Below are 57671 nucleotides of genomic sequence, written 5' to 3'. Positions count from 1 at the left end.
TGGTGAGCGACACGCCCACCCAGCAGACCAGCAACTACGGCTGCCCCACGTTCCCGAAAGTAACCTGCTCCAATGGCCCGAACGGCGACATGTTCATGAACTACATGGACTACACCGACGACGCCTGCATGTACATGTTCTCCAATGGCCAGTCGTCGCGCATGGATGCGCTGTTTGCCAGCGGCGGGGCCCGCGCCTCGCTGCTGAACTCGACTGGTGGCACGACGCCGCTGACGGCCACTATGGCCGTCGAAACGCTGACCGTATTCCCGAACCCAACCACCGGCCAGCTCTCCATTCGCACCGGCCTCGACACGCCCGCTGCCGGCTGGCAGCTGAAGGTGTATGACCTACGCGGCCTCGAAATGCCCCAGGCCCGCTCAACGGCCGCCGGCAGCCTCGATGTGTCGGCCCTGCCCACCGGCCTCTACCACCTGATGATGACCAACGGCAAATCGGTGCAGCACCAGAGCTTCCGCAAGGAGTAGATGCGGCTTACCTAAAACACAAAACCCGCCCCGGCCTGCCGGGGCGGGTTTTGTGTTTTAGGGGGAAGCTCCGAAATGTGCCTACCAGGGAATAGAGGATATTTATTGATTTTTTATCAAAAATAAGCAAGTATTTGGTTATTATTTTGATAGATTGACATTCAAACGCGCTGTTTCCACAACCAAACACCTTTCTTGTTTTCTTTCGATTCTTTTCCCAACCTACCCGTCCTCTATGAAAAAGAACCTGTACGCAATGTTGCTGGGCCTGCTGGGCCTGAGTACCGCGCCGGCAGCCTGGGCCCAACAGGAGCCGCTGCCCACTAAGCGCGACTGCGCTACCATGGAGGTACTGGAGCGCCAGCTCGCCGCCGACCCGACGCTGGCCCTGCGCCTGCGGGGTATCGAAGCCCAGACCGAGGCATTTCTCGATAACCCCGTGGCGTACCGGGCCACGGGCACGCTCACCATCCCGGTGGTGGTGCACGTGCTGTATAACACGGCCTCCCAAAACGTTTCCGACGCTCAGATTGCCTCGCAGCTGGCGGTGCTGAACGAGGATTTCAACAAGCTTAATGCCGACGTAAGCAAAGTGCCCTCGGCGTTTGCCTCGCGGGCTGCCGACGTGGGCATTGAGTTTGTGCTGGCCAAGCGCGACCCCAGCGGCAACGCCACCACCGGCATCGAGCGTAAGCAGACGTCGGTTACCAGCTGGTCGAGCGATGACCGGATCAAGAGTACGTCTACCGGCGGGCTCAACGCCTGGCCGGCGGGCCAGTACCTCAACCTGTGGGTTGGCAAGCTCGGGGGTGGGCTGCTGGGCTACGCGCAGTTCCCCGGCGGTCCGGCCAGCACCGACGGCGTCGTGATTACCACCACGGGCTTCGGCCGCGGCGGCTCGTCGGGGGCGCCCTTCAACCTGGGCCGCACCACCACCCACGAGGTGGGCCACTGGCTGAACCTGCGCCACATCTGGGGCGACGCCAACTGCGGCAACGACCTGGTGAGCGATACGCCCACCCAGCAAACCAGCAACGGCGGCTGCCCTTCTTTTCCGAAAGTAACCTGCTCCAACGGCCCCAACGGCGACATGTTCATGAACTACATGGACTACACCGACGACGCCTGCATGTACATGTTCTCCAGTGGCCAGTCGTCGCGGATGAACGCGCTGTTTGCCAGCGGCGGGTCGCGGGCTTCGTTGCTTACCTCGAACGGCGGTACGGCGCCCGGTGGCAGTGGTACCCCACCACCGCCACCGCCCACCACTGTTTCGTACTGCGCCAGCAAGGGCAGCAACGTGAGCTACGAGTGGATTGATCTGGTGAAGCTGGGCAGCATCAACCGCGCCTCGGGGGCCGATGGCGGCTACTACAACGGTACGGCCCTGAGCACTACTATAGCGGCTGGTTCGTCGCAGACTATCAACATTTCGACCGGCTTTGCCTCGTCGGCCTACACCGAAAACTGGCGCGTGTACATCGACTACAACCAGGACGGTGATTTCTCGGACGCCGGCGAAACGGTGGTATCGGGCTCCTCTTCGAGCAGCGGTACCCTGTCGGCTACCTTCACCGTACCCACTTCGGCCCGAACCGGCAGCACCCGCATGCGGGTAACCATGAGCGACAACGCCGCCACCACCAGCTGCGGTAACTTCAGCTACGGCGAAACCGAGGACTATACCGTCAACATCAGCGGCGGCAGCGGCGCACGTTTGCTGGCTACGGCCGAGCAGGCGGGCTACCGCGTGTACCCCAACCCGGCCACCGATGTGCTCAACATCGAAATTCCGAGCACTGTTGATGCCCGCGCCGTATTGGTAAGCGTGTACGACATGCGCGGGGCCGAAGTGAAAACGGCCCGCTTTGAAGGCAGCATGCTCCACATCGAGAACCTGGCCAAGGGCATCTACCTGCTCCGCATCTCCGACGGGCAGCAGGTGTCGCACCAGCGCTTCGTGAAACAGTAGGCGTATTCGTTCTGCGCTCAGGCAATCAAAAGCCCCCTTCCCGATCCGGGAAGGGGGCTTTTGATTGCTTGGCTGTGAGGCTGCAGCCAGCAGTGCGCCGGCAACGCGTTATTTCACGAAGCGCTGAATGAAGGAGCCGCGGCTGGTTTGTACCTGCAAAATGTAGCTCCGGCCTTCCGGTAGCTGGGCGGTGGGCACTTCCAGCTCCGGCCGGCTGCTGCCCGGTTGCTGCTGCTGCCACATCAGGCGGCCGGTATTGTCCAGTACCCGTAGCGTAAAGGCCCCGGTTAGCGGCTCGGCCAGGCGCACGAATAGCGTACCAACCACCGGGTTCGGATAGGCTTCGGTGATGAGCGGCCGGCCTGTGGCCTTCACAGTGCGCACTCCGCTGTAAGCTGTCGTGCCATCGGTATCTACCTGACGCAGGCGGTAATACAGCACGGGTGCGTTGGTGGGAGCTGTCCGGTCGAGCAGCGCGTAGGCACTGGTGGTACTGCTGCTACCCTGGGCATCTACCCGGCCAACAGGCCCGAATTGCCGACCATCGAGGCTGCGCTCTACCTCGAAGTAGGCGCTGCTGACTTCCGTGGCCGTTTCCCACTGCAGGCGTACGGCCCCGGTTTCGGTGCGGGCCTCAAACTTGGTCAGGGTTACGGGGAGTACTACCGGCGGCACCACGGCGGCGCAGGCATTGGCCGGATCATATACAATATCAACGGCCTGCCCGCGGGCCAGCAGCCCCACGGCGTAGGTGTTCACCAGCACGCCGTCGCCCCCGGTGGGCGGCCCGCTTTGGTTGCCAGGAACGCCCCAGCGGTGGCCGTTAGCCTGGTCGCTGGTACCATTCGGGTTGTAGGCGGGCGAGGAGAAACCCGTTGCCAGATTGGTGTCATCCCAGTACACAAAATCGGGGGCCAGCAGCCCGCCCGGCCGGATGGAACGCACGGTGATACCGGCAAAATTCGCCGATTCGCAGTCGTAGAGGGGGAAGTTGACCGGACCCACGCCGCTGGAAAAGGAAATATTGATCAGCGTAGACGTAATCATAGTCCCGTTGTCTGACTTGCCGTCCCAGGTGAAGGTGTTATTTCCTATAACCGTCGTGCCCTCCAGAATCCGGTCAGTGGACGCCTGGTATAGGTCGTCGCGGTTGCCATCAATGAAAACCACGCCGAAGCCTGCCTGATCGACGTTGAGGGTGAAGGTGGTTATTTTAGTAATGGGGTCGCAGGTAGTGGTTACGGTTGGCCGGGTGGGTAGTACGGTGCTTGGGTACACGCTCGGGTCGGGGTCGTTAACAAACTGCTTGTACTGGGCGTAGCCCACGTTGGCATTGATGCTCCGGCGGCGTTGCTGAAACGTAGTGCGACCAGTGGCCTGTGTTGAGCCAAACTCGTTGGCCAGCAGTATCACCCCGAATGGGGTCATGCGGGAGTAGCTTACCCGCTTAACAAAGAACGACTCGTTGGCCGCATATCCGCCAACCGCATTGGGGTTGGGGATGAGCGGGTACAGGCCGAAGCTGGTGGAGAACTGCGCATCGAAAGCACCGCCCGTAAACGACCAGGTCTGGGCAAACAACCGCCCGGGTTTCTCGCCCGTGGCGTCGCGCACGGTAAAGTCCCAGACGTCGTACCACGATTTAAGCTGATTGTTGGCTGGAAACGCAACATTAGTGCCGTCAACCTCCATAAATTCCACCCAGTAATCCCGTTCTGGCGAATTGCTGGGGGCGTCGTAGGTCAATGGGTTATATCCCCCGGAGGGGCCCGTGGCCCCAGCCTGGTAGCGCGGGCCAACCGCCGCCTCTGCCGGCGTATTGATGAGGCCGACCTGATTAGCGGCTAGGTTTACCTGCCCCTGCGTACTGGCGGCCAGCTGATTCAGGTAGCTGGTTTTTGCAATCTGTATTGCGCCGGTATTGTCCAGATACTTTAGCTGTAGCCGTAGCCGTCGGTTATCATTACCATTGGAGCGAACCCGCCTCACACCGAAGTACAAGGTTTCGGATGGCTTCATATGGATGTACAGGCGCTCGGTGGCAGCACTGTTTTCCTTGAGAAACAGATTGGAGTTGGCGCCGTCGTTGTGCTGCAAAAACCCAACCCGGTCGTTGGGGCCGGTAACCGGGGCCGCGGGGCTGGCCGTGCCGGGCGTCAGGTTTTTGGAGCCTTCGGCTCTCACGGAGGTCAGGCCGGTGAAGCCGCAGCCCAGTAATAGCAGCCCCGTTCGCAAAGCGGAGCGGAGGTAAGCGGAGAAGAAGTGTTTCATGGATGCAGGGGAAAACAGAAGCTGGAGTAGAATGCTGGTAAGCCACTATAAATTAAGACCTTATTTTGGCTTGCAACTGCAATAATACAGTTGTTTGTTCATATTATACAAACATTGATAAAGCCTGCCTCCCGCAATCAGGCAGCCGGTGTACAGATGACCTTGGTGCAGGCATCGGTGCCTGCCGATGTTCATCCAACTGGCTGTGGTATTCGGGTTTGTGGTAGTTTGTGGGAGCAGGCCAGGGCATAACCTTTTGCGCCGGCCGTAGTAAAGAGGCCTGCTACCCTAACTGCCCCGCTTCTATGAAAACGCTTTACCTGATGCGCCACGCCAAATCGAGCTGGAGCTTCGATATGCTCAACGACCAGGAGCGCCCGCTCAACGGCCGGGGCCGCGACGAAGCCCCGCTTATGGGCCAGGCCCTGGCCGAGCGCAGCGTCAGGCTCGATTTGCTGGTGTCGTCGCCGGCGGTACGGGCCCTGAGCACGGCCGCGCTGGTGGCTGACGCGCTCAGCCTGCCGCCCGAAAAGCTGCAGGTAATTGACGCTATTTACGAGGCCGAGGTAACCGATTTGCTGGCCATCGTGCAGGGCCTGCCCGATACGGCCGCCGACGTGCTGCTGGTGGGCCACAACAACACGCTCACCGATTTTGCCAACCTGCTTTCGCCCAGCAGCATTCCTTCCATGCCCACGTCGTCCATCGTCTGCCTCAAATTCAGCGTGGAGCACTGGGCCGATGTCGACCGCGCCAAGTCGGAGTACTACTTCTTCGACAAGCCCAAAAATTATTAAGCGAGTAGCTGACAGCTGCCGTTCACCCAATCCAATCAAGCCAGTGCTACCAGCCGTCGGCCCCCAAAGCCAACCGCCGGCAGCTACCAGCCAACAGCTCAAAAAGCATGTCCGATACCGTCGCGCCCCGATTACTGAACCGGGAAACCAGCTGGCTCACCTTCAACCGCCGGGTGCTGCAGGAGGCGCAGGACCCCGCCGTACCGCTGCTGGAGCGGCTGAAGTTTCTGGCCATTTTCAGCAGCAACCTCGATGAGTATTTCAAGGTGCGGGTGGCTACGCTGCGCCGGCTGGTTAAGCTCAAGAAAAAAACCCGTGCCAAGCTGGCCGAAGACCCCGCCGAGCAATTGCACGAGCTGCTGGCCGAGGTAGGCCGCCAGCAGCAGGCATTCGGCGACACCTTCCGCAACCATATTCTGCCCGAGCTGGGCCGCGAGCACATCCACCTGATTTCGGAGCAGCAGCTGACGGGGGAGCAGCGTGCCTGGGTGCAGAAGTACTTCGAGGAGCAGGTGCGCGACCTGCTTTCGCCCATTATCCTCGATGAGAACCTGCACCACCTGTTCCTGCGCGACCAGAGCGTGTACCTCACCTTCTACCTGACCGGGCCGCACAACGCCGAAAAGCACGACGAGGAGCGCGTAATGGTAATGGAGTTGCCCACCAAGCGCCACGGCAGCCGCTTCGTGCGCCTGCCCGACGTGGGCGACGAGCACTACGTAATGTTCCTCGACGACATCATTCGCTGTTGTGCGGCCCAGCTGTTTCCTAACTACAACCAGGTGCAGGTGCACGCGCTCAAGCTCTCGCGCGATGCCGAGCTTGATATTGATGAGGAAGTATCGGATAACCTGCTGGCTAAAATCAAGAGCAGCCTGCAGAAGCGCGCCACCGGCTTTCCGGCCCGCCTGCTCTACGACCCGGCCATGCCCGAACTGGTATTGCAGGCCATTGGCCAGAAAACCGGCATCGGCCAGGAAGAGTTGGTAGAAGGTAGCCGCTACCATAACTTCCGCGACTTTTTCGGCTTTCCTGATTTCGGCCTGCCGCACCTGCAGTACGCGCCCATGCCGCCGCTGCCGCACCCCACGCTGCCGCGCACCGGCTCGCTGCTGGCCGCTATGGCCCGCCGCGACCACCTGCTGCACCCGCCCTACCAGTCGTTCGACTACGTAACGCGCCTGCTCAACGAGGCGGCCCGCGACCCGCAGGTCAGCGACATCAGCATTACGCTCTACCGCGTGGGCAGCAAGAGCGCCGTGGCCAAAGCGCTGCTGAAGGCGGCCAAAAATGGCAAGCAGGTAACGGTTGTGGTCGAGCTGAAGGCCCGCTTCGATGAGGAGAGCAACATGTTCTGGGCCGAAAAGCTGCAGAAAGCCGGCGCCAACGTTATCTATGGTATTCCCGGCCTGAAGGTGCACAGCAAGCTGCTGCTCATTACGCGGGCCGAAGAAGGCCACAACCGCCTTTACGCCTACCTGAGCACCGGCAACTTCAACGAAGTAACCAGCCAGATATATGCCGACTATGGCCTGTTTACGGCTCACCCCGAGCTCACCCGCGAGGTGGCCGAGGTGTTCAGCTACTTCCACGACCACCTCGACAAAACCGGCCGTTTCCAGCACCTGTTGGTGGCACCCTTCGAGCTGCGCCAGCAGCTTACGGCCCTCGTCGACCACGAAATTGCGCTGGCCAAGAAAGGCAAGGAGGCCTACATCATTCTCAAGCTGAACGCTTTGCAGGATGAGCGCATGATTGGGAAGCTCTATGAGGCCTCCGAGGCAGGTGTACGGGTTGAGTTGCTGGTGCGCGGTATTTCGTGCGTGCTGCCCGGCCTGCCCGGCCAGAGTTCCAACATTCAGCAGCGCGGCATCGTCGACCGTTTTCTGGAGCACGCCCGCGTGTACGTGTTTGGTAATGGGGGCGAGGAGAAAATGTACGTGGCCTCGGCCGACTGGATGAACCGTAACCTCGACCGGCGGGTGGAAGTAGCGTTTCCTGTTCTGATGCCCGAACTGCGCAACGAGCTGCACGACCTGCTCAATTTCCAACGCCAGGACAGCGTGAAATCGCGCGATTGGCAGAACAACTTTGTAGGGCCCACCGAGGAAGCTGCTGCCGCCGAGGGCGAAGTGCGGGCGCAGTTTGAAACCTACGCCTACCTCGCAGCCCTGGCCCCCCGGCCCCGCAAGCGGCCGGCCCAAGCCAGCAGGAAGGCCGGTAAATAAGCCGATAGGTAAACCAGCCTAAAGCCAGCCCAGGCCGGAAACATGCTTCTCATGAGAAGCATGTTTCCGGCCTGGGCTGGCTTTAGGCTGGTTGAGCGGCCTGCATTTCGCGCAGCCACTGCTCGGCATGAGCGAGGGTGTCGAAAACCTGAATTTCCAGGTCGGCCGGTAGGTGGGCGTAGTGCATCGCGGCAGTTTCGCCGGCCAGCTCGTCGGGCTGGGGCACGTGGGCTACGTAGCGCAGGCCCAGGGCCGCCGCCCGCGGCAGCCACACCCGCTCCAGCCATTCCATCGAGTCGAACCAGGGGCCGCGCAGGCCGCTGTTGTCGTTGAGCAGGTAGGGGCAGTGCAGCCGTTGCTCTATCTCGAGCAGGCGGCTAACGCCGGCGTAGGCCTCGGCTGCATCAACATAGCCCAGCCACACGGCCCGTAGCCAGCCGGGCAGCTGATCGTAGTAGACAGTGCAGCTGCTGCCATCAGTTAAATCAATCTTGTGGGAAATTTCCATAGGTGCGTGAAAAAGGGCGTAGGGGGCTTTAAACGTAGCTTCCTGGGGGGCAGGTTGCTACGGTGGCGCTCCAAAAGTGGGCCGGGTCTTTCCAGAAGTGAACCGACTCCGGCTTGCCGCTCAGTAACGCCCGCCTGCGCTGACTTCGATGCTATTGCCTACGCCCCGACGGCAACGCCCCGGCAGGCCGCCCCGGTGCGTACCAGGAGTCGACCCGCCGGGGCGAGGGTAGTCGGTAGTGCGGACCCGCGCCGGTTGGGCTGGGGGGCTATTTGGCGAGCCTGTTGAGCAGCTTGCGCGGGGGTACCAGAAATAGTTCCACGCTCACGTAGGGGGCTCCGCCCAGCGTGTTATCCACGGCCTGGGTACGGCCGCCACCTAAAATGTTGAACAGGCTGCGGCGGTAGTTGTCCTCGTTGAACGCGCTAAAGCCCGCATTGTAGCGGTAGCCGCCTTCGACGCCAAACCAGAGGAAATCGTAAATCTCGCGCTCGGCCCGTAGCCGGAACTTCAGCTCCCGCTGCCGCACAATAAGGGTGCGCAACTCGCCCAGCGGCTCGCGCAGCTTGATATTATAGTTCGAGCCATCGACGGTGTAGCCTCCGAACAGCAGGGTTTTAGGATCGAGGTTGCGCCGTAGCGTAACGCGGGCCGGGAACAGCGACTCGACACCCCAGCGGGAGTTGAAGGTACGGTTGTAAAGAATGACGGGGTAAAGGCTTTGCCGCCCGAAGGTGTAGCTCAGCTGCGCCCCCACCCCCCAGGAATAGTAGGGGCTACGCTTCCAGCCATAGATAAACTCGCCCGACGTCCGCAGGTAGTCGCTCACGTTGAGCTCCGAGGAAGTATAGTCGCCGTTGAGCTCGGCCTTTACCCGGGCCAGATACCAATGCACCTCATCGACGGGCCGGATAACGGCCAGCTGCGTGCCAATAACTTTAAGGCCCTTATCCTCCAGGTCGCGGTAGAAAACCGATTTGTTGGGATCGGCGAACTGGAACTCCTCCCGATCATAGTTAAGGCCCAGAATTACCTTCAGGTGCGGGTTATTGAGAAGCGGGGCGTAGGCTTTGATGAAGGCCCGGCGGTTTTTAGTCACCGTGTTCTCCGTGCGCTCCTTTGGCTCGCGGTCGTTGATTTGGGAGGTGATGCTGAAGTTCGACAGGGCCTCAATGTGGGCCACTACGCCCTTGCTCGGTCCCATGCCAATCACCGAGGGCACGGCAAACTCCTGGGCCTGGCCCACCTGGTTGGCGGCCAGCGTGTCGGTGGCCAGCGGGGCGGGCGGCGGATACACGGGCGGCGTGCGGGGCGTTACCTGGGCCTGCGCTGCGCTACCGGCCAGTACGGCAGCAGCGCTCAGGTAATAAAACAAACGGCGGCTGCGGAGGTAGAAAAAGGGCATACAGGGAGAGGGCTTAACGGCTGTTTAGGGCCTTAACGGTCCAGGTCGCGAAAAGGATGGAGCTACACCGCAATCGGCCGGAAAAAAGCGGTGTTCGAGGGCATAAAAGAAGGGCCTCACCCCGCAGAAGCGCTGATAAAAGCGAGTCGTGCAAACGGGGTAAGGCCCTTCGTAGCCGCTGGTAACGGCTAAGGCAATGTGCGGAGCTAGAACAGGAAGTCGAAGCCCACGAACACCAGCTTTTCCTCGCCTACCGAGTATGTCGCGTTGATGACGGCCTGCTTGAGCACGTCAATCCAGATGCCGCCGCCGTAGGCTGTGTGCAGGGCTTTAAGGCCCGTTTTCACGTCGTAGGGCGAGTACACCCGGGCGGCATCGGCCAAGCCTAGGATGCCGAACTTGCCCGGTAGCAGGTAGGCGTTGAACTCGAAGAGCTGCACGCGCACTTCGCCGTTGGCAAACACCGACGAGCGGCCGGCGTAGCGGGTGCGGCGGTAGCCGCGCAGGTTGGTGGTGCCGCCCAGCGTGTTGGCCTGGTAGAAACGGTAGTCTCCCAGGTTGCGGGTGGCCCCGATGCGGCCGGCCCAGGTGAGCTGGAACGGGAAGTTGGGCGAAAGGTAGAACCGGGCCTCGGTGGCCAGACGGCCGTAGCTGAGCTTCTCGCCGCCGAGCTGGCGGTTGTACTCGGCCGAGTTGTAGATGCGCAGACCAATGCGCGGGTTTTTAGGCGACGAGGCTACATCGAGGTTGAGGTAGGTTTTGCCCCCCACGTAGCGGTTGAGGCCGAAATCGGAGGCGCGGATGCCCACGGCGGCCCCACTTACGCCTTGGTTGTTGACGAGGCCGTCGTCGATTCTGCTGCCGATTGGGTTGCGCTCGACCCGGAACTGGTCGTACTGCGCTCCGAAACCGAATTTGAGAAAGCTGAAGACTTCCTTTTCCAGCATCGGGTTCACGTACAGCCGCGAGAAGCGGATGCGGTAGGTGTCGTTGATGTCGCGGTTGCGGGTGCCGTCGTCGTCGGCGAGGGTGTTCTCGGTGTCGTTGCCCAGGCCGAAGTAGTTGTAAAGCAGTTGCGGACCGTAGAGCTGGGCATTCACGCGTAGGTCGAGCTTGCCGAGCACATCGACAAAGTGGCCCAGGTAGCGCACGTTGTATGCCTTCTGCGAGGGCGAGTAGTTGGCCGCCAGGCTCTGCTCGGTGGCGTAGGGCTCCTTGCGAAAGCCGTAGGTGCGGTACACCACGCCGCCGCCCAGAAACAGCCGGTCATCAACGTTGTAACCGAAATACAGCGTGGGGCCAAAGTAGTTGAGCGTGTAGTCCTTGCGGTCGGCGCGCGAGTGCACGTCGTAACGGCTCACGTCGAGGCCGGGCTGCAGGCGCAGGCGGGCGTCGGGGCCGGCTACAATCACGTTGCCCGAGTCGGCATCGAAAACCTGCAGGCGGTGGGCCAGCCCGCGCACGTTCGAGCGGTCTACAATCGAGTCGCGCTCGGTGCCGCCGATGATGCGGATGAGCGGACCCTTCTTCACGTCGCCAGTCAACTCATACTGGTCTTCGCCGGCAAAGCCGTAGAGGCGCAGCTCCTTGGTTTCCTGGTTGTCGAAGGTGCGGTCGAAAAGCATTTTGGTCAGCTTGCCCTCCTTGTTGATCTTCTGGACCGTAACGTGGGTTTTGCCGGGCAGACGCTCTACTACAAACCGCTCGCGCTTCTTCGAACCCTTCACTTCCGCCACCTTGTTCAGCATACCCGAATAATCGGCCGCTACCTCCGGCAGCAGGTCGCGGCGGCTTTTCAACTTGGCCACAATCTCGGGGCCGTGCAGCGCGTAAATGTCGGCCGGGAAGCCGCCCTTGATGGCCTCCTCAATCACCTTATCGGTGAGGGCGGCCTTCATTTCTCCGGCCTGCTTCACCCACTCCTCGCGAGATACTTCGGCCAGGTACACGCGGTCGTTGCTGAGGGCCGTCAGGTTCAGGCCCTTCCAGTCGGCGTAGTCGTAGCCGAAGTTCTGGAAGTTGCGGATGGCCCACTTGCGCGAGGCCAGGTAGGGCAGTAGCCCGTCGCCCTTAAAGAAGGCAATGTCGCGGTCTTCGGGCACGGCCGTGAAAATCCGGTCGCCGTCCTTCTGCTTCTTCTCGGCCCAGCGCCATTGGTCTTCGTGCCGGTCCCAGTCGCCCACCCACATATCAAACAGGCGCGAGCGGGCAAAGGCCACTTGGTTCACGCGGTTGTCGTTGTCGTCGGTGATGCGCTCAAATACCTTATCGGTGCCCACCAGATTTTCGGCAAATCCCAGGCTTGCCACGTTGCTCTGGTCGTCTTTGGCATCTTCTTCAAGCGTGCCCGTAATGTTGCCGAAGCGGGGCAGGTACTGGCCCAGCAGCGGATCTTGCGGGACGTAGCGCAATTCGGGGTTGGTGTGCAGAATGCCGGCCGCCGTACCCAGCTTGGGTAGAGCCACGGCAGCGTAGGGGTGCTGGGCCGAAATCTGATCCTGTAGCACGTCGGCGGCCGCGCCGCTACGCAGGGCGGCCGGCAGCACCGCGGCCGGGTCCTTGTCAATGCCGCGGAAGCTAAACAGGCGGCCTTCCTCGTTGCGCAGCTTCAGCGAAGTCGTCTGCTTGCCGCCGCCCACTTTATAGGGCGTCAGGCCGCCCTTTTCGGTGGCCAAATCGAGCACCGGAAACGTAACAGGCGTGGCCCATTCCTTCCGGTAGTGCTCGCCAAACAGAAACTTATGGAACTTGCCGCGGTCGGCGTAGGCTGGGTTAACGGCCACCGTGATGGTTGAGTCGCGGAAATCGGGGCGGTTGAGGGGCAGGCCATTGGCCGGGCTATCGGCCGTGGCTACCTCGGCTTGCTGGGCGTACATGGGCGTGCGGAACACGAGGCGGCCGGTCTCGCCGGTGCCTTCGGGCACGTAGTATTCCACCCATACCTCGCCATTGTTGTAATAATTGACGCGGGAAAAGCCTTTCTCCTTGTCGGAGAACAGGGCGTCGCCGCCCGAGCCCGGCTTTACGTGCTGGGTTTTGCAGCCCGAGCCACTGACGATGTGGTTGAGGTTGCCTTCCTTGAAATACTGCAGGTTGTGCTCGTGGCCGGCCGCGTACACAATGTTGGGGTACTTCTCGAAAATATCCGTCAGGCCCTTCTTATACGCCTGGTAAAGCGGGTGCGGAATATCCTGGCTTACGCCGCCATATTTGCGGGCAAACGGGTAGATGGAGCCGATGACGGGCAGCGGCAGGTAAGCATATTTGAAAACGATGGAGAGCGGGAAAATATGGTCGCCGAGCGTGAAGTAGCCGCCGTGGATGCCGTCGGAGTACAGCGGATGGTGGGCTACGACCACAATGTTTTTGCCGGCGTTGCGCTGAATAATGTCTTCGAGGCGAGTGAAGAAGTCGGTTTCGTTGGCCACGCCGCAGTTACTGTTACCACCGGCCGGCCGGTCGCCGGCGGGTTGCAGAAACCACTGCGAGTTGATGGCAATCATCACCAAGTCATCCTGCAGGCGAATTTCTACCGGACCAGGGCAAGCGTCGCGGGGCAGGAAAAAGTCGCCGGTGTAGGGGAAGGCGGCCGAATCGGAGCGTAGATAGTCTTCCACAAATTGCTGCTCGCGGTTTACCTGGGCCACGCTGCCGCGCTGGCCCTGTTTCCAGTCGTGGTTGCCGGGTATCATGTACTTCTCGCCCGAGTAGTCGCGCAGGGTTTTAAGCTGATCGACCATGCGCCGTTCCGACTCCTTGCGGTCGAAAGTGCCTTCGGGCGGCAGGCCGTACTCGTAGATGTTGTCGCCCAGAAAAACCGTGGAGCTTTTGGCCCCGGCCGCCAGAATCTGCTTGCGCATATAATTGAGCGAAGGCTCGCCCCCTTCGGCCTCAGAGGCGGGCTTGCCCACGTCGCCAATCAGAAACATCGAATAGCGGATCTGGGAGGTGTCGGGCGGGGTTTTCGACTCCCAGTTGACACCCGCCCCGCGGTAGTTGGGGCGCTCGGGGTGGGCCGTCTGAGTCGTGACTTTTGTCTGGGCCACGACTGGGGAAACGCCGCCGAGCAGGGCCAGCAGCAGCGCCAGCAGCAGATAATATCGATTCATGTGGTAGAAAAGGGGGTACGAAGTCGGGGTGTGGGCAGAGCGAGGCCGGCCGCAGTGTATAGAACAAAAAAGACCGTAAACTTACCCAAGACAACGCATAAACGCCACCTGGGCCGGGCCGGTGTGCTGCCCTACGCAATTCGTGGAAACACGGTTGGGCCCGCCCCGCCAACTTCCCGTCCCCGAATAGCGTTGTAAGCCCCACTGGCCCCCGCTTATTCTTTCGTGCCCCTGCTCTTCCCCAATGGAAACCGCTCTTACCCCATCCCCGGCCAAGGCCGAAATTATCAAGAATGCCAAGGCCTACGTATTGGCGTTGCTCGAAGAAAAGCTGCCCGGCAAGCTCGTTTACCATTCGCCGAAGCATACCACCCAGGTAGTAAAGGAAGCCAAAGCCCTGGGCGAGGCCGCCGGCCTGGAGGCCCCCGACCTGGAGGCGCTGCTGCTGGCGGCCTGGTTTCATGATGTGGGCTATATCGACGTGTACGACGGCCACGAGTTCCGGAGCGCCGAGCTGGCTGGCGAGTGGCTGACCGGCCAGCAGTATCCGGCCGAGCGCGTTGCGTTGGTGCAGAGCCTTATTAAGGCCACGCACCGTGAGGCCGAGCGCCGCACGCCGCTGGAGAAACTGCTCGTGGATGCCGACATGAGCGGCATGGGCCGCGAAGACTTCTTCGCTAATGGCGAACTGCTGCGGGCCGAGTGGGAGGCTGCCCTGGGGCGCACGTTCAGCAACACCGACTGGGCCGAAAGCCAGCTCGATTTCCTGACCAACGCCCGCTTCTACTCATCTGAAGCCAAAAAGCGCTACGAGGAGCAGTTCAAGGAGAACATCAAGGACCAGCGGAAGGCACTCAAGAAAACTGAGAAGAAGCGCAAAAAGAAGGAGGAAGAAGCCGAAGGTACCTTCGCCGAGCCTAAGCGGGGCATTGAAACGATGTTCCGGACCATGTACAGCAACCACATGAAGCTCTCGGACATGGCCGACAAAAAGGCGAGCATGATGATTTCGCTCAATGCCGTGCTCATGTCGCTCATCATCACATATTTCGGCGCCAAGCTGGGGAGCAAAACGGCCGCCCTTTCCGATATGGCCGTTATTCGTAACCCCATTATTGCCGTGCCCATGGGCATTCTGCTGGCTACGGCGCTGGGCTCGGTCATTACGGCCATCCTGTGCGCTCAGCCCGACGTGACAAGCTTCAAGTGGCTCAAGCGCAGCCCCCAGATTGCCACCAACCGCCGTGTGAACCTGCTGTTCTTCGGCAACTTCAGCAAGCTTAGCCTCGACGATTTCCAGGACGGCATGCACGAGTTGATGAAGAATGGCGAATCGGTGTATACCAACATGGTCACCGACGTGTACTACCTCGGCGATGTGCTCACGCGGAAGTACCGCCTGCTGCGCCTGAGCTACACCATCTTCATGGTGGGCCTGATTCTGACGGCACTATCATTCGGCATTGCCCTGCTGTATAAAATGTAGGGGCAAGCGCTCAAGTAAAAGGGAAGAAGCAAACAGGCAACGCCGTCGAACGTCCTCACCGGGCTCGTTCGACGGCGTTGCCTGTTTACTTTTCCCCTTTGACTTCCACCCCCGCCACCAGCCGGGCCAGCCCCTGCAACGACTGGCCCAGGAAACGGTGCAGGCGGCGCAGCTGGCCGAAGCGGATAATGCGTGAGCTGCTGGCGACGTGGCCGTAGCGAAGCTCCAGCGTGAGCAGGCAGGAGCACTCGGCCGTGGGTTCGAGGTGAAAAAACAGCAGGGCGTTGGGAAAGAGGCGGAAGTGCGAAATCTTCTCGACGTACGTGTAGCGGCCTTCCTCGTCGCGCAGCACCTGCACGGTCTGGAAATCAATCTGGCCATTAAGTACATCTACCTTGTAGCTCGTGCCCAGCCGGCCGGCCTTGCTTACATCGAAGTAGCTGGCCGTGGCGCCGGCCAGCCAGCAGTGGCGCAGGCGCAGGGCACTCACTACCCGCAACGCATACTCGGCCGGAATGGGCAGCGGCCGGTGCACCTTCAGGCGGCCGCTGCGGCCGGGTAGGGGCTTGTCGGTGGCCGTGGAGTCGGGCAGCGAGGGCGCGTTCAGCAGCAGCCGCAGCGGCGAGAGGTAGGCATAGTGGTAGGGCGTATGGCCCAGGTAGTCGTAGTGAGTGGAGCCGGGCAGCAGGCGCGTCCAGGCAAAGGCGCGGGCCAGTTCGGCCGGCGGCTGGGTGCGGGTGTAGCCCTCGGTCAGCAGCACGTACTCGGCACCGGAAATGCTGTTTTTCAGCAACCGGTGCACCACAATCACGTCGTGGCCCATCAGCTTGGTATACTCCCGGATGCGGGCCACGCTCACGCGGCCGTAGTGCACCACAATTTTAAGCGTGAGCACCATTTCGCGCAGGGCGGCGGCCAGCTCCGAGTCGGTGTCCTGCTCGACCAGCAGCAGGTAGTTCTGAAAATCGAGGTAGATGCGGCGGCACTGCTGTACCAGGGCCTGGGCCGACGGTGGCGGGCCCAGCCGGTAGAACAGCACGGCGTCGCCCTGAATCTCGTTTACTTCGAGCCCCAAGGTGTTGGACTCGATGAGGATTTCGAGCAGATCGGCCACCAGAAACGGGGCCTGCGGGCTGCCCGACTGCTCGATGAAGCGCGTGAAGCCGCTGATATCCGGAATCAGCAGCAGCGCCGGCTGCTGCCCATCGAAAGCCGAGGTGGCCACGGTACCAATCTGCCGCCTGCGGGCCCGTAAATCTTCCAGTACGCCCATAAAAGTTGGAAAAAGGCACCTACAACGCCTACGGCCGAAGATACGCGCCATTTGGCCCGCCTGCGCTTTCAGCGTACCTTTGGGGTCTAAAGCAACCGGCTGCGTAGTTTAATGGATAAAACGAGCGTTTCCTAAACGCTTGATATGGGTTCGATTCCCGTCGCGGCTACAATAAACCGTGTTTGCAGTTTGCAGGCACGGTTTTTTTATTTGTTTTTGTTGGAAGGAGTTACCAGTTGGGGCGTAGGGAACTCCATGCATAGCGGTACTACTGCCCGCATACCGGGTCGCCTAGCCTGAAGGCACGGGCAACTCCGAGCGGGGCCGGAGGTAGAGCAGCGCTAGTGCTCCAGATAGCAGCAGTGTTTCCAGCACCCAAGCGGCGGCACGTAATGGCGGGCTCGGCAGTTGCGGCAGTGTAAATCCGTTGTCGACGAGATGATTAAATACCGCGGCTCCCACTACCATAAGCAGAACAGTACGGGCCCCATTGTCTCCCCGCCGAACAACGTAGGCAATGAGTAAATAAAATCCGAAAGCGGTTACCCAACCTACCCAACTCAGCACGCTGGTGGGCAGCGGCCTGAACATCAGAAAGCTGATAATAGAAAGTGAAGCTGCGGCAAAAAGCAGGTTGCCAGCCAGCACTGCGGGTTTGTGAGGAGTGGACGTAAGCATAAGGTAATTGGCGATGCTATAGTGAGTGGGACTTCTCACCCAATCAACCCCGTGCTCATGGCGTAGCGGATGAGGGCGGCCGTGTTTTTGGTCTGGGTTTTCTCGATGATGTTCTGGCGGTGGGTTTCGATGGTGCGCTTGCTGGTGAAGAGCTTGTCGGCAATTTCCTGGTTGGTGAGGCCCTCGGCAATAAGCTGCAACACCTCCCGCTCGCGGCCTGACAGCTCGGGCTGGCCCGTTACCGGTGCGGCGGCCGGTACGGGCCAGCCGTTGCGGGGCTGGTAGACCAACGCGGCCAGCGGGTCGGGGGCTGGGGTGCGCTCCACCAGGCGGCGCAACAGGCTCAGCCCGATTTCGGTGCACAGAAAGGGCTGGTTGGCGGCTACTGTGCGGATGGCGTGGATGATTTCGGTGCTGTCGGCGTTTTTGAGCACGTAGCCCAGGGCCCCGGCTTCGAGCATGCGGTGCACGTAGTTCTCGTGGTCGAGCATGGAGAGCACCAGCACCCGCACCTGCGGAAACTGCGCCCGTAGCAGCGGCATCACCGCAAAGCCGTCGAGCACGGGCATGTTCACGTCGAGCAGTACCAGGTCGGTGGGGGTGTGGGCCAGCAGCTCCAGCAGGGCCTGGCCGTTGGCGGCCTCCCCCACCACCTGCAGGTCGGCCTCGCGGGCTAGCAAGGCCCGGATGCCGTCGCGCAGAATGGTGTGGTCGTCGGCGAGTAGAATTCGAATCATCAGGTAGCAGCTAGGGCAGGGTACAAGTATAGCACGAAAAGCCCGGCGGGCGGGCCCGAATTGAAATATCTGCGTAAGCTTGCCTGACCAATCGATGCTCTCCATGAACCTAGCTCCCCTTTCGGGCCTCTACGCGCCCTCGCTCAGCCTGCTCACCGACTTGTACCAGGTTACAATGGCCTACGGTTACTGGCAGCAGGGCCTGCAGGACCGCGAAGCCGTGTTCCACCTCTACTTCCGCCGCCCACCATTCAAAGGTGGCTACGCCGTGGCCGCCGGCCTGGCCTACGTGGCCGACTTCCTCGAAAACCTGGCCTTCTCGGAAGACGACCTGACGTATCTGGGCAACCTGCAGGGCGAGAAGGGCACGCCGCTGTTCCCGCCGGAGTTCCTAGACTACCTACGCACGATGGAATTCAGCTGCGATGTGGACGCCATGCCCGAGGGCACGGTGGCCTTCGCCAACGAGCCGCTGATTCGGGTGCAGGGGCCGCTGCTGCAGGCCCAGCTCATCGAAACGGCCCTGCTCACGCTCGTCAACTTCCAGACCCTGATTGCCACCAAGGCCGCCCGCATCCGCGAGGCCGCCGGCACCGATACGGTGCTGGAGTTCGGGTTGCGCCGGGCCCAGGGCACCGACGGCGGCCTTTCGGCCAGCCGCGCCGCGTATCTGGGCGGGGTAGATGCCACCAGCAACGTGCTGGCCGGGCAGCGCTTCGGAATTCCGGTGAAGGGCACCCACGCCCACAGCTGGGTGATGGCCTTCGAGGATGAGGAAACGGCCTTCACCGCCTACGCCCGCGCCTTCCCCGACGACTCGGTATTTCTGGTGGACACCTACGACACGCTGGAGGGCGTACGCAAAGCCATTAAGGTGGCCCGCGCCATGCGGGCCGAAGGGCACGAGCTGGGCGGCATCCGCCTCGACTCGGGCGACTTGGCCTACCTGAGCCGCGAGGCCCGCGAACTGCTCAACGAGGCCGGCTTCCCCAACGTGCGCATCGTGGCCAGCAACGACCTGGAGGAAAACCTGATTACCAGCCTCAAGTCGCAGGGCGCGAAAATCGACACCTGGGGCATCGGCACGCAACTGGTAACGGCCTACGACCAGCCGGCGCTGGGGGGCGTGTACAAGCTGGCGGCCCTGCGCAAGCCTGACGACTCGGGCTGGGATTTCACCATTAAGCTGAGCGAGCAGCTGGCCAAAACCAGCACCCCCGGCATCCTGCAGGTGCGCCGCTACGAAACCGACAAGGGTCAGCCCCGCGCCGACATGCTCTACAACACGGCCACGCCGCTGCCCGAAGGCCCGTTGGTTATCATCGACCCGCTCGATGCCACCCGCCGCCGCTCGGTGCGCGCCGAAACGCCCTCGCGCGAGCTGCTGGAGCCCGTGTTCCGGCGGGGCCGGCTGCTGCAGCCGCTGCCCCCGCTGGCCGAAAGCCGCGCCCGCGCCCACCGCGAAGTGCTGGCCCTCGACCCCAGCATCCGCCGCTTCCTCAACCCCCACACCTACCCCGTGGGCCTCGAAGAAACCCTCTACAACTACCGCAACCACCTGATTCGGGAAAAGCGCGGGCTGGAAGAGGCGTAGGTGAGAGGTAGCAGAACGAAGAAAACCAGCTGTCATCCTGAGCGCAGCGAAGGACCTTATCACGTTTGAGCAGACCCTAATTATGGCCGTTCTAACGTCATAAGGTCCTTCGCTGCGCTCAGGATGACAGCTGGTTTTCTCACTTCTCACTGCGGGCGGCCGTGTTGATGGTTTGGCGGGCCGACTGGTAGGCGGCGTAGAAGGCGGGCTGGGGACGCTGGTAGCGCAGCAGGTATTTATCGATGCGGTGGGGCGGGTGGGCGGCTGGCTGTTGCTGCCGGGGCAGGGTTACTGGTTCATTTACAAGATTTTGGCAATCAGCGACAATCCTGGCTGCCGGCTGTTGAAAACGACTGAGTGCTTTGGCACCCAACCTTTCACCAATCCCCAACTCCTTCCAAACACCTATGAAAAAGCAACCATTGTTCGCTCTCCTGCTGGCTGGGCTATTGTATGTAGGCGGAACCGAAGCGGCTTCGGCCCAAACTATGGCTCCTGCTGCCGCCAAGGCTTCAACCGGCAAAGACCTGGCCGCCAGCGCGGCGCTTTCGCCCAACCACAGCACACTGCTTGCGGCGCTGGGTGCCGCCGGCCTCGCCGATCAGGCCAAGGCTGCCGGCCCCTACACAGTATTCGCTCCCGATAACGCGGCCTTCGACAAGCTGCCCGCCGGTACCGTGAACACGCTGCTGGAGCCCGCCAACAAAAAGAAACTGGCCAACCTGTTGTCTTACCACGTGGTAGCTGGCAACGTGATGGCCGCCGACCTCAAAGACGGCCAGGTAGTGAAAACGGTGCAGGGCGAGTCGCTGACCGTGGGCGTGAAAGGCGGCACTGTGACCCTCACGGATGCCAAAGGCGGCAAGGCCACCGTCACGAAAGCGGATATCAAAACCACCAATGGCGTGGTGCACTCCATCGATACCGTGCTGATGCCCGCCAAATAAGCGCCGGAATCCAGCATAAGAAAGGCCGCCCGGTTCGGGCGGCCTTTTTTTGTGGGCCGGGGGCTGACTCGCGTGGCAGACCAGCAGCTAGAAACTAACTCCCCTCCCTAAACTGCCGACGACTTGGGGGAGCGGGCGGCCGTGTTGATGGTTTGGCGGGCCGACTGGTAGGCCGTGTAGAAGGCGGGCTGGGGGCGCTGGTAGCGCAGCAGGTACTTATCGAGGCGGTTGCGGAGCAGGTTGTTGGCCTGGCGCAGGTCGGTGCTGATTTGCTGCTTGAGGGCCTTGCCGGTGGCCACGGCGGTGCGGGGCGTTGTCAGCTCCTGGCGGAAGGCGTCGAGGGCGGCTTGCAGGTCCTGGAGCTCCTGGGGCGTTACGTTTTGCCGGGCCAGGGGCTGGGCGTGCTCGGTGGCGCGGCGGTGCAGGTTGGCCCCGATGCGCAGCAGGTCGTTGTCGGGTTGGCGCTGGAGCTGCTTTTCGGTGTAGTCGGCGTCGGTGTGCAGGCGGATGTCGTCCTGCTCGTCGGCCAGGGCCAGCAGGGCGGCGGCGACTTCGGCGGCGCGCTGGGCCAGCAGCTGCTTGGTTTGCTTTTTCACGGCGCCGGGCTGGGCGGGCGTCACGGCGTTGCGCTGGCGGTCGGCGGTGGGGTCGAGGGCCGCGACGAGGGCGGCCAGCTCGTCGTGGGCTTTGCCGAGGGCCTGGTTGGTGGCGTAGAGGTCGGCGTGCTGGTCGAGCACGGCCAAGGTGGCTTGCAGCATGGCCAGCTTCGCCCGTTGCTTAGTTTCCTGCTCCGATGCACGTGGTAGGGTCGCCGGCCCGCGTGGCGGCATCGAAAGGCTACTTAGCCGCTTGATTCGGGTATGTTGTTGGTTGATTAGACGGGTTATGTATTCATCTAGCTGAGAGAGAGGGGGTGCAACGGCGTATGGTAGATTTGATGGTTTACATAGTTAGGTGGATTTGCTGTGTTACGAAATGCAAGGGTAGCCCCGTTGCTGCAGCCTGTCATAGGATCCGAACTTGCATGTAGATTAAAACGTTTGCTACCTTTAAAACGGGTTACCTGGTTCGGCCTCTGTGATACCAAGAGGCATTTCAAATTTTCCAACAGTAAGGCCAAACTCATGTCAATCAAACTTGAACACGATAAAAATAAGCAGGCAATGACCTCCTTCTGTATGTCTCGGGCAATCCTAGAAGATTATGCAAAAACTATAGCTAGAATAGAAGGCCGTAATGAAGAGGAGGTCGTGCAGCGTGTACGTGTACGTACTAGAGAGCTCATGAAGGAGCTATCCGATAGTGCCAAGATAGATGAGACTGTTGTCACTGCATCCGAAGGAATTAAGCAAGATTCTAAGATTATAAATGCGCAGGGCAACAATAAAATAAGCCAGTCTAAATCTATGGCGTTAGAAAATGATAGGCATCATAGCAGTATTGTTAAAAATTCTTCCTTGAAGCAGCCTGACCTTTTCGCTAGTCAACCACTTGCATCAAAGAAAGGTAAAAATTTGGATATGACAGACGGAGATGTAATCGTGTTTCCTGATTTTTTCTCTAAAAACCAGAGTGATTTGTATTTTAAAAATTTATTGAATGATATAAAATGGCGGCAAGATAAAATAAAGTTTTATGGCAAGGAAATGCCTTTACCTCGATTAACTGCATGGTATGGGGAAACCGATAAGCCGTATTCTTATTCTGGTATTCCAATGAATCCGGATCCATGGACTCCTGACCTTTTAGCAATAAAAAGCGAATTAGAAAAAATTGCTAATGTTTCTTTCAGCAGTGTTCTGCTTAATCTCTATCGAGATGGAAAGGATAGCGTTTCATGGCACAGCGACGACGAAAAGGAATTAGGTGAAAATGCTACTATCGCTTCAGTCAGCTTTGGAGATACTAGAACTTTTCAATTTAAGCACAAGTATTTAAAAGAACTTCCTAAAGTTGATGTGCCATTGAGCCATGGAAGTGTAGTTATTATGCAGGGAACAACACAACATTATTGGCAACATCAAATTCCCAAAACATCAAGAGATTTGAAGGAGAGAATAAATTTAACTTTTAGGGTAATCAAATAAAAAATCCTCATGTATAAAGGAATATTAGAAGGTATTTTCGAGTCAAATGGCGTTCGTACTGAAGCGGAGAAAATAGCCTACTTGCAAGGACTGAAGCCTGATATGAACAAGCTTTTTGACGCATTCAGAAGCAATGCCATCAAGGTTGATTATGGAAATGAAAATATCCAATCTTGTTATTTAATTAGATATTTTCCTATTTATACCCAGCCTATAATTGATGTAATGAAAAAAATAAAGGAAGGTGGTAGGATGATTCGTATGAGTTCTGCAGATTTAGTTAGATTGGTTTTTATAGGCCCCGGCCCGTGTCCGGAAGTGGTGGGTCTTTTGACTATTATTAATTCATATAAAAAGAATATAAATTATGAAATTTGCTTAATAGATAAATATATAGATAGTTGGGGGTATTCAAGGGCAATTGCTTATGACAAACTGATTCTTGCCATTCCAGATAGTGGGAACATTGCGTTAGAAACTTGTGAAGATGATTTCATGGACGCAAATTTTTATTCAAGACACTTAGATAAATTTGGAAATTCTGATATAGTTGTGTTTCAATTTTGCTTAAACGAAACTCAGCCTAATAGATATCAGGATGTTATCACTAATTTAGCAAAAATAGTTGCTGGTCTTAAAGATGATAGGATGCTAGTTATCATTGAAAGATTAGGATATGATGCCATGGTAAATCTTATAAAAAATCTTGAAAAATATGTGGTTGAAAAAGATATAGCAGAAGTTTTATTTTCTATAGACCATCAAGCATATGAGCCTCAGTATCATGATATAGTAAATGACATTCCAAGTGTCATTACGGATAATTTATTAGATGGTGTAGGATGGTCAAATGCAAATGGCAGAATTCCTTCTAGAAAAGTTTCATACAGATTCTCAGCAATCAAAAAAAAGAAAGCTGTCGAATAAACTATTCTATCCTCACACCCCCACCGGCTCCTCGCTGCCTAGCTCGCTGAGCACGCGCTTGGCGGCGGCCACGCTGGGCACGTTACTGATGCTGAAGACGAGTTGCTGCTTGCGCTCCTTCATGCTGGCCGAGTTGGGGTGGGTCTGCACGTAGGAGAGGATGTTGCCGAAGGTGTCGCCCTGGAAGTAGGCCTCGTTGTTTTCGGCCGGGATGTAGCCCTTGAGCACGTTTTTCTTGTAGCTCAGGCGCTCGAAGCCGGCGTGGCGGCCCTGCCAGCGCAGGCGCACGATGTCGGCCAGCTGCTCCACTTCGGGCGGCAGCGGGCCGAAGCGGTCGGTCATGCCGGCCAGCAGCTTGTGCAGCTGCTCGGGGCCTTTGGCGCGGTCCATTTTGCTGTACAGCTGCAGGCGCTCCGACACGTTGCTCACGTAGGCGTCCGGAATCAGCACCTGCAGGTCGGTTTCGATGTTGCACTCGCTGGGGCCGGCCGTGGCGGCAGCCTGCTGCAGGCGCTGGGTGGGGTCGCCTAGGAACAGGTCGCGGAACTCGGTTTCCTTGAGCTCGGTCACGGCCTCGTCCAGAATCTGGTGGTAGGTTTCAAAGCCCAAATCGTTGATGAAGCCCGACTGCTCGCCGCCCAGCAGGTTGCCCGCGCCCCGGATGTCGAGGTCGCGCATGGCCACCTTGAAGCCGTCGCCGAGGTCGGAGAATTCTTCGAGCGTGCTCAGGCGCTTGCGGGCATCGGAGGGCAAGCCGGCCACCGGGGGCGTGAGCAGGTAGCAGTAGGCCTTTTTGTTGGAGCGGCCCACGCGGCCCCGCATCTGGTGCAGGTCGCTCAGGCCGTGCATGTGGGCCCGGTTGATGATGATGGTGTTGGCGTTGGCAATGTCGAGGCCGCTTTCGATGAGGTTGGTGCTCACCAGCACGTCGTAGTCGCCGTCCACGAACTTCATCATGCGCTTTTCGAGCTGGTCGCCCTCCATCTGCCCATGAATGTAAGTGATGCGGGCATCGGGCACGAGGCGCAGCACCATGGCGGCCATTTCCTCGATGTCCTTCACGCGGTTGTGCACGAAAAACACCTGCCCGCCGCGCTTGATTTCGCGGGCCACGGCGTCGCGAATCAGGATTTCGTCGAACACGTGCAGCTCGGTTTGCACCGGCTGGCGGTTGGGCGGGGGCGTGGCAATCACGCTCAGGTCGCGGGCGCCCATCAGCGAGAAGTGCAGGGTGCGCGGAATGGGCGTGGCCGAGAGCGTGAGCGTGTCCACGTTCACCTTCAGCTCCTTGAGCTTGTCCTTGGTTTTCACGCCGAACTTCTGCTCCTCGTCAATAATGAGCAGGCCCAGGTCCTTGAACTTGATGTCTTTGTTGGTGAGGCGGTGGGTGCCGATGAGGATGTCGGTTTTGCCCTCGGCCACCCGGCCCAGCGTCTCCTTTATCTGCTTGGTGCTCTTGAAGCGGTTCACGTACTCCACCGTCACGGGCAGGTTCGAGAGCCGCTCCCGAAACGTTTTGTAGTGCTGCATGGCCAGGATGGTGGTGGGTACCAGCACGGCCACCTGCTTGCCATCGGCCACCGACTTAAACGCGGCCCGAATGGCAATTTCCGTCTTGCCGAAGCCCACGTCGCCGCAAATCAGCCGGTCCATGGGGTGGGGCTGCTCCATGTCGTGCTTCACGTCTTCGGTGGCCTTGCCCTGGTCGGGGGTGTCTTCGTAAATGAAGCTCGATTCGAGCTCAGCCTGCATAAACGAGTCGCGGGCGAAGGCGTGGCCGGGCGCGGTTTTGCGCTTGGCATACAGCCGGATCAGCTCGGCGGCAATGTCCTTCACCTTTTTCTTGACGGCCTTTTTCTTGTTCTCCCACTCCGGCGAGCCCAGCTTGCTCATGGTAGGCGGCGTGCCCTCGGCCCCGCTGTACTTGGCAATCTTGTGCAGGGCATGAATGCTCACCGTCAGCACGTCGTCATCCCGGTAAATCAGCCGGATGGCTTCCTGCATCCGGTCGTTGATTTCCACCTGGGTGAGGCCCGCGAACCGGGCGATGCCGTAGTCCTGGTGGGTCACGTAGTCGCCGGGTACCAGCGTGCGCAGCTCCTTGAGGGTGAGTGCCTTTTTCTTGGAGAACTTGCGCCCCTCCTGGGCCCGGTAGAAGCGCTCGAACAGCTGGTGGTCGGTGTACACGAGCAGCTTCAGCGTATCGTCGATGTAGCCCTCGCGCAGCCCCAGCAGCAGGTGCTGGAACTGCACGTTGTTGTCAAGCTCGTCGAAAATCGTCCGCAGCCGGTCGGCCTGCCGCACCGATTCGGCGGCAATGATATTGGTGTAGCTGTTGAGCTGGTTTTCGTGCAGGTTCTTCACCAGCCGCCCGAAATCTTTGTTGAAGCTGGGCTGGGGCTTGGCCGTGAACGTGAAACTCTCGCCGGTCTTGAAGTAGAACCGCTTGCCGAACTCGGCCACCGCGAAGCCCTCCAGCAGCTTCTTAAAGCTCTTGCCCGACTCGAACAGGTCCTCCGGCTTGCTCACAATCTGCATGCCCGCGGCCCCGGCCATCAGCTGCTGAAAGTTGGCCTCGGCCCGCTCAAACGACTCGGTTACCACGTCCAGCGTCTGGCGCAAGTCCTTGGCCCAGATGGCCGTATCGCCCGGAATAAAGTCCAGAAAAGCCTCCCGCGTCTCCTGCAGCAGCTTGGTCTGCACGTTCGGGATGATGCTCACCTGGCTCTTCTTGTCCACCGAAAGCTGACTCTCGGGGTCAAAGGTGCGAATCGTCTCCACCTCATCCCCAAACAGCTCAATGCGGTAGGGCAGCTCGTTGGCGTAGCTGAAGATATCCACGATGCCGCCGCGCACCGCGAACTGGCCGGCCTCGTACACGAAGTCGCTCCGCTCGAAGTCGTACTCGGCCAGCATCTCGCTGATGAAGTTCACATCGAGCTTATCGCCCACCTTCACGATAAACGTGTTGGCCACCAGGCTTTTCTTGTTGATCACCTTCTCGAACAGCGCCTCGGGGTAGGTAACGATGAGGGCGCCAGGGGCCTCACCCCCCCGGCCCCCCTCTCCGGGGGGAGAGGGGGGAGCCTGATGACCCATTGTAGCCCCTTGCTTTTTGTCGGCTGGCACCCCCTCTCCCCCCGGAGAGGGGGCCGGGGGGTGAGGCGCCGAAGTCCGCGAGTTCAACCTATTGAGCACCTCGGCCCGCATCAGCACGTTGGCGTTTTCCGTCTCGTCGAAGGCGTAGGGGCGCTTGTAGGAGCTGGGGAACATCAGCGGCTCCTCGTCGGGCAGCAGGTGCTGGAGGTCGGCCAGGAAGTAGGCGGCTTCCTCGCGGTCGTGGAGGATGAACAGCTGGGGCTGCTGGGGGTAATTGTGGTGCAGCGCGGCGGCCAGCACGGCATCCTGCGAGCCCACCAGCCCGCGCAGATGCAGCCGGGCGGGGGCCTCGGCCTTGTCGGCGGCCTTGGCCAGCGAGCGACGGGTGGCCGGGTTGAGGCGGGCGCCCACCGTCAGCACGGTGGGGTCGAGGAGGTAGAGCTTGAGGAAGTCGGAAACCTGCAAAGGAAGGAGCGGCTAAAGCGGAAGGGAAGGCAAAAACGGCGCGGCCGGCAACGGTAGAAGCCCGGCCGGGAGCAAAACCGGTCGGGCAGTACGGGCACATGGCGCGGGGCGCGCTAGTCAATACCACGGCCGGCCCCGGAAAGTTTCCGCCGCTTTTACCGGTTCCCGTCGTATCTTCCCTGCTCACGCGCTACCAGGGGCAGGCCCTGCACGTAAAGCTATGGCAGACAAGCAACCAGCACCGGGCGACAAGGAGTGGGAGGGCATTGTGCAGCAGCTGCGCCTCATCTGCGAACACGTGCAGCACGATGGCCCCCTGCCCGCGCAGGAGCAGGTCGAAGCCGAAGATGCCTTCCGCCAATGCCTGGCCCATCTCGAAAACCAGGTCCAGGATATGCGCAGTGGCTTGAAAGGCAGCAGCGGCAGCTTTTAGTGCATAGATGAACGACATTTGTCATCCTGAGCGTAGCGAAGGACCTTATCCGGCCGGCACGACTCGTTTTTGCCATCTTTCCGGCGGGATGAGGTCCTTCGCTGCGCTCAGGATGACAGACGTTTCCATTCCTTCACTAACCACTGTCTCCTACAATTGCGCGGTTCTTCTCACTTGGCCATTGGCCTGATTACCGGCGTGGCCGTGGCGGGCCTTGTGCCGGGCGTGCCGTTCTCGCCGGCCGGTATTGCCCTGGCCGGCTTCTCGGCCCTGGCCCCCGACCTCGACCACCCGAATTCCCGGCTCAGTAAGCGCCTTGGTTTCGCCCAAAACTATGTGCGCTGGGCCTTTGTGGTGGTGGCCGCTGTGGTAGCCGCCTACGCCCAGTGGCAACTCACCCCCGGCCCCGACCGGCGGCTGGCCTTTACGGTGGCCCTGGCCTTCGGGCTGGTGGGCGCGGCCATGCAGGGCGAGGCCACCCGTAAGCTGGCGCTGCTCTTTACGGGGCTGTGCACGGTGGTAGCGGGCCTCTACACCGGCTTTGTGTGGCTGAGCATGCTGGGTTGCTTTATTGCGCTGGCGCCCTTCACCAGCCACCGCTCCTACACCCACACCATCTGGGCCGCCGCCGCCTGGACCTACATCGGGCATCTGGCCAACCAGAGCCTGGGCTGGCACGGCGTGGCCCTGTTTGCGGGCGGCGGCTACGTGTCGCACTTGCTGGCCGACTCGGTTACCAAGGCCGGCGTGAAGTGGTTTATGCCCCTGGTCGATACAAGCCTGGGAATCCCGCTCATCCGCACCGGCTCGAAGAGCGGCAATATGCTCGAAGTCGTTATCTGCGCCGCCTACGGCGTGCTGGTGCTGGCCCTGATTATAAGCCGCCTGCCATTCTGAGCAGCGGGGGCCGGCGGCCCCCGCCGTCGGGCCAATCAATCGGTTAACCTGCTGCAACCATAGCCCGGGCCGTGAAATATGGCGTTTGGCCGAATTTTACGGCACCGCCCGGTGTTGAAACTTATCTTTCGGTCGATGCCAGCTTTAACAACCATTGCGTAAACGGCGAAAAATGCAGGCTAACAGGTTAATTGGATTTAAGCCGGAAACGCCGGCAGAATCCAGTGACCAGCCAGGCGGCAGGTTGGCGCCTGTTAATTGATATTAAGAAATTAGAATTTTGTATATTGGCTTACCGGCTGATCATTCTTTAAGTATCGCCCTACGGGTATGTAACTTTATAGGAGGCACTATCCGGTAATTTTTGGCGGTATTTCTACCATTGGCCTCGTATGGGGCAGGCTTTCATCGGGCCGGTCAACTGCCCGGTTAGGAAGCTCAACCGTTGTCAGGTTCCACAAACGGCAGAAACCGACGCTGTACCACCGCTATGGATTATTATTATACAGCAACCTCAACAACTCGTACCTTTGTCCCGGCTGCGGTTGAGTAGCCGATTAAATTTTCTTTCTGCTCACTACCGCTTCGCCTTCTTTTCTCGCGCTTAAACAAACTTTTTTATGAACCAGATGAATAGCCCACTGATCAGGATTGGTATTTTTTATGATGGCAATTATTTCCTGAAAATCAGTGATTACTACTACTTCCAGCACGACCGCAAGGCCCGCATCAGCCTCGAAGGCCTGCACGAGTTTATCCGCCATCAGGTAGCTGAGGAGGAGGATGTGGACGTGCGCCTGAGCCAGATCATCGACTCGCACTTCTTCCGCGGCCGCCTCTCGGCCACCGAAGCCCGCGACAAGGACCGCCTGTTCCACGACCGGCTGCTCGACGACATCCTCATGAACATGGGCATTGCCACCCACTACATGCCCCTGAAAACGCGCGATGGCCGTTTGCAGGAAAAAGGCATCGATGTGTGGCTCTCGCTCGAAGCCCTGGAACTGTCCATCCACAAGAGCCTCGACGTGGTGGTGCTCATCGCCGGCGACTCGGACTACGCGCCCCTCATCAAGAAGCTCAACACGGTGGGAACGCGCGTTATGCTGCTCAACTGGGACTTCAAATACACCGATTTCAAGGGCGAAAACCGCGTTACCCGCGCTTCGCAGCAGTTGCTCGACCAGGCCACCTACCCGGTGCAGATGCACGAAATCATCGACCAGGGCCTCACCGACGGCGACGACCTGATTGAGTCGCTGTTCGTGAACACGCCCGAGCCGGCCGCCTTTCCCAGCACCAAGCCCGTACGCCCCACCGGCCCCACGGCCGCCGGCCCGGTCGGCACGATTGGCATGAGCACCATCAAAAACCTCAAAAACGGCTTCGGCTTCGTTGTGATGCCGCCCAACAACCTGTTCTTCAGCTACGCTGATATGTCGGAGGGCGACTTCAACGAGCTGCAGGAAGGCGACTGGGTGGAGTTCACCGTTGGCCGCAACCACCGCGACGAGGACTGCGCCCGCAACGTGCGCAAAGTTGATGCCCCCGAAATAGTGGACCGCGACGAGGATGACGACGACGACGACGATAACTACGGCGACGAGCACGACGAGCACGAGGAGCACGAATCGGCCAGCTCGCCCGAACGCATGTAGCTTTTTGGAGCTGTTAGCTGAGAGCTGTTAGCTGGTAGCTTTCGTTCAAGAAAAGCCAACCGCCCCGACTAAAAGAAGGCCCCGCACTCAACCGAGTACGGGGCCTTCTTCGTTTTTCAGCTAACAGCTAACAGCTAACAGCTAACAGCTAACAGCTAACAGCTAACAGCTAACAGCTCAGACGGCGCCGGGAAACAGCAGGTCGCGGAAGTCGCGCTTGGTGGCGGGGTAGCGGTTGAAGGTGCCCAGACCGCGGGCCACCACGAGGTTGTCGCGGCTGGGGCAGCGGATGGTGGTGGTGCTCACAATCAGGGTTCGGCCGGCGTGCTCGATGCTGCCGTGGGCCTCCAGCTCATCGTGCAGGTACACCGGGTGGAAGTAGTTCATCTTGAACTCGACCGTGGACACCAGCTCGGCCGCCGTGAAAGCCAGCGAGAGAGCCGCCGCGCCCAGCGCCGCATCCATGAGGCCGGCCAGTACGCCGCCGTGGCAGGTGTTGGGCGAAGACAGGTGCTCGTCGCGCACGCGCATAGTGTAGCGGATGCTGCCCGGCTGGTCGACGTGCAGCGTCATGCCATTGGCCCGGCCGTAGTGGTTGATTTGGTTGTAGGTAGCAATGAGCGCGGCAATATCGGACGGGACTTCCATAGAGGCTAGAAGGGAGTGAAACGGGTTGGAAAAGGTAAGTGCTTTCCGCGCAGCCGGGTGCCGGCGGCGGCGGGTTCGCTGGGCGCTTGCGGGCGCTTTGGGGCCGCCAGTTAGTCGCGGGCCAGCGCCTTGCGCATCAGAAAGTGCGGAATGCGGCCGAAGAGCAGGTGCGATGGCGCTACCACCACGTAGCCGGCCCGCTCGTAGAACGGCACGGCTTCGGCGCGGGCGTGCAGAATTATTTCGCGGAGCTGCTGCCGGGCGGCGGCGGCTTCTAGATGATCCAGCAGCTGCCGGCCCACCCCGCGGCCCTGCCAGGCGGGCGCCACGGCCATAAAGCGCAGCTGCCCCTGCCCGGGCGCCGCCGCGTGCAGGCGGCCCACCCCGATGGCCTGAACGGCATCGGCCATATCGGCCGCGCCCAGGGGTGGGGCGGCGGGGGCCAGCAGCAGGGCGTGGGTGGTGCCGGGCACGTCGTCGTCGGGGGCGCGCTCCGATCCGGGGGGCTGCTGCCAGGGCTGGCGCAGCACCGTGTAGCGCAGGCGGTAGTAGGCGGCCCAGTGGGCGGCCGTTTGGGGCGTGATGATGGACATAGGCAGCGTCTAAAGTCGGTAATAAAGCGGAAACCCCGCTCTGCAAGGTGTTTGGGAGGCGTTTGGAGCCGCCCGCTGGCAGGGCCTTATCTTTGGCGGCCGTTTCTGCGTTAAGGCAGTGTTTTCTCTTTTTACTTTTTTCCTTCCTGATATGCCTTCTTTCGACATCGTGAGCAAAGTGGACCCGCAAACCCTCGAAAATGCGGTGAACACGGCCAAAAAAGAACTCCAGACCCGCTACGACCTGCGCGACACCAAGGGCGGCATCGAGCTCGACAAGAAAACCAACGTCATCACCCTCACCTCGGAAAACGACATGCGCATCCGGGCCCTCGAAGACATCGTGCTCACCCGCCTGGTGAAGCAGGGAATTGATGGTACGGCCCTCGATTTCACGGACGAGGCTCATGCCAGCGGCACGATGATGAAGAAAACCGTGAAAGTGCGCGCCGGCATCGACAAAGATGCGGGTCGCAAAATCATCAAGGCCATCAAGGATGCCAAGGTGAAGGTGGAAGCCCAGATGCAGGACGACCAGGTGCGCGTGTCGGCCAAGAAAATCGACGAGTTGCAGGCCGCCATTGCCGTGCTCCGCAGCGCCGATATCGGCCAGCCCCTGCAGTTTGTAAACATGAAGTAAGGGCAGACAGCCACCGGTCATCCTGCGCCTGCGAAGGATCTATACAGAAGCTGATTTCAAAGCAGAATGGTCTGTTTATAGGTCCTTCGTCCTTGCACTAAGCGCAACAGGCTCAGGACGACAGGCGGTTTCAGCATACCAGCACACCAAAAAACCAGCACACCAACGCCAGATGCACTTCGACTTTTCGGTTTTCTCTCAGGCGCATACCTGGGTGAGTCTGCTCACGCTCACGTTCATGGAAATCGTGCTGGGTATCGACAATATCATCTTCATTTCCATCATCGTCAACCGGCTGCCGGTGGCGCTGCAGCCGCGGGGGCGCACCATCGGGCTGCTGCTGGCCCTCGTCTGCCGTATCGGGCTGCTGCTGAGCATCAGCTGGATTGTCGGGCTGAAGGCGTCGCTGTTCACGCTCAACCTGCCCTGGCTGGATGAGCCGTTCGGCGTGAGCGGGCGCGACCTGATTCTGCTGGCCGGCGGCCTGTTTCTGATTGGCAAGAGCACGACCGAAATCCATACCAAGCTGCAGGGTGAGGAGGACGATGAAACCCAGGCCGGCAAGGGCCGCGTGTCCATGCTCAACATCATCTTCCAGATTATCGTCATCGACATCGTTTTCAGCTTCGACTCCATCCTGACGGCCGTGGGCCTGGTAGATAACGTGCTGATTATGATTCTGGCCGTCATCCTCTCGATGGGCGTCATGATTGCCTTCTCGGGCGTGGTGGCCGATTTTGTCAACCGCAACCCCACCATCAAAATGCTGGCCCTCTCGTTCCTGATCATGATTGGCGTGCTGCTGGTAATGGAGGCTTTCCACCAGGAAATCGAGAAAGGCTACATCTACTTCGCCATGGCTTTTTCGCTGCTGGTAGAAGTTTTGAACATGCGCCTGCGCAAAAAAACCGAACCCGTCCAGCTACGCGACTCGCAGTACGATTAGCTCTTTCAAGCAAAACGGCCCCCGACACACGTCGGGGGCCGTTTTGCTTATAGCGGAGAGGTGGAAACAGGGCTAGAAAACGTAGAACCCCAGCAGCAGCCCGGCCGCCACGCAGTTGATGAACCCGAGGGTGAAGGCGTGGTCGGCGCGCAACCGCAGCAGCAGCACCCCCAGCGCCGAAAGGGCAACTACGGGTCCCAACGCCCCCAGGAACCCGAACCGGGCCACCGTCGGGCGTTGTCCGCGCAGCTTGCCCGACAGCACCAGTACCGTCCGGGGCTTGCCCAGTAAGCGCGTTTGCTCCACGCGGACCTGGTCGCCGGGTTCCAGGTCTATGGTGGTGGGTGTGCGAAAACGGGCCCGTTCGGTGTAAAAGACAAGGTAGGATTGGTCGCCTCCACGGCGGCTGCGCTTGATGTAGTCGAACCGTTGCACGGTTTCGTTGGGCAACAGCCGGCTCGTCATGTAATCGGCCAGCAGCAGCCCCAGCAGCAGCAGGCTCAGCACTGCGGCGGCTCGCAACCAGGGCCGAAATAGGGCAAACTGGGCCGCGTACAGCACATGCGTCGGCGGAACCGACGGCCGCCGATAACCGGCCGGCGGGTGCCGGGCCGGACCAGTCCGTGGTGGTGCTGGCGCCGGGGCCGATTTTGGCGCGGTGCGCGGCGCAGTGGCCCGCCACTCCAGGGCGGCATCGTAGACGGCGCGGCGGGCGGGGTCGCGCAGCACCTCGTAGGCCTCATTGATGGCCAGGTAGCGCGCGTGGGCGGCCGGGTCGGGGGTGCGGTCGGGGTGGGTGAGCCACACCAGGCGCCGGTAGGCCTGCCGGATGTCGGGGGCCGACGCGTTGGCGGGCAGGCCCAGCGTGGCGTAGTGCGTGCTCACGGGGCCAGGCTCAGGGCAGCCACGGCGGCGGCCTGGTCCTGCACCCGCTGGGTGGCCAGCGCCAGCAGCCGGCGGTTCAGCTCGGGGCGGTGCCGGCGGTAGTAGGCCAGCTCCTCGCTCGTAAACTGGCCCGTTATCAGGCCCACCACCGAGTAGCGCAGCTTGGTGTTGCGGGCCAGCAGCTCGCCCAGCAGCCGGCGCTGGTCGGCGGGGTCGGCCGAGGCCAGCGGCAGGTGGTGGTCGCGCACAAAATCGGCTGTTACAGCCAGCAGCAGCGGGTTCTGGAGCTTAAGCACGGGCCGTAGTGTGGCGTGCAGAAAGTCGCCGGGCGTGGCGGTGGCGGCCGCCTTTTCGGCGGCTACGGCGGGGCGCAGCGCCTGCAGGGCGGCGTCGGGGCGAAGAAAGTCAGACATCGGAAGCAAGATAGGCGAAGCCGGGCGTTGCGCCCCCCGCGGGCGGCCCCGGACCCGACAAAAAAAAACCGCCCGGCAGTTTGCCGGGCGGTTTTTGAGCTGTAAAGCGGGGCAGCTGCTTAGTGCTGCACTAGGAGCTTCTTGGTGAGCGTGCCTTCCGAGGTCGTCAGGCGCACCAGGTACATGCCGGGGGCCACCGTGGAGGTGTTCACCGTCAGGCCGTCCTGCTGCAGGCGGGCGGCCGAAATGGTCTGGGTGAACACGCGCTGGCCGAGGAGGCTAACCATCTCTACCTGCACCGGAGCCGAGCTGCTTACCTGCGTGCGGATAACTACCTGCTCGCGGGCCGGGTTAGGATACACGTCGAGCAGATTGGCGTTGAGCTGCTTGCCGCTGCTGAGTACCGTAGGCATATCGAAAGCCGCCGTCTGGTCGGTGAGGACGTTGCTGCTGCCCTGCTTGGCGCTGAAGCCCATGCCGCGGCGGGCAAATACGCGCCAGATCAGGTCAGAATTCGCGCCGTTGTTGTTCTCCTTATCGGCCAGCATGATGGCGTCGCGTCCATCGATGAAACCGGGGCGGCAAGGCTGGAACTTGAGCCCGTCCATCACCAGCCGCAGCGCAATGTTGTTACCGCCGGTGGCCGCGTTCAGGTCAGCGTTATAGCCGTACTTCTCAATCAGGGCCCAGTTCAGGTCCCAGAGCGTGGAGGCCCAGATGTAACCGATATTGTGAACTTGTGGTACCGTGTTGCCCGCCGCATTTACGGTCGTGTTATAGGCACCAGTACCCACCAGGGCATAAGTAGCGGAGTTGATGGTGAAGTCGTTGCTGTAGCGGGTGGGGCGGATACCGGGCCCGTCGATGGGCTCGAACGAGGCGTAAGTACCAATGCCGCGCCCGGTTTTGCCCACGTCGCCGGGCTTGGTGGTCATCCACAGACCGAAGAAGTCGCTCCAGCCCTCACCCATCTGCTCGCCGTTGGTCAGGCAGTTGTTTAGGCCCGCGCCGCCGGTCAGGCGGTTGCTGATGCCGTGGCCGTACTCGTGGGCAATGATGCCGTTGTCGAAGTCGCCGTCGCGGTAGTACACGTTGCCCGAGGCCGAAACCGTAACCGTCTGGCCGGCCCGGACGGCCTGCTTCAGCTTTTCGCCTTCGTTCTTCGTGATAAATACCGATGGAATCCGCAGGCCCACCGAATCGGGAGCCGAGCCGCCCATGCGTACCAGCGTGGTGGCGTCTGGAATGCTGTCCATCATGATGACCATGCGGGCACCCGCGTTCTGGGCATTCTTGATTTTGAGGGCGAAGCCGCACTTGCCGCGCTCAATCAGGGCAATGTTGCCGCTGATGGCCGCCGCGTTTACCAGCGGCGCGTTGCAGCCCCGCTCCGGCTTGGCCGAGCCATCATTTACCACTACCAGGTTGCCCGTAATCGGGCCTACCCGCTCCAACGAGCGGCCCAGCGAGCCTTCTAACGCATTCAACGGCCCGGCCAGCGCGGCTGGAGCAGTTACTTTAATATCGAGTTCCGACTTGTTCCATAGATACATCTGCATCCGGGGCTTCATACCATCAACGGGCGTACCGAAGTTGGCATTGCCGAACGCGGGCGGGGTTGTCGTCGACTTGTCCTGGGCTTCGGCCATCACGTCGTCGTTGCCCAGCCCTTTGCCCGAGTAGTTCTTGGACTGGAAATTACCGCTGGCCTCGTCGAAACCCTTGCGGGCCATCACGTCGTGCATGAGGTTGTTCCAGTAGAACAGGTTGGTAACGGCCAGATTCAGGTTCTTCTTGGCCGACGCCGCCAGCGTATTGTCGAACGGATAATCGAACACCAGGTCGGCGCCCCCATCAGGGCTGTAGTTGTCGCCGCCGGCGTTACCGTTGTCGTTCGGGTCGTCGTAGGCAAATACGTTGTTGCCGCGCGTGATTGTAAATTCGGCACCGGCTACGCCATTGGTGTCGTGCCAGCCAAAGGGCGAAGAAGCTTTATCGGCAGGATCTACGACGAACTGCCGGGGGCCATGAATGGGGCTCTCGACGGTGAGCGGCCACACATTGTAGCTGTTGGGCGTAGCCGTTGGGCGAGCGGCCGGCTTGGCCGGGGCTGCTGCGGCCTCGGCTACGGCGCGCATGGGCTGCGTCAGGTTCAGCATGCTGATGTCCTCCGACACAGTGAGGTCGGTTTTATCAAGCAGCGCGCCCGAGGCAGCATCTACGCGGGCGTTCCAGAAATGGTCGCCGCTGCGCGGGGCCAGTGTTACGTCCCACACCAGCCGCAATGAGCCGTCGGACATGGGCAGGTACATGAGCTGCACCGGAATCTTGTCAGAGGTAATCCCACCGTCGTTGAAATCCATACCGGCTGCAGGCGTACCAGCCCGAAGAAGGGTAAGTGGGCCAGGAGCCGGCATTCCTACTGCCCTAGCCGCAGCAGCTACCGCCTGCTGGGCCGAAATGCCGGGCGTGGGCGCCGCACCGCGTGCCAGCACCTGCACGTTGGGCAGGAAGCTACTGTTCAGGCTGGCCACCCGGCCGCTGGCGCTCAGGTGCACGCTGGCCACGGCGCCGTACACCTCTATTCCCTGCACCCGCTGGCGCAGATATACGTGCGTAATGCCGTTGTGCTCGTCGGTGAACTGTTTGGTAACGGCGGCGTCGGCCGCATCGGCGGCTACGAGGCCAAAGCTGGCGGAACGGCTCTGCAGAGCCTGTAGCGCCCGGTTATCGGGGGCCGCGCTCTGAGCAGCGGCCAAGCCCGGCAGCGCCAGCAGGGCCGCTGCGGCTAATGCCCGGACAGCAGGAGTAAAGGTTGGGTTCATTAAGTGGGATGTAAGTAGAAGGGACAAGAGCAAAAATGCATAGGGCAGCCAATTGGGCAACCTATCTGCTTCCAAATTTACGCCCAAAAGGCTTTTTTTCTATCTTATTTTCAAAAAATATTCAGGAATTTTAGACTTTGTTCAATAATCAAACGCATTTGCTGGCTTTTTGCAGGTTCATGGCATTAATGAACTCCCACAGCACCACGCCTGCCGCCACACTCACATTCAGGCTATGCTTGGTGCCGAACTGCGGGATTTCGACTGCCGCATCGCAGAGCGCCAGCACCTCATCTTCCACTCCGAATACTTCGTTGCCCATCACCAAGGCATAGGGCTGGTCGGTTTCAATAGTAAAGTCAGCCAGCAGCACGCTCTCGGTGGTTTGCTCCACGGCCACCAGCATGTAGCCGGCCGCCTTCAGTTGGTGCAGGGCTTCCAGCGTAGTGGGCGCGTACTCCCAGGCCACCGACTCGGTAGACCCCAGGGCCGTTTTGGTGATGTCGCGGTGAGGTGGGCGGCCGGTAATGCCGCAGAGCCAGATCTTTTCCACCGCGAAGGCGTCGGCGGTGCGGAAGGCCGCCCCCACATTGTGGAGGCTGCGTACGTTATCGAGCACGAGAGTGAGGGGGAATTTTCGCGTATTTTTGAAGTCGGCCACCGTCAGCCGGTTCAGTTCATCCATGGAGAGTTTGCGCATCCGGCAAAGGTAGGAACGCCCGCCGGGGCGCGGGGTGTTGCAACGTCGCGCCTCATGCTTTACCTGTCATCCTGAGCGAAGCGAAGTACCTTATTACGCTACAACGACCCACTCCGACGTGATAAGGTCCTTCGCTTCGCTCAGGATGACAGGCAGCGTTTTTATCCTTCCGAATTACTGTTTACCAAGTGAAAGTCAAGAAAGAAAAGAAGCCCGTCCGCACGCACGGCACGCTGGGGCCGCCCGCCGTGGCCGATACGCCGCTGATGAAGCAGTACCAGCAGCTCAAGCAAACCTACCCCGGCGCGGTGCTGCTGTTCCGGGTGGGCGACTTCTACGAAACCTTCGGCGAAGATGCCGTCACGGCCTCGCGCATCCTCGATATCACGCTCACCAAGCGCGGGGCGGGCACGGCCTCGGAAACCCCGCTGGCCGGCTTCCCCCACCACTCGCTCGACACGTATTTGCCCAAACTCGTGCGGGCCGGGCAGCGGGTGGCCATCTGCGACCAGCTCGAAGACCCCAAGCAGGCCAAGGGCCTGGTCAAGCGCGGCGTCACGGAGCTCGTGACGCCCGGCGTGAGCCTGCACGACAACGTGCTGGAGCGCCGCAGCAACAACTACCTTTGCGCCGTGCATTTCGGCAAGCAGGAGGCCGGCATCAGCTTTCTCGACATCAGTACGGGCGAGTTTCTGGTGGCTCAGGGCACCATCGAGTACCTGGGCAAGCTGCTCCAGAACTTCCAGCCGGCCGAGGTGCTGTTCTGCAAGAAAAGCCGCCGCGAATTCGAGGACAACTTTGGCCCCGATTACTGCCACTTCGCGCTGGAAGAATGGGTGTTCGGCCACGACTACGGCCACGAGCTGCTCACCCGCCATTTCAACACCACCTCGCTCAAGGGGTTTGGCATTGATGGGCTGCACGAGGGCATTACGGCCGCCGGCTGCGTGCTGCACTACCTGGCCGAAACCAAGCATACCGACGTGGGCCATATCGGCAGCATCGGGCGGCTGGAAGAGGATAAGTACGTCTGGCTCGACCGGTTCACGGTGCGCAACCTGGAGCTGGTGCAGGCCCAGCACCCCGGCGGCGTGCCACTCATCGACATTCTCGATCAGACCATTACGCCCATGGGGGCGCGGCTGCTGCGCAAATGGGTGGTGCTACCCCTCAAGGAGCCCGCCCAGATTCAGCGCCGCCTCGATACGGTGGACGCCCTGCTGCAAACCCCCGAGCTGCTCGAAAACCTGCAGCAGCACCTGCGCCAGATAAACGACCTGGAGCGGCTGATTTCCAAGGTAGCGGTGCGCCGCATCAACCCCCGCGAGCTGCTGCAGCTGGCCCGCGCTTTGGAAGCCATCGGCCCCATCCGCGACGAGCTGGCCGCCTCAGGCGTAAAGGCCCTGCAGAAGCTGGCCGACCAGCTCAACCCCTGCACTACGCTGCGCGAGGAAATTCAGGCCAAAATCCGGGAAGACGCGCCCATCCTTACCAACCAAGGCGGGGTGCTGCTCGATAACATTGATGCCGAGCTCGACGAACTGCGCCGCATGGCCGGCTCGGGCAAGGACTACCTGTTCCAGCTCCAGCAGAAAGCCATTCAGGAAACCGGCATTTCCTCGCTCAAAGTGGCCTACAACAAGGTGTTTGGCTACTACCTCGAAGTCACGAACTCGCACAAGGACAAGGTGCCGCCCACCTGGATTCGCAAGCAGACGCTGGTGAATGCCGAGCGCTACATCACGGAAGAGCTGAAGGTGTACGAGGAGAAAATTCTCAACGCCGAGGAGCGCCTGTTCATCATCGAGCAGCGCATTTACACCGAACTCGTGCTCACGGCCGCCGAGTATGTGCCCCAGGTGCAGCAGAACGCCCGCGCCATCGGCGTGGCCGACTGCCTGGCCTCGTTCGCCGCCACGGCCCGCCAGCACCGCTACGTAAAGCCCGTCGTCGACGACTCCACGACCCTCGACATCACCGCCGGCCGCCACCCGGTAATTGAGCGCCAGCTGCCCCCCGGCGAGCAGTACATCCCCAACGACCTGCGCCTCGACCAGGACGACCAGCAGATTGTGGTGATAACGGGCCCCAACATGGCCGGCAAATCGGCCCTGCTGCGCCAAACGGCCCTGATTGTGCTGCTGGCCCAGATCGGCTCCTTCGTGCCCGCCGATGCGGCCCACATCGGCGTCATCGACAAAATCTTCACCCGCGTAGGCGCCTCCGACAACCTGAGCAAGGGTGAAAGCACCTTTATGGTGGAGATGACCGAAACGGCCAGCATCCTCAACAACCTCTCCGACCGGAGCCTGGTGCTAATGGACGAAATCGGGCGCGGCACCAGCACCTACGACGGCATCAGCATTGCCTGGGCCATCGTGGAACACCTGCACAATTCGCCCCGGGCGCGAGCCAAAACGCTGTTCGCCACCCATTACCACGAGCTCAACCAGCTCGCCGACGACTGCCCGCGGGTGCGCAACTACCACGTGGCCGTAAAGGAGGCCGACGGCCGCATCCTGTTTCTGCGCAAGCTGCGCGAAGGCGGTTCCGAGCACAGCTTCGGCATCCATGTGGCCCGCATGGCCGGCATGCCCACCGCCGTGGTGCTGCGGGCCAACGAAATTATGCACCACCTGGAACAGGAGCGGGCCAGCACCGGCCTCGAAACCGACCAGCCCACCGAGTTCGATGATTTGCTGGTTGGCTTGAATGATGGCGCTGATGCCGCAACCGGCGGCAAAGTGGTGCCCCTCAACGGCCGCGCCGCGCCTCTCGAAGCGCCGGCCCGCCCCGTGGGCCCGAAGGCCCAGCCGGCCGCTGCCGTGCACTCGGCCCCGCGCCCCAGCCTGCAGCTCAGCATGTTCGAGCCCGCCGATCCGGCCCTGGAACGCTTGCGCGAGCTGCTCGAGAAGCTCGATGTGAACACGCTCACGCCCATTGAGGCGCTGCTGAAACTGAACGAGCTGAAGCTGGCGGTGGGTAGCAAGTAGCGAGGCTGGCCGGAGGTCCGGCGCAGCTTCTGGCTGTCCGGGCTTCTGGGCCAGGGCCTGTTTCGACAATAACTGAGCCTGCCGGTGAAAAATTTTCTACCTGAAAATCAGGCGACAAGCCTGCTAAGGAGGGTTTTTAGGGGCTTTTTTTAGAACGGGGGCTTGACTGCAAGCATTGTTGTACTACCTTTGTCACACCAAAACGCTCTAGGGCGTTTGAATCTCAAGCGAGAGTAGCTCAGCTGGTAGAGCGCGACCTTGCCAAGGTCGAGGTCGCGAGTTCGAACCTCGTCTCCCGCTCCAACACGAAAAAACCTGCCCCACCCGGCAGGTTTTTTCGTTTCTTGGGGTATGGCCAACCACCGCAAGTGCACTTGCTCCGACGATGACTTCCGCCAGGCCGTGGCCGAAAGCCTCTCGGTGCGGCAGGTGCTGGGCCGCATTGGGCTGGTGCCGGCCGGGGGCAACTACAAAACGGTGCATACCCGCATTGCCCGTTTGGGGCTGGATATCAGCCCCAGGCGGGTTGGCATCAAGGGGAGCGGTTTAGAATGCTTGGTAAGCCCTTTTCCTGGGACGGCATTCTGGTTGAGAATTCAACATATGTTTCTGCATTCCGCTTACGTAAGCGTTTGATTGAGTATAGCTTAAAGTAGCACAAGTGCGAGCGTTGCGCATCATCTGAATGGCTGGGGCAGCTAATACCGCTGGAACTTCACCATGCTAACGGTGTAAATAATGACAATCGTCTCGTGAATTTGCAGTTACTTTGTCCAAATTACCACGCGCTGACTGATAATTATCGTGGTAAAAATCAGAAGCGGAAAAATCTGTAACTGATTGAGCCGGAGTGGTGAAACTGGTAGACACGCGACACTTAAACTGTCGTTTCCGTGAGGAAGTACGGGTTCGATTCCCGTCTCTGGTACTTTCGAAAAGCAGCTTCGCCAGTGCGGGGCTGCTTTTTTGTTTGGCACATTGCCGGAGCGAAATCACCAGGCATAACTGAGTCTGTAAGAAGCCAAATTTCTACCTTTAAGGCTCTGGCTTCTGCTTTTCTGTTTCGTGCTTATGTCCGACCCTATGCTTTCTCCCGACGATTACCAGCAGAAAATCAGGCAGGCGTTTGCTGAGGTGAGCAAGGTGGTGGTGGGCCAGCAGTACATGGTCAATCGGCTGCTGATTGGGCTGTTCACTGGTGGGCACGTGCTGCTGGAGGGCGTGCCGGGGCTAGCTAAAACGCTTACGGTGAGCACGCTGGCCAAGGTGCTGCATCTGCACTTCCAGCGGGTGCAGTTTACGCCCGACCTGTTGCCTTCCGATTTGGTGGGCACCATGATTTACAACCAGAGCCGCTCGGAGTTTGAGGTGAAGAAGGGGCCGATTTTCGCCAACCTGGTGCTGGCCGATGAGGTGAACCGCTCGCCGGCCAAGGTGCAGAGCGCCCTGCTCGAAGCCATGCAGGAGAAGCAGGTAACCATCGGCGAAACCACCTATCCGCTCGATTTACCCTTTCTGGTGCTGGCCACCCAGAACCCGGTGGAGCAGGAGGGCACCTACCCGTTGCCCGAGGCCCAGGTCGACCGGTTTATGCTGAAGGTGCATGTCGATTACCTCAAGAAAACCGACGAGCTGGAAGTGATGCGGCGCATGGCTAACCTGAGCTACGTCGATGATGTGCGCCCGGTGCTCACCCGCGATGATATCTTTGGTATCCGTCACCAGATCAACCAGGTGCAGATTTCGGAGACGCTGGAGAAATACATTATTGAGTTGGTATTTGCCACCCGTAAGCCCGCCGAGTACGACTTGGCCGAGTTCCAGCAGTACCTGCAGTTTGGGGTGAGCCCGCGGGCCAGCATTGCCCTGCACCGGGCGGCCAAGGCCGTGGCCTTTCTGGATGAGCGCGACTACGTGCTGCCCGAAGATATCAAGGACGTGGCCGCCGATGTGCTCAACCACCGCATCCTGCTCAACTACGAAGCCGAGGCCGATGGCGTCCGCACCCAGGATATGATTGAAGCCATCCTGCGCAAGGTGCCGATTAGCTAGGGCCAAATTGGCGAGCCGATGCGTTGATGTTCGGGCTGCCAACTGGCGTGAAGCTGGGCCTGGGCTCGCTTGGTTGATCAGATATAAACTCGGCTCGATTCGCCCGCTATTTTCACTTCTGCTTTTTCTCTTCTTTCCGACCTGATGAAAAAGTTGCTCTGTCGTGTGCTGAAACTGCGGCCGGAAATGCCGCTGAGCTTTTACGTCCTCGACCTGCTATTCCGGCGGCTGCTGCGGCAAAATGCGCAGGTGGGCTGGGCGGTGCATCATACCAGCACCATCCGCAACCCCGGACGGCTGCAGGTAGGGCGCGGTACTTTCCCCGGCGACTCGCCCGGCGTCTACATCAACGCCGACAACGGCATCTACGTGGGCGATTTTACCAACCTTGGCCCGCGGGTGGCGCTGATTTCAGCCAACCATGATGCTGTGGCCAACGACCTGAGCGTGCCGGCCGCGCCGCTGCGGCTCGGCAGTTTCTGCTGGCTGGGCGTGGGTGCGGTGGTGCTGCCGGGCGTCGAGCTGGGCGACTTTACGGTGGTAGGCGCCGGGGCCGTCGTAACGCGCAGCTTCCCGCAGGGCCACTGCGTACTGGTGGGCAACCCGGCCCGCTTATTACGAACCTTAGACCCGGCTGATTGTGATGCGCAAGCCCGAAGCACCCGCGAGCGGCACGCTGCTGGGAACTAGCGCGTACATCTTCCTGATTCGGTTTTTCCCGACGCTGGCAAGCGTCGTGGCACTGGTGTGGCTTTCGCGCAGCACCCCGCCGGCCTTCTACGGCTTGTACCAGAGTTTTTGGGTGCAGTGGCAGGTGTTGCACGTAGTGGCCTGCCTGGGCCTGCCCACGCTGCTGCTCACTTACCCGGCCGCAGTGGTTAATGCCCTGGTAAGCCGCCTGAGTATACCCCGGCTGGCCGGGCTGCTATGCTGGGTGAGCCTGTGCGCCGTTGGCCTCATGCTGGCCCAGCACTACACCGGCTCGCCCTTTGCGCGCTGGCAGGCCGGGGCGTTTCTGCTGCTGAATATGCCGGTGGCCGTACTGGAAGCTTACGTGCTGTTGAAACGCCGTTTCCGGGCCGTGGCGCTAGTGAGCATCGGTTATGCTGCGCTGTTCGTGCTGGGCCACGGAGCACTCGTGCACAGCTGGTTGAGCGCCGGACAGATGATGAGTGGACTGCTGCTGGGCAACGCGTTGCGGCTGGCGGCGCTGGGCTACCTGGCGGGCCGGCAGTACCGGGCGGCGAGTGCCACCAGGCTGGTGCCACTGCCTGCCGGTGTGCGGCAACTGTGGCTGCATACGGCTTTCAATGAGGTAGTACAGGTGCTGTTTCGGTGGGCCGACAAGCTGGCGCTGAACTTCCTGCTGCCGGCGGCCTTATTTGCGCTCTACTTCAATGGGACCCTCGATGTGCCGTTTCTGCCGCTGCTGCTGGGGGCGGCCGGCAGCGCCCTGCTACTACATTTCGGCGAGCCACAGCTGCCCGACGCCGAGCGGGTGCGCCTGTTGCGGCACACGGCTGGCTGGCTGGGGCGGCTGGTATTCCCGCTGTTCTTTTTTCTGGTGCTGTTCCGCCACGAGCTGTTTGGGGTGGTGTTTGCCCACCGCTACGATGCCGCCGTGCCGCTGTTTCTGCTCTCTTCGCTGGTGCTGCCGCTGCGGGCCTACAACTTCACGGCCTTGCTGCAGCACAAAGCCCAGGGCCGCACCATCAGCACCGGGGCCGTGCTCGATCTGGCCCTGGCTTTGCTGCTGATGTACCCGCTCTACCGCTGGCTGGGGCTGGGCGGCGTAGCGCTGGCTTTCGTCATCAGTACCTGGTGCCAGGCGGCCTACTACCTGGGCTGCACTGCACGTCTGCTGAACCGACCCTGGCCGGAGCTGCTGCCTTGGCGCACCTGGGCCGCCCAGCTGGTTGGCTTTGGGCTGGGGCTGGCTGCCCTGCACGCCGCCCTGGCCCGCTGGCTGCCCGAAACTGCCGTGCTAGTATGGGGAGCAGGAGCCGTGGCCCTGCTGCTGCTGCTGCAACTGTGGCAGCTGCGACGGTCGGCTTAAGCACGTGTCTGTACAAGCGCCAGGAGCTACCAAGGCGGGCCGGATTAGCTGCGCCTCCAGTACCTGCCTACAGCAAAGCCGGCTGCCTTGGGGCAGCCGGCTCGGATAAGCTGAATAAGTATCGGGGTAGAATACTTGGGAGTTAGTTTCTAAGACATCGACTTGCAGGTGGTTGCCATAAAAACGGATAGGAGCGAATAGCTGACAGTTGGTTAAATCAATGCATGAGAAAGCCGTTCATGCCTTATAATCAGAATATAAATTGATTATTTCACCACCACAAAGCGCACCGACTGGCGGGTTTCGTTGGTGACGACCGTGGCCAGGTACACGCCGGCCTGCAGGTTATCGGGCAGGCACAGGGCCTGGTCGCCGGCGCTTAGCTTGCCGTCGGCCAGCACGGTGGCTACTTGGCGGCCGGTCAGGTCGAACACCTGCACGGTGGCCACGGCACCGCGGCGCAGGCCGAAGCGCAGCTCGGCCGGGCCGGTGCTGGGGTTCGGTACCACGGCCAGTTGCTGCACCTGGTCGGTGGCTTTGGCCGTGCCCGTCGTTACGCCGGGGGCGTTGTAGCAGGTAATCTGGGGGTTGAAGTTGGTCCAGCCGGTGGCCCAGTTGCCGGTGTTGGCACCCGTGGTACCCTCCGGCGCGAAGGCCCCGCGGTAGCTCACCTTATCGAAAAACGCATCGGCGGCCTTGCCCGTAAAGGCGGCCCCGGCGCCCAGCTTCGAGCCGCTTTTAGGCTGGAAGAACGGGCTGGTCAGGTTGAAGTTCTCGGTGGCCAGATTCAGGTCGGCTACGGACGAGGTCAGGTCATTGCCATTGTCGGCCAGAAATTTCTTCGCATCGTAGGTGCTGCCCGTATTCACGTTGGCCACGCGGGCATCGGTGTAGCCGGCAAACACGTTGTTGCGCAGCTGCAGCGCCCCGCTGGCGGCGTTGCCCTCGCTGGCCGAGGCATCGAGCAGCAGGCCCACCGGATAGCCCGAGATAACCGAGTTGTACACGCTCAGGGCCGAATTGCGCCGGATGTGCATACCACGCTTGTAATTGTTGTTGAGCGTGCCGGTAGTGGGGGCAATAAAGTTGCTGATGTTGGAGAACACCGGTGCCGTTTGCGGGCCATTGGTCGTGCCGTTGGCATCGTTATCCGACTCGAAGCCGTTGGAGCCCGATACGTCGGCGATGTTGGGGTCGCGCAGGGCCACGCCGAACTGCACCTTGCCGGTAAAACCGTTGTCGGTGTCCCACTCGTCGTCGGTGCCGCGGAAGGCCACCAGGTACTTGGCATTCACCGTGCCGCCGAACCACTCAAACGAGTCGTCGCCGGAGTAGGAAACCTGAATGTGGTCGATGGTAGTACCCGCCCCCACGCCGGCCAGCGTCAGGCCGTTAATCTCGTTGTCGGTCGTGAAAGCCACGCCCGGAAACTCGATGCGCACGTACTGCAGCGTGCCCGAGTTGTCGTTGGGGTCGGTGCCGCCGAAATACGTTTCGGGGGTCAGGCCGCCCTCAATTTTGGGCAGTGGCTGGCCCGGGGCCGGCGGAATGTTCTGGGGCGCCTTGCCAGCCAGAATTACGCCGCCCCAGTCGCCCCGTTCCCGCTCGCCGGGGGCCTGGTTCGAGGTGAATACTATTGGTTTGGCCGCCGTGCCGCGAGCGTCAATTTTAGCTCCCTGTTTGATGGTGAGCGTGCCCTTCGACGCCTTATCACCCTTGATGATGGTGCCCGGCTGAATGGTGAGCGTGGCGCCGCTTTCCACGAATACGAAGCCCCGGAGCAGGTATACCTTGTCGGCCGTCCAGGTGGTGTTAGTGCTAATCGAACCCGACACTTCGACCGGCGCCGGGGCCACGGGGCAGGCGGTTTGGGCCTGGGTGGCGGAAGTAGTGCCGGCCACAACGGCCGCGGCCAGGGCCAGCGAGAGTACAATTTTCTTCATCGGAATAAGAAAAAAAACAGAAAGGAATAAGTGAATGGCTTGCCGGGCAAAGGTCCGGTACGGGTAGGGCAAAGGCGTTAGCGGGCCGTTATCATTGGGTTACGCCAGGGTTATCTTCTGCTGGGCGCCAGGTAGTCGAACGGGTAGGGGCGGGGCTTGCCCCCGCCCCTACTTAAAACCGGTAGGTCAGGCCCACGGTGGAGTACTGGCCGCGGCGGTAACGGGCAAAGGAGCCGTTGTCGGCGGCCGTGATTTTGCCGTCGCGGTTCGAATCGTAGTACTGGCGGGTGTACTGGTTGAGTAAATCCTGGATACCCACGCGCACGCTCAGGTGCTCGCCCACGCTTTTGGTGGCGGCCAGGTCGATGACGTGGCGGGAAAGCTCGAAAATGGTGAAGTTCTGGGTGTTGCTGCTGGCGAACAGAATCCGCGGGCCAATGACGTTGTACTGGGCCGATACCTGCCAGCCCTGCGCATCATCCTGGTAAAAAACGCCCGTGTTCACCACGTAGGGCGACTGGCCCTGCAGGGCCCGCTGGTTGAGGTTGCCAGCCACCTGCTCGTCGTCGCTCAGCGTTACCCGGCTCTTGATCAGCGAGGCGTTCAGCACGAAGGCGAAGCGCTGCAAAAACTTGTTTTCGGTGATGTCAGCCAGGCCTTTGCGGGCTTCTACTTCCACGCCCACATCGTAGGCGTTGGGGGCGTTGGCAAAGCCCAGCTCCAGCGCGCCCCCCGGAATGGAGGCGGTTACCTGCTCGATGGCGTCGGTGAACTTCTTGTAGAACACGCCCACCGACAGCAGTTCGGCCTTGGTGGGGTAGAACTCGTAGCGCAGGTCGGCGTTGTAGATTTTAGCCGTGCGCAGCTCGCGGTTGCCCCGGATCAGGGCGTCGTTGTTGAAATCGTAGTAGGCGTAGTCGGCCACCTCCCGGAACTCGGGGCGGTTGAGCGTGACGCTGCCCGCCAGCCGTAGCAGGCTGCGCAGGTTGAAGTTGTAGGTGCTGTTGAGCGAGGGCAGGAAAAAGGTGCGCTGCTCCTCGTAGGGCGCGGCACTGGCCTGGCCCGAGCGCAGAAACTTGCGGTTGTACTCCATGCGCACCCCGCCCGACACGTTGAGTTGGTCCGAAAGGGGGGCCACGGCGCTCAGGTAGCCGGCCGCCAGCAGGTTATCGGCCGTGTAGCTGTCCTGGTCGCTGGTGCCCTCGCGCAGCGTGAAGCCAGTGGTAGGGTCGATGTTTTCGGGCGAGAAAATCGTTTCAATCGGCAGCTGCAACAGGTCGTAGTTGAAGCGCGAGGGCCGGGCCGGCACGTAGGAGAAGAAGCGGCTGGCGTAGGTGCGCTCCTTGTATTCGGTGTAGAAACCGGCGCGCAGCTTGTACTGGCTTTCGCGGGTGGTGTCGCGGCCGCCCAGGCGCTGCTCCCACTGGCCGCTGCCCATGTAGGTGTTCTCGCGCAGCCGCGAGTAGTACGACGATACATCCTGCTGGGAGCCAATCGGGCTGATTTCCACCTGCAAAGGCCGCGCTTCTTCACCGGAAAGCGGTACGTCGCTGCCGGTGCGGTAGCGGCGGTAATCGGGCTCGTTGCGGAACACGTAGTTATAGCCCGTCTGCCAGGTCAGGGTCGAGTTTTTAGCCGCGCCCAGCTCGTGGGTGCCGGCCAACTGGCCCGAGTAAATGGTGCGGCTCTGGTAGTGTAGCGCGTGGTTGTCGCGGGTCCGGCCGTCGCCGCCCTGGGCAAAATCGAGGCCCGTGCGGTGGGTTACCTCATCGGTGCCGTACTGGTTGAGGAAGTTGCGAAATTCAATCCGGTTGTAGTCGTTGAAGCGGGCCTGCCAGTTATGAATCACGCCCAGCCGGCTGGCGGTCTGGGCCTGTTCGTCGGTGTAGTTGTATTTAAAAGCGCCGGTGCCGGTTTCCAGCCGCTGCCGTTGCACCTGATACTGCTGGTGGGTGTTTGAGTATGATACCGACGTAACGTTGCTCAGCTGGGCGTGGCCCAGCTCATACTTGCGCGTGAGGCCCAGCGAGGCCCGCAGGTCGGGCAGGGCCGTGCTGAGCGTGGGCTTCCAGCGGTTGTCGAGGGCGCGGGCGGCCTGCAGCAGTTGGGCGTCGCTGAGCGGGTTCTGGCTGTTGTAGGGTTCGGTGCCGATGGTAGTGGGCATTTTCCGCTCGCCGCCGTCGTAGCCTACCCAGTCGGTGCTGCTGCGCTGCGGGCTCTGCTGGTAGCCGCTCTTAAACGTGGTACCCGCCCGGTGCCAGGCCGATACCGACAGGCTGGTGGAGTTTTCGAGCACCGAGTTTTTAGTGTACACCTTCACCACGCCGCCGCCAAACTCGCCCGGCAACTCCGGCGCGCCCGACTTGAAAATCAGAATCCGGTCAATCACCGACGAAGGCAGAATATCGAATGAGAAGGAGCGCGTATCGACTTCCGACGAAGGCGTGAGGGCGTCGTTGAGCATTACGGTGTTGTAGCGCTCGGCCAGCCCCCGGATAACAATAAAGGAGTTGTTCTGGATGGTGACGCCCGGAATGCGCTTGACCACCTCGGCCGCGTCGCGGTCCAGCGTCTTCACAATCTGGTCGGAGCTCATACCGCTCACCACCACTTCCGATTTCTTCAGGTCCTGGAGCAGGGCCACCTCGGTGCCGGTCTGCTTCTGGCCCGTCACCACCACTTCGCCCAGGCTCTGGCTGCTTTCTTCGAGCGAGCCGTTGAGGGTGGTCGTCTCGCCCTCACGCAGCACCGTGCCGGGGAAAGTAAGCGCCTTGTAGCCAATAGATTGCACACTAATGGTATAGGTGCCCGGCGCGGCCAGGAGCCGGTACGTGCCGTCGAGCTCTACGGGGGCGGCCTGGGTGGTGCCGGTGATGATGACGGTGGCCCCGATGGCGCCCTCACCGGTCTTTTTATCACGAATCGTTCCGCGCAGGGTGGCTTGCTGAGCCCAGGCCAGGGAGCTGATTAGCAGCAGGAAAAACAGGATAAACGTGCGTTGCATACAAAGCTCGAAAAGGGTTTTACAAAAGTACCCTGGGCCTGTTATGCTAATATTGCGCGGCGGTTATGTTTATGTTACTACCGCCGCCCGCCACGTATCTGCCCGCCGAAAAGACTACTTTCGCGGCCCCAATCAGCTACCCCCTCTCTGCTCATGCTCCAATCCATGACCGGCTACGGAATCGCCACCCGCGAAACCGACCATTACGCCGCCACCGTCGAAATCAAGTCGCTCAACTCCAAAAGCTTCGACCTCACCCTGCGCCTGCCCCGCTTTCTGCAGGATAAAGAACTGGAAATCCGTAATCTGCTGGCTAAAAGCCTGGTGCGCGGTAAAGTCAACTTCAACCTCGATTTCACCCGCCCGCGCGCTACGGCTGCGGGTGGCTCTATTGTAAATGAGGCTGCCCTGACGGCCGCCTGCCAGGAGCTGCAGGCCCTGAGTTTGCGCACTGGCCTGTCGTTCGACCAGGTAACGGCCGTGGCCCACGCGCTGCCCGGGGCCCTGCGCCTGCCCGCCGCCACCGATGCCGCCGCCGCCGCCGAGCCTCAGGAAACCGAAACCAGCTGGGACGAGCTACTGCCGTTACTGCACGAGGCCCTGGAGCGCCTGCACGAGTTTCGCCGCGCCGAGGGCCAAGCCCTCACCACCGAAATCCTGGGCTATGTCGAGCACATCAGCCGGCTGCTGGCCGAGGTGGAGCGCCACGACCCCAGCCGTGTGGCGCAGGTTCGCCAGCGCCTGCAAAGCCACTTGGCCGACATCTCGGCCAACGAGCATTTCAACAGCATCCGCTTCGAGCAGGAGATTCTGCACTATATCGAGAAGCTTGACATTGCCGAGGAAAAGGTGCGATTGGGCAACCATTTACGCTACTTCATCGAAACGGCCGGTTTACCCGAACCCACGGGCAAAAAATTAGCGTTTATTTCGCAGGAAATTGGTCGAGAGATCAACACGATTGGTTCCAAGGCCAACGACTCAGCCATGCAGCATATGGTGGTGAGTATGAAGGAGGAATTGGAAAAAATCAAGGAGCAAATCAACAATATTCTATAAGCCCCAAACCATAATTTGCTACCTAGTGTAGAGACTTAATATAACTTTAAGGACATTTTTCTGTATAGTTTATTCTTTATATTACATAGCACTTCTCCAGGTATCTGCTTAGAATGCATAAAAGTAATATACACTGCTGAAACCCTCGATAAGCCCATTGAATGGTCTTTCGTAGCCAAATAAGCGTAGTCAGTCAGTCGGAGTGTCAGCTGTTTTTTGCTAAATGACTTGCTCTTCAGTTTTTTAATCGTAAATTGTGTTATCCAAGCAGCCCGGCAAACGCCTTCCCGCTGGATTTCCTCACTTCGCAACCCATCTTTTTTCAGCCTACAACTATGAAAAAAGCCCTACTTACCTTACCCGTACTCTGCCTGATGGTGCTGCTGATGGCAGCCCGTCCTTTCGCAGAAGTTGAGCTGATCAAAAAGCGCGTTCTGAGCGAGCGGGTGGAGATCCTTATCCCCAAAGGCTTTGAGGTGATGAGCGAGCAGCAGATGGACTTCAACTATGCCAAGTCGCAGAGCCGTCCCAGCGTCATCTACACCAACAACAAGGAAGTGAGCCTGGCTTTCTCCTACACCGACAACACGGCGGACCAGGAGATGGTGGATATGTACCACGACAACTTCTATAAGATTTACGCCAAGCAGTACAAGGGAGCTACCTGGTTCAGCCACGGCGTGAAGGAAGTAAGTGGCCGCAAAGTGGGCTACCTCGAGCTGATGAAGCCCGAGCTGGGCCGCGAGTCGTACACCTTCATCTTCTTCACCGATGTGGAAGGCAAGCTGCTGATGTGCACCTTCACCTGCGCCGACCGCCAGAAGCCCGAGTGGGAGAACGTGGCCAAGCAGATCATGGGTTCGTTCAAGAGCAACAGCTAAGCCAGCGCCGCCCAGCGGTTCATTATAAAAGCACTTCACCCGGAGTTTGCCACAAGGCAGATTCCGGGTGAAGTGCTTTTGGGCGGTAGTTAGAGTGTGAGAAGTGAGTTGCTTGTCATTCTGAGTGGAGCGAAGAATCTCGCGTGCAGTGGTAAACCTATCGTCAGGAGTTGCCGTTGCCCCCGCCCTCACGCAGCGCATGTCACTGCCTTAGCTGGCGGTGCTCAGCGCCTGGCCGGAGCCGCGCCGGCCCCGTCTAGAAAGTCGCGCAGCAGCCCGAAAACGGCTTTGAAGGCCGTGAGTGGTAACGTTTCGGGGCGGTCGAGTACGTCGTGGTAGGCGGCAATGCCGCCGCGGGTGTAGAAGAACAGCGCTGGCACGCCGCGCTCGGAGAAGGGGAAGTGGTCGGAGTTGGCGGCCCGGTCGCGGGCGGCCAGCGAGGGCACGTAGCCACCCGCTGCATTCAGGCGATGCAGGCGCGCAAACTGGTTTTCGAACACCCGCCCGTTTACTACCATAAGGCCCTCTTCGCCGGTGCCGAGCAGGTCGAGGTTGGCCAGCAGCCCGATGGCCGGCAGCGGAACGAGCGGGTGCTCCACGAAGTAGTGCGAGCCAACCAGCCCGGCCTCCTCGGCCCCGAAAGCCAGAAAGGCCACCGAGTAAGCCGGGCGGTTTTCGGGGCGGGCGTAGTGGGCGGCCAGCTCCAGCAGCATGGCCACGCCGCTGGCGTTGTCGTTGGCGCCCGGGAAGTAGGTGTCGCGCCCCAGCCGGCCCAGGTGGTCGTAATGCGCCGAAACCACCACGAACGAATCGGAGCGGGCGGTGCCGGGCAGGTAACCCACCACGTTCTGGGTGCGGTAAGCGGGCTGCAGGTGGGCATCGAGGCGCAGGCGAACGGTACGAGCGGCGGCCGGCCAGGCAGCGGCCCGCACCTGCAGCCGGGGCCGCGGGGCCTGCTCGCCGCCCACGCTGGCCGTGAGCTTGCCGGGCACCAGCGTGAGCTGGGCGGCGGCCGTAGCCAGGTGCGCCTGCACGGTGGGCGGTAGCTCGGCCAGCCGCCCGGCCTGGGCCTGCGTCAGCACAAGTACGGCCTTGGCCAGCGGCGTAGCCAGCAGCTCCTGCCGGGCCTCGGGCTGCGCGAAAACCAGGGAGTCGAGCTGGTACACCGGGCCGCGCACGTCGCCGGGGCCCGAGTCGGGGGCGGCAATGAAATCGAGGCCGGGACAGAGCGGCTGGCCGTCGGCACGCAGCTCGGCGCGGCCCGGAAAGGTATTGATGGGCAGCGTGAAAAACTGGTAGTAGTCGGGCGCCAGGGGCTGCAGGCCCAGCGCGCGAAAACGGCCCTGCACGTAAGCGGCGGCTCGCTGCTCGCCGCCGCTCACGTAGCCGCGGCCGTGTAGCCCGGGCGCTGTGAGGTCGGTAATCGTCTGGCGGACGCGGGCCATGTCCTGGGCAGCGGCCGGCGCGGGTGCGGCCAGCAGTAGGGCTAGGCTAGCCAGGACTTGGGCAGGAGCGAAAGAGGTAAGGCGCATCGGCGGCAACATATTCAGTGATTGGTCGAACTCAAAGTGCGCAGGTAAGGGCGGGGCTTGTCCCCGCCCGCCATCGGGTTCGTGTAACGGCCCGTTCAACGGCTCGTTCGTGCGGCGGGCGGGGGCAAGCCCCGCCCCTACATCGTTCTAAAACTACTGCCAATAGCGGCGGGTAAACCACATGAAGGCTGTGCCGGCCGCCGCGCCCAGCGCGTCGCTGAGCAGGTCCGACCATTCGCCGTGGCGGCCCAGGGCCAGCAGATGCTGCAGCACCTCTACCAGTGCGCCCAGGCCCACGGCCAGCCCCAGCACAAGGCCGAACGCCCGGGCCCGCAGCCAGGCTGAGCGCCGCTGCCGCCAGGCTGAGAACGTGGCCAGCACCGTGAGCACCCCGAACACAGAGGCGTGAGCGGCCGTGTCGAAGGAAAGCAGCTCCCAGTGGGGCGTAACGGGCATGTCGGCGGCGGGCGTGAGGGTGCTCACCAGAATAAACGCCGCCCACGCCAGCGGCAGGCCCACCAAAGGGCGCCGACGTGGCGGGGGCGGCGTTGCGGAAGGCAAAGCCAACGGCAGGAGCGGCGCTTAAGCGCCTACCAGTTCGCCGTAGGTTTCAGCCGAGAGCAGGCTTTCCAGCTCGGAGGCGTCGCTGATCGAGAGCTTGATGATCCAGCCGTCGCCGTAAGGGTCGGAGTTCACCAGCTCAGGGCTGCCGTCGAGCTTGTCGTTGACTTCGAGCACGGTGCCGCTGAGGGGGCTGAACAGGTCGGAAACCGTTTTCACGGCTTCTACGGTGCCAAATACATCGTTCTGGGCAACGTCTTTGTCAACGGTGTCGATGTCGACATACACGATGTCGCCGAGCTCTTTTTGAGCGTGTTCGGTGATGCCGATGTAGGCCACGTCGCCCTCAACGCGGACCCACTCGTGCTCTTTGGAATACTTCAGGGTGGCGGGCAGATTCATGGAGTAGTGCTTAGGTTTTGGACGGAAAAAAGGGGCGCGCTGCACCCCGCTTCAAAAGTACAGGGAATTCGGTGATTTGGTGACTTGATGATTTGGTGAGTTTAACGCTTCGAGGGCCTAAATGCGCAAGTGGCGCAATCAGGAACGCTGCACAGCAACTCACCATCTGGCCAAATCACCAAGTCACCAAATCACCGCTACTGCGAGAGGCTGTAGCGGAGCTGGATGCCGGCTTCGGTGGAGGTGTTTTTGAAGGCGTTGCCGGTTTTGGGGGTCGTGATGTTCTGGGTGAAGAAGAACTGCAGGTTCAGGCGCTGGTTGAGCACGTAGTCGACGGTGGGGCGCAGCTGCACTTGGCGGGTGCCGGCCGTTACCTGGCTGGAGGCCCGGCCGATGCTGGTCGTGCCCGTGGCGTCCCCGTCGATGGGGTCCACTACATCGAGAATGGTGCGCTGGATGGCGTAGTTCTCGCTGATGCTCAGGTCGAGTCGGGCGTTGAGCTCATTCTTGAGCACCCGCTGCTCGCCCCCGATTTTGAAGGGCAGCCGGAACTTGTTGGTGGCGAAGCCCGCCCCAATCACAATGTCGTTGCGGCGCAGCTCTGTTACCTGGGCCACGGTCGAGTTCAGGCCGATGGTGCGGTCGACGCGGTACTCCAGGCGCCCGGTGAGGCGGCCGGTGGTCTGGAAATCAACCCCGATGAGCGGGGCCAGCCGGTCGGCAATGGTTACCTGCCCGATGATGTAGTAGGGCACGAACCGCTGGGCTTGGTTGAGCACCGTCGAGAGGCCTTCGGGCTCCTGCTGGTAGTCGACGGTGGTGCTATAGCCGGCAATGTTGTAGCTGGAGCTGTACACGTGGTTGAGGCGGAACGAGCGGAAGTAGCGCTGCACCAGCGGTATTTCGGAGAGGCCGTTGTAGCTGATGTTCCAGTTGGGCAGCGGCAGCTGAGAAAAGGGCTTGAACTTCTCGGCCTTGTAGCCATCCGACGAGCGGCCCTTGTAGGCATCAATAAACGCGGGCAGCAGCACATCCTGCGAGTTGAAGCCGTAGGTGCCCTGCGAGTTCAGTTTGGCCGCTTCCAGCCGCTGCTGCACCACCTCGCGGTTCTGCACGAAGCGCTGGAAGGCCTTCGAAATAGTGCCCGCGCCGCTCAGGTCGCCAAACATCGTCTGGATGGCAATGAACGAGGTGCTAAACGTGCCGTTGCCCAGCGGGTTGCTGGCCGTTGGAATAGTGCCCAGCGGCGCCAGCAGCATAGTCGTATCGACCTGGGCGCGGTAGAACACCTGGCGGCTGCGCACAAGGTTGCGGCGGGCATCAAGCTGGATGTTGAAGTCGCGGATAGGCTCCAGGGTGGTGCGCAGCGTGAGGGCTTCGGTGAGCAGCGAGCTGAGCGCCGTGTTGAGATACTGGCTCTCGTTGGTGTACCAGCCGTTGTTGAACGACTTGCGGAACAGCCCGTCGAGGTCCTGCTGCTGGCCCAGAATGAAGGGCAGGCCGGGGGCATTGAAACCGTTATCGAACCCCAGAAAGCGGGTGCCGGGCAGGTAGCCGGGCAGCAGCGTACCGTTGGAGCGCACGTAGGTGAAGTTGAGCGAGCGGGCCGTCATCAGCGAGCGAAGCACTGCCTTCAGCGCCCGCAGCTGGGGGCCCTGGGCCGAGTCGGCGGGGGCCGCCTCGGGGTTGGTACCGGCGGATCCGGCTTTAGCTACGCGGGGGTCGGCGGGGGGCTGCTGGCCGGGCGGCGGGGCGTTGTTGATGATGTTGAGGAAGCGCACCTTGTTGTAGAGCTTCACCAGATCAATCTTGCCATTGGTGCTCAGCTCGCCGTTGTTCTCAATGGTGTTGCCCAGGTTCAGCGGCACCAGCGGGCTGTCGGGCTGGGCCGGAAACTCGGGGCGGGTGAGGGCCGTGGAGGCCGCCTGCCAGCTGTAGGTAGCCGCGTAGCGGGCATCGGCCGAGAGCCAGTCCGTGAGCGGGAACTTGTCGAGCGGCAGGCGGTAGGTGAGGGCAACGGTCTGGTTGAAGTTGGTGGTCCGGCCGCCGTTCAGCAGGTTGTCGCGCAGCTGCTGGCGGTTGTCCTTGGCAATCTGCGAGCCGCCAATAGTGGTGCCGGGGCCCTCATCGACTACGGCCCGGTTGGTGGCCGTGTAGTCGAAGGCCAGGGCCTTGGTCAGGTCCCAGCGCATGTCGTAGATGCGGCTGAAGTAGAAAATCTTCTGGAATACGCCCGGAATGCCGTCGGTTACCGGCACCTGGCCGGGCTCCAGAGTACGCTGCAGGAACCGCTCGTTGTAGCGCCGGTCCAGATCGGCCCTAAACGAGAAGCGCGAGGGCAGGGGCGTGAAGTTGACTTCCTTGAACAAGGCCAGGTAGGGCGAGTCGAAGGCCTTCACCTTGGCCAGGGGCGTATAGTTGCGCGGGTTGGCCTGGTAGATGTAGGCCAGCGCGCCGGTGTAGGTGCGGGTGTAGTCGCGGTCGGTGCGGATGTCGGTGTGGTTGCGCTCGGTCAGCGAGTAGCTCAGGGCCAGGTTTTCCACGTCCCAGGGGCGCACTTTCTTCTCGGGATTGGTGCGCTCCTTGCGCACGTTGAGCAGCGAAATGCTGCGCTGGCTGGTCTGGTCGATTACCTCGCGGCGGTAGGCGGCGCGCTCCTCGGCATCCTCAAACTTCTCCAGGCTCTGCTCCAGGCGGGTGTCGGGGTCGAGCGGGTCGTACTTGGGTGCGCGGCTCTCAATGCCGGCCTGCAGCAGCACCGGCACCCGCAGGCCCAGCTTCTCCGGGAAAAACTTGTCGGCCGCCACGGTGGCGTTCACGTCGCCGCGCAGAATGTTGTCGATGGAACGCTGCTGGGGCCGGTCCTGCAAGCCACCGAAACCGGTGGTGACGTAGCTGCCGGTGGCCGTGATGTTGGCAATATCGGCCAGCTTGGTGTTGAAGCGGGCAGTGGCGGCCCAGCCGCTCTCGTTCTCAAACTCGGCCACCCGCAGCTCGTCGGCCCACAGCGTCAGCGACTGGCTGGCGCCGTCGTCGCTGGGGTTCAGAATGCCAATCATAGCGCCCTGCACCGACGATAAATCGGGGTTGCCCACCACCGTAATCGTGTTGCCGTTGGGCAGCGTGACCACGTAAGGCGTGCCGTAGTTTACGCTGGCCTTGTTACGGGCAGCCTTCGCATCCACGAAATCCTGCAACGACAGGTCGATGCGGTTGGCCACCGGCCACACCTGATCGACGGTGTAGGCGGCGCCCGAGCCGGTGGGCTGGGGCGTGAGCTCCAGCGGCAGCGAGTACTCGTAGTAGTTCTGGGTGTAGTCGGTGCCCAGGCGTACGAAGCCGCGGGTCTGGCCGCTGCGCAGGTTGCGGTCCTGGGTTTCGGCGTGCAGAAACAGCTTCAGGCGCTTGTAGCGCAGCATGTTTACCGTCAGGTTTTTGTAGGCCGCCTTGGCAAAGCCGTCGCGCAGACCGCTCACCAC

42 protein-coding genes and 3 tRNA genes (2 of these 45 running past the window's edge) are annotated in these 57671 nt (G+C 60.9%); 24 read left to right on the top strand and 21 right to left on the bottom strand.

What is annotated here, in order from left to right; all coding sequences use genetic code 11:
* Together BLW21_RS06640 and BLW21_RS06635 are read left to right on the top strand one after the other, a co-directional pair.
* Positions 1-488: the 3' portion of a M43 family zinc metalloprotease gene (locus BLW21_RS06640; RefSeq protein WP_092738660.1), read on the top strand. The gene continues 793 nt to the left of window position 1, outside the view; the window shows 488 of its 1281 coding nt (coding positions 794-1281); the start codon falls outside the window, past its left edge; the stop codon is at positions 486-488.
* Between the two features lie 235 nt (positions 489-723).
* Positions 724-2460 carry a GEVED domain-containing protein gene (locus tag BLW21_RS06635; RefSeq protein WP_092738659.1) on the top strand — a complete coding sequence of 579 codons (1737 nt, stop codon included), beginning with the start codon at positions 724-726 and terminating at the stop codon, positions 2458-2460.
* A 108-nt stretch (positions 2461-2568) separates the two neighbouring features.
* Here the strand turns inward: BLW21_RS06635 and BLW21_RS06630 are convergent, their stop codons facing one another.
* A complete protein-coding gene (locus tag BLW21_RS06630) occupies positions 2569-4731 on the bottom strand; it encodes a T9SS type A sorting domain-containing protein (RefSeq protein WP_092738658.1) in 2163 nt (720 codons plus the stop codon).
* Between the two features lie 305 nt (positions 4732-5036).
* Between BLW21_RS06630 and BLW21_RS06625 the strand changes: the two genes are divergently transcribed.
* The gene (locus tag BLW21_RS06625) at positions 5037-5528 is read left to right on the top strand and encodes a SixA phosphatase family protein (RefSeq protein WP_092738657.1); all 492 of its coding nucleotides are present in this window, start codon (positions 5037-5039) and stop codon (positions 5526-5528) included.
* Positions 5529-5635: 107 nt separating this feature from the next.
* On the top strand, positions 5636-7756 hold the full coding sequence (ppk1, locus tag BLW21_RS06620; protein WP_092738656.1) for a polyphosphate kinase 1: 2121 nt from the start codon (positions 5636-5638) through the stop codon (positions 7754-7756).
* Positions 7757-7838: 82 nt separating this feature from the next.
* Here the strand turns inward: ppk1 and BLW21_RS06615 are convergent, their stop codons facing one another.
* The 3 genes from BLW21_RS06615 to BLW21_RS06605 form a co-directional block, all read right to left on the bottom strand.
* Positions 7839-8264 (bottom strand): hypothetical protein, encoded by a 426-nt coding sequence (locus BLW21_RS06615; protein ID WP_092738655.1) that lies wholly within the window; start codon positions 8262-8264, stop codon positions 7839-7841.
* Positions 8265-8532: 268 nt separating this feature from the next.
* Complete coding sequence (locus BLW21_RS06610) at positions 8533-9669, bottom strand: DUF6268 family outer membrane beta-barrel protein (protein ID WP_092738654.1); 1137 nt, start codon at positions 9667-9669, stop codon at positions 8533-8535.
* A 206-nt stretch (positions 9670-9875) separates the two neighbouring features.
* Positions 9876-13778: a metallophosphoesterase gene (locus tag BLW21_RS06605; protein ID WP_245711828.1), complete on the bottom strand. Its 3903-nt coding sequence runs from the start codon at positions 13776-13778 to the stop codon at positions 9876-9878.
* 244 nt (positions 13779-14022) lie between these two features.
* Between BLW21_RS06605 and BLW21_RS06600 the strand changes: the two genes are divergently transcribed.
* Complete coding sequence (locus BLW21_RS06600) at positions 14023-15264, top strand: Pycsar system effector family protein (RefSeq protein WP_092738653.1); 1242 nt, start codon at positions 14023-14025, stop codon at positions 15262-15264.
* 85 nt (positions 15265-15349) lie between these two features.
* Here the strand turns inward: BLW21_RS06600 and BLW21_RS06595 are convergent, their stop codons facing one another.
* Entirely contained in the window at positions 15350-16537 is a 1188-nt protein-coding gene (locus BLW21_RS06595) for a DUF2652 domain-containing protein (RefSeq protein WP_175470880.1), read from the bottom strand.
* Between the two features lie 97 nt (positions 16538-16634).
* Here BLW21_RS06595 and BLW21_RS06590 point away from each other — a divergent pair.
* Positions 16635-16706, top strand: a tRNA-Arg gene (locus BLW21_RS06590).
* Between the two features lie 122 nt (positions 16707-16828).
* Here BLW21_RS06590 and BLW21_RS21065 read toward each other — a convergent pair.
* Positions 16829-17215, bottom strand: coding sequence for a hypothetical protein (locus BLW21_RS21065; RefSeq protein ID WP_139255109.1), 387 nt, complete (start codon positions 17213-17215; stop codon positions 16829-16831).
* A gap of 35 nt (positions 17216-17250) precedes the next feature.
* A complete protein-coding gene (locus tag BLW21_RS06585; protein WP_092738651.1) occupies positions 17251-17952 on the bottom strand; it encodes a response regulator in 702 nt (233 codons plus the stop codon).
* Positions 17953-18055: 103 nt separating this feature from the next.
* On the opposite strand from BLW21_RS06585, the gene BLW21_RS06580 reads away from it, so the two are divergent.
* Together BLW21_RS06580 and BLW21_RS06570 are read left to right on the top strand one after the other, a co-directional pair.
* On the top strand, positions 18056-19546 hold the full coding sequence (locus BLW21_RS06580; RefSeq protein WP_092738650.1) for a nicotinate phosphoribosyltransferase: 1491 nt from the start codon (positions 18056-18058) through the stop codon (positions 19544-19546).
* Between the two features lie 407 nt (positions 19547-19953).
* On the top strand, positions 19954-20493 hold the full coding sequence (locus BLW21_RS06570; protein ID WP_092738648.1) for a fasciclin domain-containing protein: 540 nt from the start codon (positions 19954-19956) through the stop codon (positions 20491-20493).
* Positions 20494-20600: 107 nt separating this feature from the next.
* Here BLW21_RS06570 and BLW21_RS06565 read toward each other — a convergent pair whose 3' ends face one another.
* Entirely contained in the window at positions 20601-21251 is a 651-nt protein-coding gene (locus tag BLW21_RS06565) for a hypothetical protein (protein WP_092738647.1), read from the bottom strand.
* A gap of 366 nt (positions 21252-21617) precedes the next feature.
* On the opposite strand from BLW21_RS06565, the gene BLW21_RS21810 reads away from it, so the two are divergent.
* Entirely contained in the window at positions 21618-22580 is a 963-nt protein-coding gene (locus BLW21_RS21810; protein ID WP_245711827.1) for an alpha-ketoglutarate-dependent dioxygenase AlkB family protein, read from the top strand.
* 9 nt (positions 22581-22589) lie between these two features.
* On the top strand, positions 22590-23507 hold the full coding sequence (locus BLW21_RS21060; RefSeq protein WP_139255108.1) for a hypothetical protein: 918 nt from the start codon (positions 22590-22592) through the stop codon (positions 23505-23507).
* Between the two features lie 12 nt (positions 23508-23519).
* On the opposite strand, the gene mfd is transcribed toward BLW21_RS21060, so the two are convergent.
* Positions 23520-27071 carry a transcription-repair coupling factor gene (gene mfd / locus BLW21_RS06555; RefSeq protein ID WP_092738646.1) on the bottom strand — a complete coding sequence of 1184 codons (3552 nt, stop codon included), beginning with the start codon at positions 27069-27071 and terminating at the stop codon, positions 23520-23522.
* A 220-nt stretch (positions 27072-27291) separates the two neighbouring features.
* Between mfd and BLW21_RS06550 the strand changes: the two genes are divergently transcribed.
* The 3 genes from BLW21_RS06550 (at position 27292) to BLW21_RS06540 (ending at position 30059) form a co-directional block, all read left to right on the top strand.
* A complete protein-coding gene (locus BLW21_RS06550; RefSeq protein ID WP_092738645.1) occupies positions 27292-27504 on the top strand; it encodes a hypothetical protein in 213 nt (70 codons plus the stop codon).
* 156 nt (positions 27505-27660) lie between these two features.
* Entirely contained in the window at positions 27661-28401 is a 741-nt protein-coding gene (locus BLW21_RS06545) for a metal-dependent hydrolase (protein WP_175470879.1), read from the top strand.
* 629 nt (positions 28402-29030) lie between these two features.
* A complete protein-coding gene (locus tag BLW21_RS06540; protein WP_317040221.1) occupies positions 29031-30059 on the top strand; it encodes an NYN domain-containing protein in 1029 nt (342 codons plus the stop codon).
* A gap of 177 nt (positions 30060-30236) precedes the next feature.
* Here the strand turns inward: BLW21_RS06540 and BLW21_RS06535 are convergent, their stop codons facing one another.
* Together BLW21_RS06535 and BLW21_RS06530 are read right to left on the bottom strand one after the other, a co-directional pair.
* Positions 30237-30707, bottom strand: coding sequence for a PaaI family thioesterase (locus BLW21_RS06535; protein ID WP_092738642.1), 471 nt, complete (start codon positions 30705-30707; stop codon positions 30237-30239).
* 110 nt (positions 30708-30817) lie between these two features.
* The gene (locus tag BLW21_RS06530; RefSeq protein WP_092738641.1) at positions 30818-31300 is read right to left on the bottom strand and encodes a GNAT family N-acetyltransferase; all 483 of its coding nucleotides are present in this window, start codon (positions 31298-31300) and stop codon (positions 30818-30820) included.
* A gap of 151 nt (positions 31301-31451) precedes the next feature.
* Here BLW21_RS06530 and BLW21_RS06525 point away from each other — a divergent pair, with 151 nt between their 5' ends.
* On the top strand, positions 31452-31940 hold the full coding sequence (locus tag BLW21_RS06525; protein ID WP_092738640.1) for a YajQ family cyclic di-GMP-binding protein: 489 nt from the start codon (positions 31452-31454) through the stop codon (positions 31938-31940).
* A 172-nt stretch (positions 31941-32112) separates the two neighbouring features.
* Positions 32113-32886, top strand: coding sequence for a TerC family protein (locus tag BLW21_RS06520; protein WP_092738639.1), 774 nt, complete (start codon positions 32113-32115; stop codon positions 32884-32886).
* A gap of 72 nt (positions 32887-32958) precedes the next feature.
* On the opposite strand, the gene BLW21_RS06515 is transcribed toward BLW21_RS06520, so the two are convergent.
* The 4 genes from BLW21_RS06515 to BLW21_RS06500 all read right to left on the bottom strand — a co-directional run bounded on the left by BLW21_RS06515 (position 32959) and on the right by BLW21_RS06500 (position 37709).
* The gene (locus BLW21_RS06515) at positions 32959-33771 is read right to left on the bottom strand and encodes a J domain-containing protein (protein WP_092738638.1); all 813 of its coding nucleotides are present in this window, start codon (positions 33769-33771) and stop codon (positions 32959-32961) included.
* The gene (locus BLW21_RS06510; protein ID WP_092738637.1) at positions 33768-34184 is read right to left on the bottom strand and encodes a hypothetical protein; all 417 of its coding nucleotides are present in this window, start codon (positions 34182-34184) and stop codon (positions 33768-33770) included. The genes BLW21_RS06515 and BLW21_RS06510 overlap by 4 nt, the downstream gene beginning before the upstream one ends.
* A 119-nt stretch (positions 34185-34303) precedes the next feature.
* Positions 34304-37009 (bottom strand): T9SS-dependent M36 family metallopeptidase, encoded by a 2706-nt coding sequence (locus BLW21_RS06505; protein ID WP_092738636.1) that lies wholly within the window; start codon positions 37007-37009, stop codon positions 34304-34306.
* A gap of 148 nt (positions 37010-37157) precedes the next feature.
* Complete coding sequence (locus BLW21_RS06500; protein WP_092738635.1) at positions 37158-37709, bottom strand: RNA methyltransferase; 552 nt, start codon at positions 37707-37709, stop codon at positions 37158-37160.
* A 266-nt stretch (positions 37710-37975) separates the two neighbouring features.
* Here BLW21_RS06500 and mutS point away from each other — a divergent pair, with 266 nt between their 5' ends.
* The 7 genes from mutS to BLW21_RS06465 all read left to right on the top strand — a co-directional run bounded on the left by mutS (position 37976) and on the right by BLW21_RS06465 (position 44810).
* Positions 37976-40702, top strand: coding sequence for a DNA mismatch repair protein MutS (mutS, locus tag BLW21_RS06495; RefSeq protein ID WP_245711831.1), 2727 nt, complete (start codon positions 37976-37978; stop codon positions 40700-40702).
* Between the two features lie 227 nt (positions 40703-40929).
* Positions 40930-41005 (top strand) — tRNA-Gly (locus BLW21_RS06490).
* Between the two features lie 48 nt (positions 41006-41053).
* Positions 41054-41338, top strand: coding sequence for a hypothetical protein (locus BLW21_RS06485; RefSeq protein WP_092738633.1), 285 nt, complete (start codon positions 41054-41056; stop codon positions 41336-41338).
* Between the two features lie 208 nt (positions 41339-41546).
* Positions 41547-41630: transfer RNA gene (locus tag BLW21_RS06480), tRNA-Leu, on the top strand.
* Between the two features lie 143 nt (positions 41631-41773).
* Positions 41774-42754: an AAA family ATPase gene (locus BLW21_RS06475; protein WP_245711826.1), complete on the top strand. Its 981-nt coding sequence runs from the start codon at positions 41774-41776 to the stop codon at positions 42752-42754.
* A 144-nt stretch (positions 42755-42898) separates the two neighbouring features.
* On the top strand, positions 42899-43444 hold the full coding sequence (locus BLW21_RS06470) for an acyltransferase (protein ID WP_092738631.1): 546 nt from the start codon (positions 42899-42901) through the stop codon (positions 43442-43444).
* The gene (locus BLW21_RS06465) at positions 43398-44810 is read left to right on the top strand and encodes a lipopolysaccharide biosynthesis protein (RefSeq protein WP_092738630.1); all 1413 of its coding nucleotides are present in this window, start codon (positions 43398-43400) and stop codon (positions 44808-44810) included. Before BLW21_RS06470 ends, BLW21_RS06465 begins: the two co-directional genes overlap by 47 nt.
* A 266-nt stretch (positions 44811-45076) precedes the next feature.
* Here the strand turns inward: BLW21_RS06465 and BLW21_RS06460 are convergent, their stop codons facing one another.
* Together BLW21_RS06460 and BLW21_RS06455 are read right to left on the bottom strand one after the other, a co-directional pair.
* Complete coding sequence (locus tag BLW21_RS06460) at positions 45077-46753, bottom strand: T9SS type A sorting domain-containing protein (protein WP_092738629.1); 1677 nt, start codon at positions 46751-46753, stop codon at positions 45077-45079.
* Positions 46754-46925: 172 nt separating this feature from the next.
* Positions 46926-49757 (bottom strand): TonB-dependent receptor, encoded by a 2832-nt coding sequence (locus BLW21_RS06455; RefSeq protein WP_092738628.1) that lies wholly within the window; start codon positions 49755-49757, stop codon positions 46926-46928.
* 153 nt (positions 49758-49910) lie between these two features.
* Between BLW21_RS06455 and BLW21_RS06450 the strand changes: the two genes are divergently transcribed.
* A complete protein-coding gene (locus BLW21_RS06450; protein WP_092738627.1) occupies positions 49911-50816 on the top strand; it encodes a YicC/YloC family endoribonuclease in 906 nt (301 codons plus the stop codon).
* A 335-nt stretch (positions 50817-51151) separates the two neighbouring features.
* A complete protein-coding gene (locus BLW21_RS06445) occupies positions 51152-51697 on the top strand; it encodes a hypothetical protein (protein WP_092738626.1) in 546 nt (181 codons plus the stop codon).
* A gap of 224 nt (positions 51698-51921) precedes the next feature.
* Here BLW21_RS06445 and BLW21_RS06440 read toward each other — a convergent pair whose 3' ends face one another.
* The 4 genes from BLW21_RS06440 to sov all read right to left on the bottom strand — a co-directional run.
* Positions 51922-53229: a M28 family metallopeptidase gene (locus BLW21_RS06440; protein ID WP_175470878.1), complete on the bottom strand. Its 1308-nt coding sequence runs from the start codon at positions 53227-53229 to the stop codon at positions 51922-51924.
* A 153-nt stretch (positions 53230-53382) separates the two neighbouring features.
* Positions 53383-53790 (bottom strand): VanZ family protein, encoded by a 408-nt coding sequence (locus BLW21_RS06435; RefSeq protein WP_139255107.1) that lies wholly within the window; start codon positions 53788-53790, stop codon positions 53383-53385.
* Positions 53791-53811: 21 nt separating this feature from the next.
* Entirely contained in the window at positions 53812-54192 is a 381-nt protein-coding gene (gene gcvH, locus BLW21_RS06430; RefSeq protein WP_092738623.1) for a glycine cleavage system protein GcvH, read from the bottom strand.
* A gap of 197 nt (positions 54193-54389) precedes the next feature.
* Positions 54390-57671, bottom strand: the 3' end of a protein-coding gene (gene sov, locus BLW21_RS06425) for a T9SS outer membrane translocon Sov/SprA (RefSeq protein WP_245711825.1). 4200 nt of this gene lie beyond the right edge of the window; 3282 of the gene's 7482 nt are visible here — the last part of the coding sequence; its start codon lies beyond the right edge, outside the window; the stop codon is at positions 54390-54392.

The organism is Hymenobacter psychrophilus (assembly GCF_900107135.1).
Classification (GTDB): Bacteria; Bacteroidota; Bacteroidia; order Cytophagales; family Hymenobacteraceae; genus Hymenobacter; species Hymenobacter psychrophilus.
This window is presented reverse-complemented; position numbering and strand designations above follow the sequence as displayed.

Coding starts and splice junctions, on each gene's coding strand:
- BLW21_RS06635 (WP_092738659.1), top strand. CDS start 724: ATGAAAAAGAACCTGTACGCAATGTTGCTGGGCCTGCTGGGCCTGAGT.
- BLW21_RS06630 (WP_092738658.1), bottom strand. CDS start 4,731: ATGAAACACTTCTTCTCCGCTTACCTCCGCTCCGCTTTGCGAACGGGG.
- BLW21_RS06625 (WP_092738657.1), top strand. CDS start 5,037: ATGAAAACGCTTTACCTGATGCGCCACGCCAAATCGAGCTGGAGCTTC.
- ppk1 (WP_092738656.1), top strand. CDS start 5,636: ATGTCCGATACCGTCGCGCCCCGATTACTGAACCGGGAAACCAGCTGG.
- BLW21_RS06615 (WP_092738655.1), bottom strand. CDS start 8,264: ATGGAAATTTCCCACAAGATTGATTTAACTGATGGCAGCAGCTGCACT.
- BLW21_RS06610 (WP_092738654.1), bottom strand. CDS start 9,669: ATGCCCTTTTTCTACCTCCGCAGCCGCCGTTTGTTTTATTACCTGAGC.
- BLW21_RS06605 (WP_245711828.1), bottom strand. CDS start 13,778: ATGAATCGATATTATCTGCTGCTGGCGCTGCTGCTGGCCCTGCTCGGC.
- BLW21_RS06600 (WP_092738653.1), top strand. CDS start 14,023: ATGGAAACCGCTCTTACCCCATCCCCGGCCAAGGCCGAAATTATCAAG.
- BLW21_RS06595 (WP_175470880.1), bottom strand. CDS start 16,537: ATGGGCGTACTGGAAGATTTACGGGCCCGCAGGCGGCAGATTGGTACC.
- BLW21_RS21065 (WP_139255109.1), bottom strand. CDS start 17,215: ATGCTTACGTCCACTCCTCACAAACCCGCAGTGCTGGCTGGCAACCTG.
- BLW21_RS06585 (WP_092738651.1), bottom strand. CDS start 17,952: ATGATTCGAATTCTACTCGCCGACGACCACACCATTCTGCGCGACGGC.
- BLW21_RS06580 (WP_092738650.1), top strand. CDS start 18,056: ATGAACCTAGCTCCCCTTTCGGGCCTCTACGCGCCCTCGCTCAGCCTG.
- BLW21_RS06570 (WP_092738648.1), top strand. CDS start 19,954: ATGAAAAAGCAACCATTGTTCGCTCTCCTGCTGGCTGGGCTATTGTAT.
- BLW21_RS06565 (WP_092738647.1), bottom strand. CDS start 21,251: ATGCTGCAAGCCACCTTGGCCGTGCTCGACCAGCACGCCGACCTCTAC.
- BLW21_RS21810 (WP_245711827.1), top strand. CDS start 21,618: ATGTCAATCAAACTTGAACACGATAAAAATAAGCAGGCAATGACCTCC.
- BLW21_RS21060 (WP_139255108.1), top strand. CDS start 22,590: ATGTATAAAGGAATATTAGAAGGTATTTTCGAGTCAAATGGCGTTCGT.
- BLW21_RS06550 (WP_092738645.1), top strand. CDS start 27,292: ATGGCAGACAAGCAACCAGCACCGGGCGACAAGGAGTGGGAGGGCATT.
- BLW21_RS06540 (WP_317040221.1), top strand. CDS start 29,031: ATGAATAGCCCACTGATCAGGATTGGTATTTTTTATGATGGCAATTAT.
- BLW21_RS06535 (WP_092738642.1), bottom strand. CDS start 30,707: ATGGAAGTCCCGTCCGATATTGCCGCGCTCATTGCTACCTACAACCAA.
- BLW21_RS06530 (WP_092738641.1), bottom strand. CDS start 31,300: ATGTCCATCATCACGCCCCAAACGGCCGCCCACTGGGCCGCCTACTAC.
- BLW21_RS06525 (WP_092738640.1), top strand. CDS start 31,452: ATGCCTTCTTTCGACATCGTGAGCAAAGTGGACCCGCAAACCCTCGAA.
- BLW21_RS06520 (WP_092738639.1), top strand. CDS start 32,113: ATGCACTTCGACTTTTCGGTTTTCTCTCAGGCGCATACCTGGGTGAGT.
- BLW21_RS06510 (WP_092738637.1), bottom strand. CDS start 34,184: ATGTCTGACTTTCTTCGCCCCGACGCCGCCCTGCAGGCGCTGCGCCCC.
- BLW21_RS06505 (WP_092738636.1), bottom strand. CDS start 37,009: ATGAACCCAACCTTTACTCCTGCTGTCCGGGCATTAGCCGCAGCGGCC.
- BLW21_RS06500 (WP_092738635.1), bottom strand. CDS start 37,709: ATGCGCAAACTCTCCATGGATGAACTGAACCGGCTGACGGTGGCCGAC.
- mutS (WP_245711831.1), top strand. CDS start 37,976: ATGAAGCAGTACCAGCAGCTCAAGCAAACCTACCCCGGCGCGGTGCTG.
- BLW21_RS06485 (WP_092738633.1), top strand. CDS start 41,054: ATGGCCAACCACCGCAAGTGCACTTGCTCCGACGATGACTTCCGCCAG.
- BLW21_RS06475 (WP_245711826.1), top strand. CDS start 41,774: ATGTCCGACCCTATGCTTTCTCCCGACGATTACCAGCAGAAAATCAGG.
- BLW21_RS06470 (WP_092738631.1), top strand. CDS start 42,899: ATGAAAAAGTTGCTCTGTCGTGTGCTGAAACTGCGGCCGGAAATGCCG.
- BLW21_RS06465 (WP_092738630.1), top strand. CDS start 43,398: ATGCGCAAGCCCGAAGCACCCGCGAGCGGCACGCTGCTGGGAACTAGC.
- BLW21_RS06460 (WP_092738629.1), bottom strand. CDS start 46,753: ATGAAGAAAATTGTACTCTCGCTGGCCCTGGCCGCGGCCGTTGTGGCC.
- BLW21_RS06455 (WP_092738628.1), bottom strand. CDS start 49,757: ATGCAACGCACGTTTATCCTGTTTTTCCTGCTGCTAATCAGCTCCCTG.
- BLW21_RS06450 (WP_092738627.1), top strand. CDS start 49,911: ATGCTCCAATCCATGACCGGCTACGGAATCGCCACCCGCGAAACCGAC.
- BLW21_RS06445 (WP_092738626.1), top strand. CDS start 51,152: ATGAAAAAAGCCCTACTTACCTTACCCGTACTCTGCCTGATGGTGCTG.
- BLW21_RS06440 (WP_175470878.1), bottom strand. CDS start 53,229: ATGCGCCTTACCTCTTTCGCTCCTGCCCAAGTCCTGGCTAGCCTAGCC.
- gcvH (WP_092738623.1), bottom strand. CDS start 54,192: ATGAATCTGCCCGCCACCCTGAAGTATTCCAAAGAGCACGAGTGGGTC.